This is a genomic window from Cyclobacterium lianum (assembly GCF_900143075.1).
Lineage (GTDB): Bacteria > Bacteroidota > Bacteroidia > Cytophagales > Cyclobacteriaceae > Cyclobacterium > Cyclobacterium lianum.
The window spans coordinates 173,015-230,685 of record NZ_FRCY01000007.1 but is presented as its reverse complement, the minus strand read 5'-3'; the positions used below and the strand labels follow the sequence as shown (position 1 = coordinate 230,685).

Genomic DNA, 57,671 nt, shown 5'->3' with positions numbered 1-57,671 from the left:
TTCTTTGCCGGATTTCTTTGGCAATAAGTGTGGCAGAAGGAAGTCCGAAATGGTTTACTGTCACATCCAGAAATGCCTCATCCAGGGACAGGGGCTCGACGAGATCGGTATATTCAAGAAATATTTGGCGGATTTTGCCGGAGATCTCCTTATACCGGTCAAAGCGCGGTTTGACAAAGATGAGCGCTGGACATTTTTTTGCTGCCAATTTAGAAGGCATGGCAGACCTGACCCCATATTTTCGCGCTTCGTAGCTAGCGGCTGCCACCACTCCTCTTTCCCGGTTTCCTCCTACTGCCACAGGCTTTCCTCTCAATTCCGGATAGTCTAATTGCTCCACGGATGCAAAAAAAGCATCCATGTCCACATGTATGATTTTCCGGATGGCGCTCATGTTATGTCTAGACTGTTCCCTGTGCCCGCATGGCCTTGGCTACTTTCTCAAACGCACCGATATTAGATGCGTTCAGGTAATCCTGTTCGGACAAACCATGTCTGGATATGGTTTCAAGACATTTTTCATGGATATTTTTCATAATGGCCCGCAGCTCTTTTTCCAGATCTACCTTGGCCCAGTAGCGGCCGATCCTGTTCTGGCTCATTTCCAGTCCAGATACGGCTACGCCGCCGGCATTGGATGCTTTGCCCGGGCCATAGAGCACTTTAGATTTCTGGAAGTAATCGATGGCTTCCGGCGTGCAGGGCATATTTGCTCCTTCTGCCAGAAGTAACAAACCATTCTTTTGCAGGGTTTTGGCATCTTTCTCGTCCAGTTCATTCTGCGTGGCACAGGGAAATGCGCAATCTGCAGGTATGGACCAGATGTTTTTATTTCCGCTGGCCTTGAAGCTGGCAGATGGATACTTATCTGCAAATGCCGAAATGCTTTTCCGCTCCTCGTTCTTTACGGTTTTCAGGTAATTTAGTTTTTCCTCTGACATGCCTTCCGGGTCATGTACGAAACCGGTTGAATCTGAAAAAGCCACCACTTTCGCACCTTCCTGCAACAGCTTTTCCATGGCAAATTGAGAAACATTACCGGCTCCTGAGACCAGGCAGGTCTTGCCACCAAGATTATCGTCTATCTCAGTGAGCATGAAATGAGCGAAGTGGATGAGGCCATAACCTGTCGCCTCAGGCCGTAAATAAGAGCCACCCCAATCCAGTCCTTTTCCGGTAAGCACCCCCTGAAACTCGTTTTGTAGTTTCTTGTAAGCGCCAAACAGGTATCCGATTTCTCTTTCGCCCACACCGATGTCGCCGGCCGGCACATCTGTAAAATGGCCGATGTGCCGAAAAGCTTCCATCATCCAGGCCTGGCAAAATCGCATGACCTCACCATCCGATTTGCCCTTCGGGTCAAAGTCGGCGCCTCCTTTTCCCGCGCCCAGTGGCAGACCGGTGAGGGCATTTTTAAAAACCTGCTCGAAGGCCAGAAATTTCAGGATACTTTGATTGACGCTTGGATGAAACCGCAGCCCTCCCTTGAAAGGACCCAATGCGCTGTTCATTTGTACCCTGAACCCCCGGTTTACCTGCACCCGGCCCTTGTCGTCCGTCCAGCAGACGCGGAAGGAAATTACCCGCTCAGGCTCGCAGATCCTTTCAAAAAGCTTTTCATCTACAAAGGTTTTGTTGGCCTTCAACAGCGGAAGTACGCTTTCAAAAACCTCCTCTACTGCCTGGTGGTATTCTGCTTCATTTGGGTTTTTTTGGGTAATGGATTTAAGGATATCGTTTAGTTTGGCCATTTTACGGGATCAGTTTTTTGTTGATAAAAATGATTTAATGTCTGTATGATGGTGGAAGCTTTCAATTGGCATTCCTGATATTCGTCTATCGCGTTGGCGTCAGCAGTAATCGCACTGCCAACACCGAAATAAAAGATGTTCCGGGCCCGGTTCAGTATCATGCTTCGGATGATAACACAGGAATCAAAATCACCGGAGGCTTCCAGGCGCACCAGACATCCCGAAAACCAACCCCTTTTAAAGGTTTCATACTTTTCAATCAGCTCCATACACCTTATTTTAGGAGCGCCGGTCATGCTTCCCATAGGAAAAGTTTTGGAAATGATTTCCTGAAAGCCTGTGTCTTTGGGCAATTGGCATGCTACAGTTGAGATCATCTGGGTAATCTGCCGGAAGGAGTAAATGCCGAACAATTCTGGCACAGAGACCGTACCGGTTTTTGCCAGTCTGGACAGGTCATTGCGCATCAGGTCGACGATCATGAGGTTTTCGGCCCTTTCCTTTTCACTGTCAAGCAGGGATTGCCTCAGCATGGCATCTTCTTCAGGACTTTTTCCCCTTCTGGTACTGCCTTTAATGGGCTGGCTGACCAATTTCAGGCCTTGCTTTTTCAAAAACCTTTCCGGAGACGCGCAGCACAAAAAAAGGTCTTTTGCTTTCACCAGCGCGCTGAAGGGCATGGGCGAATGGCTGCTGAGCTGCAGGTAAAACCTCACAGGATCGCAGTAGGAGAGTTTGCCGTGAAAACCCATGCAAAAATTCATCTCATAGATGTCACCGTCAAGAATATGCTGCTGAATTTCTTCAAATGTATTCTGGTAGGCCCTGGGCCCATGGGATGCTGTAAGGGTATAGGTACCCAAAGGGTTTTGACTCTTTGTACCAGTGGCCGCGATGGCTCTGGCGCAGGTTTCCGGGTCCGCCGCGGTGATGGTTGCCTCATTGGCAGAAAGATGAATGGTAATCTCCGGGCTGAAAAACACCGTCTCGGGACATTCCAGCCAGGTAGGATTCTGACTGTGTAAATTTTCGTATCGGTTTTTCCGATCGTAGGAAACTATCCCAATTTTGGGCCTTTCCTTGGGTAAATCATCCAAATGGTCCAGGTCGGCCGTTAAATTTCCCGCATAAAAGACATGGGGAAAAGCACCCATGGGATAGGCAATGTCGTTGGGGTTGAGGTAACTGAAATAACTGAAATGCTGATCGGCCCAATCAAGTAATTGGTGGACCCACTCGGGGCTGACCGGTATAGAAATGCTACTTTCAGTTCTGAACATGGGGCAAAAATAGAAAAAAGGCAATAAAAAAGGGGACTTCAGGCCCCCTTCTGTTCAACTTAAATGCTTACTGCTTTTTTAATTGGCTTTGATGTCAAAATTTACGCTTACAGTGTTGTAGATAAATTGGTCTTTTGCCTTATCTACTGCAGAAGCTTCGTCTCCATAGGAAAGACCCCATTCGGTCCTGTCAATATTGAAACCAGCCTGAGCAGTAATGGTCCCATTATTCATGGATACGCTGGCAGGGAATTTGATATTTTTGGTATTGCCCCTCATGGTCAGGTTTCCACTGATCCAATGTGTAGGTGCGGAGGGAGCCAGTTCGGAAGCACTTTTGGGAGTGTTTTCAGATTCAAACTGCTCCTGGTTCTCTACTTTGTCCCCCTGGTTGTACGGAGTTATTTCCGTGATTTCAAAACTTGCCTGTGGATGATTGGACGCATCAAAGAAGTCGTCTGACTGCAAGTGGTTCCAAAGCTTGCCGTGGTTTTCACTTCCCTCCTCCAGGTCGTGGATTTCCAGGCCTGTGATGTCAAAGGTAAACTCTCCTGCCGTAATGGCATCTCCTTCAACAGATATTTCACCTCCGCTCACAGGGATGACACCGTAATGTTGGCCTGTGGGTTTGTACCCTCTCCAGTTTACTTTGCTTGAATTTGCATCCAGAGTCAATGTGGATCCGGTAGCCGCTGCCACTTCTTTTGCTTCTGATGTTTCAACTGTTTCGGTGCTTTGACCGCAGGAAAAAGCCAGCAAAGTAGCTGTCAGCATAAATCCTGATAATTTAATTGTTTTCATAAATAATAATGGTTTAATTAAGATTGGTTTCAAAATGTATGTATAAACACTTAAACTGTAATTATTGGAAAAGGTTCATTATTTCAAAGAATAAATTTTTTGAAATTGTGATTTAGACCCTAAAACAATAATATTATTCTGATAATCATTTATATGGCGTTAATCAAAAAAGTAGGGAATAAATTTCCTCAGTTCGGGGAAGGTTGTTGGCTGGCAGACAATGCTACTGTCTTGGGTGATGTAATCATGGGAAAGGAATGCACCGTTTGGTTCAATGCGGTCTTAAGGGGAGATGTTCATTATATCCGCATAGGAGACAGAACGAATATTCAGGACGGTGCCATCATTCATTGCACTTACCAAAAGGCACCGGTGAATATCGGTTCAGAGGTATCTATTGCACATAGGGCAATAGTTCATGGTTGTACCATTGCCGACAGGGTGTTAATAGGAATGGGAGCGATCATCATGGATGATGCCATCGTTCAGGAAGGTGCTGTCATTGCCGCAGGAGCAGTGGTATTGGCGGGTACTGTGGTGGAAAAGGATAGCATTTATGCGGGAGTGCCTGCCAAAAGGGTAAAATCCACCGGACCGGAGATGGAGGCTGCCATCACAAGAATCGCAGGTAATTATCCCAAGTATGCAAGCTGGTACAGTGACTAGCCGTCAAATCTTTTCGTCGGGCCGGAAGCGCATACTTTCCGGGTACGGAAAAGCGTGGATCAACTCGCCGTTTATGATTTTGGATTGTATTTCACGCCAGTATACAGGGTCAAAAAGCTCTGGGTTGGATTGTATAAAGTATGCTTTCACATCAGCTCTTCCGATCATAAAGCGTTTGAAGTCTTCCGGAAAAACATCGTTTTCATGGATCTCATACCAGGGCTCTGAGGCGTATATCTGATCGTAGGTTTCTGGTTTGGGTTTGACTCTGAAATTCATGTTTGTCAGGAAATCGATTTCATCGTAATCGTAGAAAATAACCCTGTTTTGCCGGGTGACACCAAAATTTTTGGTCATCATGTCACCGGGAAAAAAATTCGCCTGGGCCATCTGAAGTATCGCCCTCGCATAGTCGTCTACTGCGCTCCTGGCAGCTTCGAGGCTACATTTTTCAAGATAAAGGTTTAATGGTGTCAGTCTCCGTTCGATATAAAGGTGGCGGATAACCAGGTTTTTCCCCTGTATTTCCAATAAAGAGCTGACAGTATTGTTCAATTCGCTCATCAGCTCCGCTGAGATACGGTTTAAAGGCAAACTAAAATTTTCAAATTCATGGGTGTCCGCCATTCTGCCCACCCTGTCATGCAAGCCTACCATTTTGTATTTTTCCTTTACCTGCTGCCGGGTCATGCTTTTTGGAGGGTCGAAATGATCCTTGATCAACTTAAAAACTATATTGTAGGAGGGAAGCGTAAATACGGTCATCACCATCCCCTTGATGCCGCGGGCAATTACAAAATCGTCATGGCTTTCCCTAAGATGCCTGGTAAAGTCCCTGTAGAAAGCGGTTTTACCATGTTTGTTAAATCCGATCGCATTGTATATTTCGTAAGGACGCTTGTGTTGAATGACAGAGTTGAGAAACAGTACGGTCTGGGCGGGAGTGGAGGTATGTACCATGAAGTACGAACGGGTATAGCTAAAAATACTGCTCATTATATTGGGGTCAAATATAAGCGTATCGGCAAATACCCCTTTCGCATTATGGACGAAGGGGATGATGAAAGGCATCCATTTCTTGCCTATAAATGTCCTGCCGATCAGGTAAGCTGCTTTATTGCGATAGAAAATATCCTTCAGCACTTGTGTGGTCGTATCCGCAGTGGCACTGTAGCGGCTCAGAATTACCTCTTGCACGCCTTGAACGAGATGATCAATGTCCTTTTCTTTCTGAAAATAGGGGACTCCAAAATCAAAATCGTCGAGGATTTTTCTGAATATGTCTTTTAGGCTTCCCGTCGCCGGATAGTTATTGTAGAGCCTTTCATCCATTTTTTCAGGGATTTCATCAAAAGGGGCTTCAACAAACATCAGCGCATCATCAATCGTGGGTGCGGGAAAGGTTTTTCGAAATACTGAATTGAAAAATGTGGCAGCAAGTTCCCGGTCACCTTTTCCGCTGATCAGATTCAGGTATTCGGATTTCAATGCGATCCATGTTGGCTCAGACGCGAGGTTCTCGCCCAAATGTTCCTCGCATACAGGTATAATGCTTTGTAGCTGATTTTTGTATAGCCGCAGCCTTTGTCTGTGATTCTCCTGTAGTCTTTTCCAGTCGCGCCGGACAAAGTTTGCAGGTATCTCCAGCGTGAGGCGGTTAAATTCGGCAATGTAATCTTCATACCCTTTCAGAATAACACGGGCGGTTGCGAGTAAGGAGGAGTCCGGCATAAAAACGACAACTAGAAATATCTCTGTACAATCAAAAGGGATATTAATGTATTAAATTTTTCCGGCAAAATTTTTAGCCTTTGGATTTGTAATATTATTTTCTAAATTTCGATGGAGTTTATTCATTTAATGAATATAACCCAATAGGTTTAATAGGTTTGATAAGTGAAAAAGGCCTGAATGCTATTCAGGCCTTTTTTTCGCACCATGAACGATTAACGATGGAGTTTATTGAGTTGATCAAAGTGCTGGAGGCGGGTTTGCAGCAGCCTCTTCCCGGTAGGGCTGGACAGGTTCGTATGGCACCGATACCGCTCGAAGAGGAGCGTTTCGACCAGGGCCGGTCAGCGCAGGCAAGAAAGGGTGCTGTGCTGCTTCTGTTTTGTTCCGGACCGGAGGGCATCATGATACCGTTCATCAAAAGGGCCATATACGAAGGTGTTCACAGCGGTCAAATCGCACTTCCAGGAGGGAAGATGGATCCCGAAGATCCAGATCTCAGCTATACGGCAAGGCGGGAGACGGAAGAGGAAATCGGGGTGGACCGAAAATCTATCTCAATCATCGGTGCACTTTCAGATCTGTATATTCCGCCGAGTAATTTTTCGGTCCGACCTTTTGTGGGCTACACAAGCGATACACCGGTATTCAATATTGATCCCAGAGAGGTAGACCGCCTCGTTCCTTGCAGTTTGGAGACGCTCCTCCACAGGGAAGGCAAAAAGGAGCAACTGGAAATAAATACCCGGGGAACCACCATCAAAGCACCCTACTATGAAATTAATAATGAAGTAGTCTGGGGGGCAACGGCCATGATATTGAGTGAATTTTTAACCATTTGGAAAAAGATTAGGTGATTTTGGGAGATGTCTGGATAAGTAATGACGCAGTAGTTTTTGGTCTGCTGATGGGGATATTGGCATTGGTGTTTTATACTGCATCAAGCAACCACCCCATATTCAAGGCAATTTATCGCTTTGTTCCGCTGGTATTGTTGTGTTATTTCTTACCCGCCTTACTCAATACCTTTGGCCTGATACCTGGTGCAGATTCCCAGTTGTATTTTGTCGCCTCCAGGTATCTCTTGCCCACATCTCTGGTGCTGCTTACGCTGAGTATAGACTTGAAAAGCGTACTGAAACTGGGCCCTAAAGCGCTGATCATGTTTCTGACCGGTACCTCAGGTATTATCCTGGGCGGACCTGTAGCGCTTTATCTGGTAGCATTGGTGTATCCTGGAGTACTGGGAGGTGTGGGCGCGGAAGAAACCTGGAGAGGCCTGGCGACCATCGCCGGAAGTTGGATAGGCGGTAGTGCCAATCAGACGGCCATGCTGGAGGTGTTTGGCGCCAGCCCGATACTTTTCAGCCAAATGATTGCAGTAGATGTGATTGTAGCTAACTTATGGATGGCTTTCCTGCTGTATTGGGCAGGAAAACCTGAGCTGCCAGACAGGCTTTTGAAAGCAGATACCTCTGCCATTACTTCTTTGAAGGAAAAAGTTGAAAAATATCAGTTGAGCATCATGAAAATTCCAAGTCTTTCTGATACCATGACGATTCTGGGCCTTGGTTTTCTGGTGACTGGAATTTCCCATTTTTTTGGGAATGCAATAGCAGGCTATATAGGAGAGCACTACCCTGGCTTAAAGCCCTATTCTCTTGACTCTGGTTTCTTTTGGCTCGTGGTGTTGGCCACTACCGGCGGCTTGGTACTTTCTTTTACCGGCGCCAGGAAGCTTGAAGGAGTAGGTGCATCGAGAATGGGTAGTGTGCTTTTGTATGTTTTGGTAGCTACCATTGGCATGCAGATGGACTTGAAAGCAGTACTTGACAATCCGGTTTTCTTTCTGGTAGGTTTCATCTGGATGATTTTTCATATCCTGTTCATGTCTGTGGTTGCTTTTTTGATCAAGGCACCATTTTTCTATGTGGCCATAGGCTCTCAGGCAAATGTGGGTGGAGCAGCATCGGCTCCCATCGTCGCTTCCGCCTTTCACCCCGCACTTGCGCCGGTCGGGGTTTTACTGGCAGTTTTGGGTTATGGGGTTGGTACCTATGGTGCTTACATTTGTGGAATATTGTTGAGACTGGCATTTGGTAATTAAACGGATATGGTATGAAAAAAAGAAGGAAATTTATTTTCGTCTGTACCGGATCGGATTGTAAGGCAAATGGGGCAAGGGATTTTACAGACAAAATTAAGAGGACCATTAACGAGGCCCCTTACAAAGGCAAATTTAAATTGGTAAAAACCAAGTGTATGGATTGTTGCAAGACAGGGCCGGTGGCAGTTGTAGACGATCAGTTGGTCAAAAAAGCAGACATGGAGCAGCTGACATCCCTACTGGGCAAAAACTAAAGGTTCCTTATTTTTGGGGATTACGTCCCGGTTTATTGTAGGAAATTTGATTTTATTAGGACAAAATAATGAAATAATTGATTTTTGTTATTAACTTAATGCCTTAATTATATCAGGCAAACATCGCCGGCAAACCTGAGGGGGAGTCGGCAATCATTAATACCGGTTATTTATTTTTAAGATGAACAAAGAGTTCGAAAAAGTCATATTCCAACGACCCGAAAAGGGAAATGAATTGCTTTTGGTTTTTAAGAAAGATCAGGTGATTTTTGCTGAGGGCGACTGGCAGATTTTTCAAGCTGACAAAAATAACTCCTGGCCTTCGTTTTTAAACGATTACGCTGATCTGCGCAGGAATATACGGGATTATTTTGACAATGATTTTCAGGAAACCCTGCACATCCAGGACCTGTATGAAGGCAAAGTTGCGCTTTGGGTTCAGGTGGATGGAAAGGTATTGGCAGATGGAAGCAAGATTTGTCTGTTTACCGGGCAGTATGCGATCTCATCTGACCGAAAAGCAGCTTTTGAGGAAGAGGGGACCCTGTTGGCAGACCTGGCAAATGGCGATGATGCCGCCAGCTTGTTGCACCGAAAGGTAGAATTTGAAAGAATGATCAACTGGGTATCCACCCGTTTCCTGAATGCCTCCGATGAGGAGTGGGATCAGGTTTTTCTCAAAGCGCTGTCGATGATCGCCCACGCCCAGCAGGCAGAAAGAGCAAATTTTTTCCTTGTACAAAAAGAAATCAAATTGCTGGACTGTGTTTTTGAATGGGAACGGGAATCCCTGCCGGAAACTGTAAAAATAGAGCAGTCTCTTTCCTTTGAAGGACAGGAAAATTTTCTAAGTCTATTGGCAAACGCAAGGTTCCGTGCTGTAGGTGATCTGGAAAAAGAATCCGGATTACACCCGTTTGAAAAGACCATTGCCAAAAAATACGGTGTCAGGTCTTTTATTCTGGTACCTATCTTTGCTGAAAACAAACTATTGGGACTGTATACCCTCAGCAGTTGTCTCCCTCAACCCGAATGGAAACAAACCCATAGGGATGAATATGTGCTCAAGCAACTCGGGGACGTATTGGGTGCAGCCTATATCAATCGCTCTACTAAAGCGGAGCTTTTCAGAAATGAAAAGCTATTGAGTTCAACGGAAATTCTGGCCAAATCCGGATCCTGGCGTTTCAATAATTCGGACCGCCGGATATATTTCTCCAGGGGTATCAATAGGATTTTTCAATTGGAGTATGAGCCAGGCGGGATGAGTATCCGGAATTTTCTCAATCTTATCCGACCTGAAGACCGGGATGCGGTGAAATCGAAAATTCAACTCGCTATCAACAAGAGAAAATCTGTTTCCGGGGAGTTTATTTTCTCCAATCCGAATGGCAAAGACAAGTACATCGCCTATGGGGTTCAGGTCAACCAGTTGACCCCACAGGGCAACCTGGAGGTATTTGGCTTTTGTAACGACATTACGGAGAAGAAGACAGTCGAACGCAAGCTTTTGTTTGAATCACAGATCCTTGCTCAGGTAAATGAGCCCATATACGTTACTGACCTGAACCTTAATGTAGTGTACATGAATCAGGAGGCTATTTTCGAGGGTAATCCCCAACAAAGTGGTCATGGTAAGATCAGTGATTTTTTCCAGATCATCAACGCAGTATCGGATACTTTTGATGGGCTGGCCCGGCAGGCTGACGATACGGGCATCTGGGTCGAAGAGGTGCAGTTATTGGACAATTCAACACAGGTACAGCCCTATGAAGTGTCTGTAAAGCCGATTCAAAACCGGGAAGGTGAAAAAATCGGATACTCCTTTCTCGTCAGAAACCTCACCTCTAAGATTCAGCGTGAGGAGATGGCGCGAAAGGCCAAGATGATCATTGAAAACAGCCCTGCGGTACTTTTTGAGGTAGAGCCCAATCAGGGTTTCAAATTGTGCTATATTACCGAAAACATTAACCAGTTTGGCTACAGAGCAGAAAAGCTCATTCGTCAGGGAGCCAGTTTGATGGATATCATCCATCCCGATGACCTGGCGATATTCGAAAAAGAGTTGATGCAGCCGGAAAAAGCCCAGTACAGCCGGGAATACCGCTTGATTTCGGCAGATGGCTCTTACAGGTGGGTGGAAGATAAAATAAGACCGGTGGTATGTCCGGAAGGACAGGTGGTAATGTATGAGGGATTATTGCAGGATGTCACAGAAAGGAAAAATGACAGGCTGGAAATAGAGAAAATCAAAAACCGCTATCGGGTTTTGGCATCCAACATTCCGCATACCAATGTTTTTCTGATAGACAAAAATCTCAAATACCTGGTCGCAGAAGGATCTAATTTCCGATATTGGGGCCTGGACAAGGAGTATTTTGAAGGCAAATCCCTTAAGGAGGTGCACACCACTACTTTTGAAGAAGTGGCCCCCTTGATGCAGGAGGCCCTGGATAAAAAAAATACGGTGAGTAAGATCCTGCCCTATTTGAACAGGATTTACGAACTGACCGCCAGCCCAATATTTAATGGGAATCAATTGGAGTATTTTCTGGGGATTGTTCGGGATATTTCAGAGGAGTACAAGGCAAAAAGAGAACTGAAAAGAAGTGAGATCAAATATCGAAACCTGGTAGAAGAATCTACAGAAATCATCTTTTCAATCACTGCACAAATGGAATTGAGTTACGTTTCACCGAATATCAAGCAGTTTCTGGGTTATGAAACTTTTGAATTTACCAGCGGGGATTTTACGGATTACCTTCATCCGGAGGATGCACAGGTATTTCTGGACGGGGAAATCAGCCATATCAGGTACTTTGAGGACAATCCTGAATTTGAATTTCGATTGCGTCATAAAAAGGGGCATTATAGGGTTTTCAGCTCCAGCGGCAAGGTAATTAAGGATGAAAAAGGAGAGGTACGCTACTATACAGGTATTGCCAGAGATATTACCAAACTTAAGGAAACTCAAAAGGAACTCTTTAAAGCCAAGGAAAAGGCAGAATCGGCTCTGAATGCCAAAAGCCAGTTTTTGTCCGTAATGAGTCATGAGATCCGTACGCCCATGAATGCTGTAATCGGTCTTTCCCATCTTTTGCTGGAAGATAATCCCAGGGAGGACCAGTTGGAAAACCTGCGTACCCTTCAATTTTCAGCAGAAAACCTGCTGGGCCTTATCAATGACATTCTGGACTTCAATAAGATAGATTCCGGAAAGCTGATATTGGAAAAGGTGCCCTTCGAACCAAAAAACCTGATCAACCGGATCATCCACTCCTATGCCTACCAGATCCGGGACAAGGCCCTTGAGATCATCTACGAGCCAGATTTCGACATGCCCGACCTGCTGATTGGGGATCCTGTACGCATCGCGCAAATCCTCAATAACCTGGTCAGCAATGCGATCAAATTTACTGATAAAGGGTACATCAAGGTTTCTCTTGATTTGGTCAAACAAAAGGACAATTGGGTAACCGTCCGATTTACCGTTAAGGATACAGGTATCGGTATTGCGGCCAGTAAGGTAAATTCCATCTTTGATGCTTTCACGCAGGCGAGTTCTGATACCACCAGAAAATACGGAGGTACCGGCCTGGGCCTTGCAATTGTAAAAAAGCTGACCAGACTATTTGGTACTGAGATTCACCTGAAATCGAAATTGGGAGAGGGGTCAACCTTCTGGTTTGAAGTGGATTTCGAAAAACAGGATGAAATTCCGCCGCTGAGTTCCAAGGACGAGGTGGAATGGAATGGGAAGCTCGAAGAAAAGAAGATACTCGTGGCCGAAGACAACCAGGTCAATCAGGTTTTGCTCAAAAAATACCTCTCGAAGTGGGGGGTAGGCGAAATAGTATTTGCTGCCAACGGTAAGATAGCGCTGGACCATTTTATTAAAAATGATTTTGATCTGGTACTGCTGGATCTGCAAATGCCCGAAATGGATGGATTTGAGGTGGCCAGGATCATTCGTAAACTGGACCTGCTGTCCAAGCGAAACGTTCCGATTATCGCCCTTACTGCCTCCTCATTGCTGGAGGTTAAGGAGCAGTTGGAAGCCTCGGGTATGGACGATTACATTTCCAAGCCCTTTACACCGGAGAACCTTTATGGCAAGATTATCAAATATCTTTGAATCGGTGCAAAAAAAGGGAATACCAACTTCGGACAGCGAATCCTCCCGGCCGGAACGCGATGTCTGGGCTTAAGCAATGCTGACGCAGCATCGCTCGGAAGAATACAAATCCCCTGTCTATGACTCCGGAGATTCCATAGCGGGAGAGCATAGCTGATCCGAATCTTTGCACTGAAGGTTTCTGACAGGCAATTTCCACATTGCAAAATCAATAAACCGGGTACATCAATCAACACTTCCCAGCCCCGGTTGGCATCATTTTTCCTGTTGTCATAAAACCGGAAGGACCTGAAATAATAATGCAAATTTCCGGTTTAAATTTTACCTTTGCACCTTTGGAAAGCAATATGAGACGGATAACCTGTTTGATACTTTTCTTTTTGGCTATGACGGACCTGTATGCCCAGCAGACAAGGCTTTCGGAGCGGTCGACCTTGTATTTTATTTTGGGGACATCTGGATCCAACATCAGGGAGCTGAACGAAATGCTTGCCCACAAAGGGATATCCAATCTCCGGGGCGGGTACAATTCTATGGGCCTGGGTTTTCAGTATCGCCTTACAGATTTTATCCTTGGCTTTGAGCTGTTTCAAAACAATGGTACCAATTCTTATTTCAGAGAGTATACCCTGGACAACCGTACCAGCAGGTTTTATATGAACGTAGGCTATGCACTCACAGAAGAGGGTAAATTTCACCTGGTACATTACATGTCCCTGGGTGCCGGTTACCTCAATTTTCAAATGCTAAAAGACCAGCGACGCGTATCGGACCTTACTTCCTTTCTCGATCAACCGGCTCAGGGTTTTATCATACGCCAGCATGATATTCAAAAGGGCTCTCATCGCTTTGGGGGGTTTTTGACTGAAATCGGCTTTCAATTCGGTTATGATTTACCCCTACCCGGACTGGAAGAAAATCTTAGCGTTCTTGGTAAATTCGGCTATTCGTTCAGTCCTTTTGAAGGGGCCTGGACGATGAACGGTATCACCTTTGATAACTTACAGAGCGGTGCGTTTTTTCGGCTTGGGGCAGGGGTGTCTCTTTCCAATCAAAAATTATTTTTTCCCGATGCAGGTATCGGTGTACATTTTTTTTATGGTAAAAATTTTAAAAACCCAAAACGCCTCAATCAGGTTTTGGCAGATAACGGCTGGCAGCCATTCAGTAGAACCCCCGGATACCTGGGGATGAAAATACTCGCTGAAAACAGGGGACGGCTCTATGGCGTGGATATATTCAACATTGCCAATACAGGGCAGGGAAACGAAACCTACCAACATACCTTAAACAGCCTGCGGGCCTATGGGAATTACGGGTTTCAATTGTATAAACGGAAAAACCTGGAACTTGGCATCATGGCTGGATTGGGCATGGGTACGATCCGGTACACTGTTGAGCACGGTTCAAAGCCGGATTTCCCCCTATTGTTTGAAGAGCCGGACTTTGACGGATACCTCCGCAACAGGGGACTTATGAGCAAAGGTGAGCTGGTCATGTCCTATGCGATGCCGGTGTTTAAGAATCTTTTTAGTTTCGTCTACTCTGTTCATGGCGGGTATGAGTTGCCCCTGAGCCGGTACCGGCTGGGCGAAGTATCCATGGCCAATTACCTTTCAGGCCCCTACGTTCAATTTGGACTAGGCTTAAAGCCCTAAGTCGGGTTTACAATTGACAGCATGGATCAAAGCTGATCTCTGCCTTGAGCCAAATTTTTTTACAAAAAGGGGTTTTTTCTTCTGAAATCCTGTTACTTTTGCCATTGCTTATCGAGAAAGACGGAGGGTAGGGCCCTATGATGTCTTAGCAACCTGATGTGACAAGGTGCTAATTCCCGTTCCGGAAAAGCCGGATAAAGATGAGCCGAATAAGGTAGATAAACTTTTCTAGTTTTATGGCGGTTCATGCTCGTACAGGCTTTTTAAAAAGAAATGCTATAGACAGATGCCAAATAGAACCGATTTATTGCTACAACAACTTCAGAAGAAAATTCTAATACTGGACGGTGCCATGGGCACCATGATACAGCGTTATGCATTGAAGGAAGATGACTTCAGAAATGAAGCCCTCTACGGAGTTAAAAAATCTCTCCGTGGCAACAACGATCTGCTATCACTTACCCGTCCTCAAATCATCCGGGAAATCCACAAAGCCTATTTCGATGCCGGTGCAGACATCGTAGAAACCAATACATTTAGCAGTACTTCCATCGCACAGGAAGATTATGGTCTTTCAGATCTGGCCTACGAACTAAATGTAGCCTCAGCGAAATTGGCCCGGCAAGTAGCAGATGAATGTACTGCCAAGAATCCTAAAAAGCCCAGATTCGTAGCCGGAGCTATAGGTCCAACCAATCGAACCGCTTCAATTTCTCCCGATGTAAATGATCCGGGATACCGTGCCATATCCTTTGACCAGCTCGTAGAAGCCTATTCGGAGCAGGTAGAAGGGCTTCTGGATGGTGGAGTGGATATCCTTTTGATCGAGACCGTGTTTGATACCCTGAATGCCAAAGCTGCCCTATATGCCATTCAGGAAGTTTTTGAAAAACGGGGCCTGCCTCTGGATCCGCATGAGGGGGGAATCCCCATCATGATCTCCGGGACCATCACAGATGCATCCGGGCGCACGCTTTCCGGACAGACCACAGAAGCTTTTCTGATATCTATTTCGCATGTGCCGCTCTTGAGTGTGGGCTTGAATTGTGCGCTGGGAGCCAAAGAACTCCGGCCCTACCTCAAGGTTCTCGCCGAGAATGCGCCTTACTACGTGAGCGTGTATCCCAATGCCGGCTTGCCCAATGAATTCGGAAAATACGACCAGGGACCGGCCGAAATGAATGAACAACTGGAGGACTTTCTGAAGGAAGGTTGGGTCAATATCGTGGGAGGCTGTTGTGGTACCACACCGGAGCATATTGCAACCATCTCCAATACGGCCTCCAAATATAGTCCCCGGCAGTTGAACGTAAAAATCCTTGAAAAGTAAACCCATGACGTATACCCATAAGGAGCCTGCATTGCAACTATCCGGGCTGGAGCCTTTGGTTTTCAATGCCGCCATTAATTTTGTAAATATTGGAGAACGAACCAATGTCACCGGTTCCAAAAAATTTGCCCGGCTGATATTGAATGGAAACTACGATGAAGCCATTGAGGTAGCCCTGGATCAGGTCCGGGGAGGAGCCCAGATTCTGGACGTTTGTATGGATGAAGCCATGCTTGACGGAGAGGCGGCTATGGTCAAATTCCTCAATCTGATTGCATCGGAACCGGAGATCAGCCGAATCCCGGTGATGATTGACAGCTCCAAATGGAAAATTATCCTTGCCGGACTCAAATGCATACAGGGAAAGGGAATAGTAAACTCCATCAGCCTCAAAAATGGAGAGGAAGAATTTATCCAGCAGGCCAAAACCATCAAAAAATTTGGGGCGGCCGTGGTAGTCATGGCCTTTGATGAAAAAGGACAGGCCGATACCTACGAACGGCGCATACAGATATGCAAGAGAAGCTATGATATCCTCACCCGACAGGTGAAATTCAATCCACAGGACATCATCTTCGATCCGAATATATTTCCCGTAGCCACCGGAATGGACGAACACAAGTCCAACGCCATTGATTTTTTTCGGGCTACAAAATGGATCAAAAACAATTTGCCGGGAGCCAAGGTAAGCGGGGGGGTAAGCAATGTATCTTTCTCTTTTAGAGGAAACAACCCGGTAAGGGAGGCCATGCATGCTGTATTTTTGTACCATGCCATCAAAAACGGTATGGACATGGGGATTGTAAATCCCTCCATGCTGGAAGTATATGATGATATACCCAAGGATTTGCTGCAACATGTGGAGGATGTGATCTGGAACAGGAGGGAGGATGCCACAGAGCGCCTGCTGGATTTTGCCGAAACTGTCAAGTCCGCAGGAAAGAAGGATAAAACCGATGAAGCCTGGCGAAGCCTGTCCGTGGAAAAGCGGATTCAGCACGCATTGGTAAAAGGCGTACTGGACCATATCGTGGAGGATACCGAAGAGGCCAGATTACTACTGGACGATCCCCTCAAGGTTATTGAGGGACCGTTGATGGATGGAATGAATGTAGTCGGAGACCTTTTTGGAGAAGGGAAAATGTTTCTTCCGCAAGTAGTAAAAAGTGCCCGGGTGATGAAAAAAGCCGTTGCCTACCTGGAGCCATTCATGCCCCTGCCCGAGGAGGCACCAGAGGGAGAGGACAAAGGGAATGACAACATCAACCGTATCCTGCTGGCGACGGTGAAGGGAGATGTTCACGATATCGGTAAAAATATAGTCGGCGTAGTACTGGCTTGCAATAGCTATAAGATCATCGACCTGGGAGTGATGGTTGAAACCGAAAGGATCATTGATGAAGCGATTGCCCAAAAAGTAGATATCGTCGGACTAAGCGGGCTGATCACCCCTTCCCTGGATGAAATGGTAAATGTAGCAGCAGAAATGGAAAGGCGTGGCCTGAAGATTCCACTCCTGATAGGCGGGGCCACTACCTCCAGGATACATACTGCCGTGAAGATTGATCCGGTATATAGCGGTACCGTGGTGCACGTAGCCGACGCTTCCAAATCTGTACCTGTAGCCGGAGAAGCCATCAGTAAGGAAAGCAGAGACAAGTACCGGAGGGAAATGAAGGCCCTCTACAGCAAATTACGTGATGAACATGAAGCCAGGCAACAGGTAAAACAACTGGTCACCTATCAGGAAGCCAAACTCAATCCTGTAGGTATTGATTGGGCCAGATATGAACCGCTAAGGCCCCGGAAAACGGGCGTTCAGGTTTTCGAAAAACTAGATCTTGGCCTTATCCGCAAATACATCGACTGGACCCCCTTTTTCAGTACATGGATGTTGGCGGGAAAATTCCCCAAGATTCTGAAGGATCCGGTAGTAGGCAAGGAAGCGTTAAAACTGTACAATGATGCCAATAACATGCTTGACCGGATCATTAATGAAGGCTGGCTAAAGGCCAGTGGAGTCCTGGGCTTGTTTCCGGTACACCGTTCAGGAGATGATTTGATCGTTGATCCGGAATTTACCAGAAACAAGCAATTCGTATTTCATTTTCTCAGGCAGCAGGGGCGTAAAGGTAAGGGAGTGCCTAACAGAAGCCTGGTAGACTACATTCATCCAAAAAAGCAGGATTACTTCGGAGGCTTTGCCGTTACCACCGGGCTGGGAATAGAAGAGAAATTGAAAGTGTTTCAAAAGGAAGGAGACGACTATAACGATATCATGCTCAAAGCCATGGCCGACCGACTGGCAGAGGCGGCGGCAGAGTACCTGCATGAGCAGGTACGGAAAGAGTTCTGGGCCTATGCGCCGGAAGAAACCCTGGACAACGACGGTCTTATAAGGGAGTCCTACCAGGGTATTCGCCCTGCGCCTGGATATCCGGCCTGTCCGGAGCATTCCGAAAAACGTACCTTGTTTGACCTGTTGGAAGTTGAAAAGAATACAGGCATGAGTCTTACCGACAGCTTTGCCATGTATCCCACCTCCTCAGTGAGCGGATATTATTTTGCTCATCCGGAGAGTAAATATTTCGGTCTGGGAAAGATAGGTGAGGACCAGGTAGAAGATTATGCGCGGCGCAAAGGCGTGTCCAAGTCTCAGGCAGAACGATGGCTTTCTCCCAATTTGTCCTATTCACCCCAATTGACCTATGACGGTTGAGGCAGCCGTACTGCCCGATAATGTAACACAATGAAAGTAACCGAACACATCAAAGCTGCGGACAAGACGCTTTTCTCATTTGAAATACTCCCCCCTCTCAAGGGGCAAAGCCTTACTAACCTGATTGAAGGAATAGCACCGTTGATGGAGTTCAACCCACCCTTCATCGATGTGACCTATCACCGGGAGGAATACGTTTATAAGAAACATGCCAATGGACTTCTGGAAAAGGTAAGTACCCGGAAGAGGCCCGGAACGGTGGGGATTTGTGCAGCGATAATGAACAGGTTCAAAACAGATGCCGTACCCCATTTGCTCTGCGGAGGTTTTTCGAAAGAGGAGACGGAGAATGCATTAATCGACCTTTATTTTATAGGAGTCGAAAATGTCCTGGCGCTTAGAGGAGATGCGCCTAAAACAGATGCGAATTTTGTGCCTCATAAAGAGGGGCATCGCTATGCTTCAGGGCTGGTAGAACAGATCATCGGCATGAATCATGGCCGCTACCTGCATGATGAAACAGAGGTAGGTTTCCAGACGGATTTTTGTGTCGGTGTAGCAGGATACCCGGAAAAGCACTTTGAAGCACCGAGCATCAGTTATGACCTGAAGAAACTGAAGGCAAAAGTAGATGCCGGCGCCAGCTATGTGGTCACACAGATGTTTTTTGACAACCGCAAATATTTCGAGTTTGTCGAAAAGGTAAGGGAAATGGGCATAGATATACCCATCATACCAGGTCTGAAACCAATCACTACCCTGTCACAAATCGTAAATCTGCCCAGAATTTTTTACCTGGATTTGCCCGATGATTTGCTGCTTGCGTTGGAACGTTGTAAGAGCAATGCAGAGGTAAAGGAAGTGGGAATAGCCTGGTCTATCCAACAGAGTAAGGAATTGATAGCCTATGGTGTGCCCAGTCTTCATTATTATACGATGAGCAGGGCAGACGCCACCTATAAGGTAGCCAAAGAAGTTTTTTAAGATCAAAAAATAGTTTTAAGTGGATTACAGGGCGGTTAAATCCCAATTCAGGCAAAAAGGAACAATCACTATTAAAGATTCCCGGGGCACCACATTTCAATGGTTTTCTCCGAAAGACCCCAATATGCCTCATACAGGGGTGTATCTGATACATGAAGTATTTCAGCTTCAGGCCCTGGCCGGAAGTTTTTCTGAAGTAGCATTAGACATTGTAGAATACTCGGCAGACAAGGTGATATTTCATAGCCCCCCGGCACCGGGGATAAATGGTAGAGTAAATTCGGGAGGATTGATTAAATTTGCATTGATCAAATCACCATTCTGGCACCGGCTCTTGTTTGAGCTCAGGGATACAGTGGAGATGCAATGGGTAGAAAAATCCGGTGAAATACCCTTTTTGGCTCAGGAAGCCTTTCCGCTTCATTTTTCTGAAACTGAGACCATGGAATTGCATGCCGATGGTAGGGTCAAAACAAGAAAAGCATGAATCTGAAAAGTTCTTTAGATAAAATTTCCATATTTCAACAGGTTGGAACTGTAGCTGATCAGTTGGGAATGGAAACGTATTTGGTGGGGGGGTATGTCAGGGATATTTTGCTGGAGCGGCCCAGCAAAGATATCGATTTTGTATGTATTGGCGACGGGATCCGACTCGCGCAGGCGGTATCCAGGAGCCTTGAAAACCGACCTGCTGTATCGGTATTTAAAAATTTTGGTACAGCCATGATACGCATAGACGATTGGGAGGTTGAATTTGTGGGAGCCAGAAAGGAGTCTTACCAGACAGCATCCAGAAAACCGAAGGTGGAGGCGGGAACTTTACAAGAGGACCAGGAGCGCCGTGATCTGACGATCAATACTTTGGGAGTAGCAGTAAACAAGGAAAATTACGGTACCTTGCTGGATCCCTTCGAAGGGCTAAAGGACCTGAAAAGGAAGGTGATTCGTACGCCCACAGACCCGAATATTACCTTTTCGGATGATCCGCTTCGTATGTTAAGGGCGGTTCGTTTTGCGGCTCAGTTGAAATTTGATATCGCCCCGGATACTTTTGAAGGTATCATCCGTAATGCTTCCCGGCTGTCAATCATATCGGGAGAACGGATTATCGATGAGCTGAACAAGATCATCATGACGGATAAGCCATCCTATGGATTCAAATTGCTCTTTGTCAGCGGTTTGTTGAAGGAGTTTTTTCCGGAAATGGTGGCACTTCAGGGAGTAGATTCGGTGGGCGACAAATCCCATAAGGATAATTTTTACCATACCCTTCAGGTATTGGACAACTTATCGGCCAGATCGGACAACCTTTGGCTGCGTTGGGCGGCCATCATGCACGATATCGCCAAACCTGCAACAAAGCGCTTCAACCAAAAAGCTGGCTGGACCTTTCACGGTCACGAAGATAAGGGGGCCAGAATGACGCCGGGGATTTTCAGAAGGTTAAAATTGCCCATGGACGATAGGATGAAATATGTGCAAAAATTGGTAAAATTGCATCTTAGACCGATAGCTCTGGTCAATGATGAAGTCACGGACGCGGCTTTGAGGAGGTTGCTCTTTGAGGCCGGCGACGATGTGGAAGATCTCATGCAACTTTGCCGGGCAGATGTCACTTCAAAGAATAACCATAAGGTCAAACGTTTTCTGGCCAATTTCGATAAAGTAGAAAAGAAATTGCAGGAGGTAGAAGCAAAAGATCAGGTTAGAAACTTTCAGCCTCCCGTGTCTGGAGATGAAATCATGACTATATTTGGCCTCAAGCCCTCCCGTATCGTTGGAGATCTGAAGGAAGAAATCAAGGAAGCCATACTGGATGGTCAGATTCAAAACAATAAAAATGAAGCTTTGCAGTTGATGTATGAGCTGGCTGCAAAAAAAGGAATAGAAAAAAAAACAAACGAATGAAGATCATGATGAAATACGCTGTATTGATTGTATTGCTGGGGCTGCTGATACAGCCTGTGGCCGTGGCCCAGGATAGCACCAATGCACAGACGGAGGTACCTGCTACTGTGCAAGCGGATAGCAATAAGGCCAGGAACAACTCGGATAACCGGATTTATGCCCTGGCTATGAGATACAATGATGCATCTGTTGCCAAGATGAAGTTATACGAACTCATGGAACGCAACCCCAATAATCTTTCCTATCCCGAAACCCTCGCTTCCTTGTATTTTGAAATGGAGCAATATGGGTCTTCTGCCCTGGTAGCACTCGACCTGCTCGAAAAGAATGACAAAAGCCTGATTGGTCTGGAAGTAGCTGCATTTTCTCTGGAGCAACTGGGTGCTTTGGAGCGGGCCCTACCCCATTTCGAATCCCTGCACCTGCTGTCAGGTGATCTTTTCAGCCTCTACAAGACCAGCTACCTGCAGTATAGTTTAAAAAAATATGAAGAGGCCCTGAATTCTGTCAATATGCTGATACGGGACAAGAAGGCTGCCGAACAGAACCTGAATTTCCCCAAAGAGGACAATACCATGCAGCAGGTAAGTATGCTCGCTGCCGCTCAAAACCTTAAAGGATTGATTTACAAAGATCAGGGAAGCGCCACTGAAGCGAGGACGGCCTTTGAAGAAGCCCTTTCCCTAAGTCCTGATTTTGAACTGGCAAAGGAAAATCTGGCAGATCTTTAAAAAAAGATGGCAAACCGCATGAATTAATTCACAAGGATACAAATAGATCAGCACGGGTTTTTTGAGTGAATGGCTGGGAGACAATGATGAGCTGGCCAGGTGTTCCGGCGCCCGAATGAGTCAGTTACAGGCTTGATCCTTAATAAAATCTTTGCTAGGGCTGACAGCCACCAAGCCCGTTTTAGGCAAAGGAAGAGATCAATTCCGCGAAACCAGAACTTCGACCTTTAACTGTTTTAGGGATAAATCCTACAACCAGGCAGCCGGTCGTATTCCGGTAATGACAGAAACGAGCAGAAGCAGGCCTATAGTTCTTCCCTGCAATTTATTTCCATTTTAGGGAATAAAAGTGCAGTTTTGCAAAAATAAGATTCCAAATGCGCGTACGCTTCCAGTCACTAAGAATTATCACGGATGAAGAAATCCTCCCTCCGGATGATTACCTGTTTGATGGCAAAACTCTCCAAAAAGCCGATACCAATGAGCCCGGACCCTCCGAAACCCTGCTAGACTGTAGTGGTTTACTGGGGTCGAAGGGCTGGACTGATTTGAGATGTTTTTCGGGGGAGCCTGGTTTGGAATACCGGGAAACGCTCGATAGCCTGGCACAGGCGCTCATGCAGGGAGGCATGACAGAGGCTGTACTGCTCCCCAATACCCAGCCGCCATTGCAATCTAAAAATGAGGTGGCTTATATTCAAAACCACTCGGCTCAGCTTTTTCCCACATTCCATGTTCAGGCTGCTGTGACCAGGGACCTGGAAGGAGAGGGGCTCACCGAAATGCTGGACCTGAACCACTATGGCATCCGGGTCTTCGGAGAGGGGTTGTTGCCACTTTCTCATTCAGACCGGCTAATGAAGGCCTTGCAGTATTTGCAGCGGGTCGATGGCGTACTTTTTGACCAAAGTCATGATCCCCTGCTGGCGCTATTTGGTCAAATGCATGAAGGAATCGTATCTACCCGCCTGGGTCTTAGGGGAATTCCTGACCTGGCTGAGGAGGTGGCGGTGCAGAAAAACCTCGAAATACTCCGGTATACCGGGGGCAGACTTCACTTTCAGACCGTCAGCACCCCGGGTGCGCTGCAGCACATCCGAAAGGCCAAAGCAGAGGGGCTTGCCGTGACTGCCGATGTTTCCATTTACCAGCTCCTGTTTACAGATGAAGATCTTTTTGATTTTGACACTTGTCTGAAAGTAATGCCACCTTTCCGCGAAAAAAGACACCGGCAATCCTTACTGGAGGGCCTTCGGGATGGTACCATTGATGCATTGGTTTCCAACCATGTGCCCCATGACAATGATGCCAAAAATATGGAGTTTGATCTGTCGCCTTTCGGGATGTCCGGATTGCCCACCTTTGTTCCGGCCCTGGTGCAGCTCGAGGCAGAATTGGGGTATCCCTTACTGATCAGCAAACTCTGCACGGGTCCGCAAAAGGTATTGGGGAATGAATCCTCCGCCTGGGAAACGCTTACTGTTTTTGATCCGGAAGCAAGGTGGACGCTGGACCACCAAACCAATGCCTCATTGGCGGAAAATTCTCCCTATTGGGGGAAAGCGCTAAAAGGGCGCGTGAAATACCTGATCAATCGTGGCAGAGTGGAGGGCATCCATGAATAGATACCTCCGCGCAGCCTGGCCATTTGGCCTTTCCGGTGCAGGCCTCTGTCTGTTGGGTTTTCTGACCATGTATATACTCGATGTGGAGCCCCTCAGCATGAACCTGATACTCGGCTACCTGTTCATTCCCGTTTTTGTTTTTTTTGGAATAAAAGGCTTCCGCGATGGGTATAACGGTGGCACACTATATTTTAGCCAGGGGATGACAGTAGGTTTTGTTGTCTACACGCTGATGGCTGTCCTTTCTGCCCTGTATGTTTATTTATTCCTGCACCTGGATCCCACTGCATTTGAAGCATTCAAACAGGTAAATCTCAACTTGATGGAAGACAATCGGCAGATCCTGGAGGAGCAACTCAATGAAACCGCTTATTCCCAGACCTTTGACAGTCTCCGGGCCATGAACAGGTTAGATGTGGCTGTGAACGATTTCCTTAGAAAAATCTTTCCCGGATTGTTTTTTACCATAATAATTTCCATAATTTTAAAGAGAACTGTTAAATCATAACTTATGGAACCACAAACACTCAAAAGCAATACTCCAGCCAGGGCAGCCCTGAATGCGGGGGTAATTATCGGCTTGCTCATGCTGGTATTCAATTTTATCGTTTATTTTATAGACTACAGCTATTTGGTAGCTGCCTGGTACGGCATTGTCGTTTTGGTGCTTTTTTTCGGGCTTGTCATTTATTTTGGTATCCAATACCGCAAGGAAATAGGCGGCTACATGGATTTTGGCGCAGCATTTCAGTTTTCCTTTGTGACACTGATCGTTTCCGGCCTGATCTCCACTATAGGGAATATGATCCTTTATTTTGTGATCGATCCCGGCCTGCCGGAAATGCTTGTGGAAACACAGTTGGAAAATATGGTGGCCATGCTGGATAATTTCGGTGCCGGTGACAGCATTTCGGGAGACCAGATTGATGAAATGAGAAATGAAATGGCCAATAGCTTTACCGTAGCCGGTCAGCTCAAGGCATTCGGCGTATCAATCATCATCTATGCCATTCTGGCTCTGATCCTGGGTGCCATCCTAAAGAAGAAAGATAAAACCAAGGATTTTTAATGACCCAGCTTTCCATCGTCATACCCGTTTACAATGAAGAAGAATCCCTGGCCGAATTACAGGCCTGGATCAGTCAGGTAATGGAGCCATCCGGCCTGTCCTACGAGCTGGTTTATGTCGATGATGGATCCTCGGACGGCTCATGGAGTATCATTCAGGACCTCTCCCGGAAGGGGATATGTGTAAAAGCGGTCCGTTTTTTTCGGAACTATGGAAAATCCGCCGCCCTGGATACCGGCTTTGCGCGGACCAGCGGCGAGGTGGTGATTACCATGGATGCCGACCTGCAGGACAGCCCGGAAGAAATTCCCGAACTGTACCGGATGATCAAAGAGGACGGTTTTGATCTGGTCAGCGGCTGGAAGCGCAAACGTTATGACCCCCTGTCCAAGACCCTGCCTTCTCGTTTTTTCAACCGGGTCACCCGGCTGTTATCCGGTATCAAGCTCCACGATTTTAACTGTGGTCTGAAAGCTTATGACCAAAAAGTGGTCAAAAATATCCATATCTACGGGGAAATGCACCGCTACATTCCTCTGATAGCCAAATGGAATGGTTTTAGCCGTATAGGAGAAAAGGAAGTCGCCCATCGCCCCCGTAAATACGGAAGTACCAAATTTGGGCTGGAGCGCTTTGTTCATGGTTTTCTGGATCTGATATCGGTTTCCTTTGTCAATCGCTATCGCAAAAATCCCATGCACTTTTTTGGATTGCTGGGAACACTTTCTTTCGTTTCAGGCCTGTTCATTACTGTCTGGCTGATTTTCGAAAAAATCCGGGGCCTGCGTCTCGGCCTTCACGTAAGGGAAATCACCAGTCAACCGCTTTTTTTTCTGGCGCTGGTGGCTTTGATTGTGGGAGTTCAATTATTTTTAACCGGCTTTCTGGCCGAAATGATGACTTCTTCCACCGCACAGAAAAGCGACTACAATATCGAAGAGGAAATTAACGCAGGATCTTGATGCGCTTTTCTGTCATCATCCCGGTTTACAACCGCCCGGAAGAACTGCAGCTGTTGCTGGAAAGTCTGTGTAAGCAGACCTACGAGGACTTTGAAGTGGTGCTGGTGGATGATGGCTCCGAGCAAAAAGCAAGTAAGCAGGCAGAAACATTCAAAGAAAAAATAAACCTGCAATACCATTATCAGAACAATACCGGACAGGGGTTTGCCCGCAACAAGGGGATGCAACTTGCCAGGGGCGATTACTTCGTGTTTTTCGACTCCGACTGCGTCATTCCTGCCCATTACCTGCAGGTACTGGACCTGGCCATTCAAAACCGCCACCTACAGGCCCATGGTGGGCCGGACGACGCGAACCATACGTTTAATGACTGGCAGAAGGCCATGAATTTCAGCATGACCTCTCTGTTGACTACAGGTGGTATCCGGGGTAAGATGAAGGATCCCTCCAAATACCAGGCCCGGGGTTACAACATGGGTTTTTCACGGGAAGTGTATGACCGGTTGGGAGGTTTTGTGCATCCCAATATGGCGGAAGATATTGAAATCAGTTTGCGCATAAAAAAGGCCGGTTACCGACTGGAACTGGTACCAGATGCTTTTGTGTATCACCAACGTAAAAATGACTATTGGTCATTCCTGCGCCAGAGTTTTCAGTTTGGCCGTAACCGGCTGTTTATCCGCCGCTTTCACCCTGATGCCGTTAAGCTCGTACATCTCCTTCCGGCATTCTTTTTATTGGGGTTGCTGGCAATGCCCCTGCTGGCTCTGATTTGGCCCGGCGGAGCACGATTACTGCTGCTGTCCTATGTTTTCTGGACACTCGCTTTGTTTTTTACCGCTTTGGGAAGCCTGAAAACAGCTTTTCTGGCAATATTGACCTCATACGGGCAATTGCTGTCCTATGGTTTGGGTATGCTGGCGGAACTTATCTTTCCCAGCTCCTGGAAAAATACCGGAGAGGAATAGCCTGCAAATCAGGCAAGCTGCAAAAACGGCAGGCCCTTTAACTTTTACGACCAAAAAAGCAGGTCTATTGACCTGCTTTTAAAACTAAACCAACAATTTGTAAAGCCCGTTTTTTGGATCTTTACAAAATTCTTCAAACCTATTCAATGATGCTAATGGCTCCTTCCATGGCGCTGTGTACCGTTAGAGGCATCAATATCCGTTTCGATTACCTGCGCATTTCCATTGATGTGATGATTCATGAGTTAAATAATCTTTGCTTCGGTATCAAAACCAAATCATACCGGAATAGTTATAGCATTTAAATCATTAGTAATATATTGGTTACGAATCACCAATAATGAGTAATGGAGGGCACTAAAAAAAAATAAATTCTTTGGACCAGAATTTTTCCAATAGGTAAATTTCAAAAAACAAAAAGACAAGATTTTGTTGGCAGCTCCTTTTCCGTAACCATGCCACGAAGGCGCTATTGATGAAAATGGTTTTACCTCATAAAGCTTAATAGAGTGTTGGCAAGAAAATTAAATGCAAAGAAGGGTTCAGTATCAGGGCCTGATTTGGCCCTGACCTCTGATTTGCCATTTGTAGGAGCACATTTCCTCCAGCGCCATGGGCCCGCGGGCATGAAGTTTCTGGGTGCTTATGCCAATCTCCGCTCCCAGGCCAAATTGCGCTCCATCTGTAAAGGCGGTTGAGGCATTGGCGTAAACGGCTGCCGCATCCACGGACTGAAGGAAAAGATCAATGCGCTTTTCGTCAGTAGCCAGGATGGCCTCGCTATGTTTGCTGCTGTATTTGGAAATGTGTGATAATGCCTCTTCCATTCCCGCCACTGTTTTTACAGACATGGTAAGTGAAAGGAATTCCGTGCCGAAGTGTCCCTCATCTGCAATATGCAACAAAGCACCGGGATAATTTCCTTTCAGGGCCTCATGGGCTTTTTGGTCGGCAAAGATTTTGACTTCCTTTTCAGCAAGTGGAGCACAAATGGTTTTCAGGTCGCTCAGGCGATTCTCGTGAATCAGGAGGCAATCCAAAGCGTTGCAAACACTTACCCTGCGGGTTTTAGCATTGCATATGATTTGGGTCCCTTTTTCCAGATCTGCCGAGCTGTCGAAGTAGGTATGAACGATGCCTGCGCCGGTTTCAATCACAGGTACTTTGGCGTTCTCCCTGACAAAGTCGATCAGCCCCTGGCTTCCCCTAGGAATAATCACGTCCACGAATCCGACTGCTTCCAGCAGGCCTTTTGTGGCCTCACGACCTGCCGGAAGCAGGTGGACCATATTGGGGTCTACTTTATTTTTAGTCAAAACTTTATGGATGATCTCCACGATCTGCGCGTTGGATGCATAGGCGTCTGATCCGCCCTTCAGAATCAGGGCATTGCCGGTTTTGAGGCAAAGGCTAAACACATCGAAGGTGACATTAGGCCGGGATTCGTAAATGATGCCGATAACACCGATGGGTACCCTGACTTTCTTCAATTCCAGACCATTGGGAAGACGCTTTTCTGCCAGAACCGTTCCGAGTGGGGAGTCCAGCTTGGCTACATTGATGATGTCTTCTGCGATATTTTCGAGGCGTTCCTCCGTTAACTTTAACCGGTCAAATTTTGGATCAGAGGGATCCATCCGGTCCAGGTCCTCCTGGTTGGCATCGAGAATTTCCGGAGTATATTTGATGGCAGCCATAGCCAGGTCATCAAGAACTTTGTTGATCTTTGCTTCAGGTAGCAAAGGCAGTTTTCTGCTGGCCTCCCGGACCAGTTGAAAGATATCTTCCAGGTTTTTCATGAGTAGGATTTGACCTTCTGTCGGATTTAATTCAATTCTGAAATGTAAAGGTAATCATAATGCACCAATGGTCTTTGTCCCCCTACACCAATTTTGTCTCTGGCGGTAGCCGCACCGTATTCGGCTTTGCCGAGACCTATCCTCTTGCCGTTAACATCCAAAATCCGGACAATGTCACCTTTCAGGAATTCTCCTTTAATGGAATGGATGCCTATCGGCAGCAGGCTGGTGATTTTTTCGGAGAGCAGTGCCTTTTTTGCCCCTTCGTTGATGATGATTTCCCCCTTGGAATAATTGTCGCTGTGCGCAATCCATTTTTTTTGATTGTGCTTTGATTTTCCCGGCTCAAAGTAGGTACAGCGCAATGTTTTATCGTAATAGGCGATCAACACATTGTCTTTTTTACCATTGGCGATCAATACCTCAATACCCAGATCGGCAGATTTTTTGGCCATGGTCATTTTGGTCAGCATGCCTCCCCTTCCAAATGAAGACTTGTGGGTGGAAATGTATTGACTGAGATCAGGCATTTTCTGGCCGACATGATCGATCAATTCGGACGAAGGATCAGAGGGCTGACCTTTGAAAATGCCATCCACATTGGTGAGTAAAATCAAGGTGTCGGCATCTACCATGGCTGCGACCAGCCCTGCCAGTTCGTCGTTGTCGGTAAACATCAATTCGGTAACGGCCACGGCATCATTTTCATTGATGACCGGTACAATATTGTTTTTGAGCAGCCCTTCCAGACAGTTCTTCATGTTAAGGTAGTGGGTCCTGTCCCTGAAGTCTTCCCGGGTGACCATCAACTGGGCAATGGGATGGCCCAGATCAGAAAACAATTCCTTATAGGCCCGTATCAGATCGATCTGTCCGATTGCCGCCCATACCTGTTTTCTGGATATGGCATCCGTTTTGGGAGAGAGCGCCAGAGATTTTCTGCCAAAAGCTACCGCACCTGAGCTTACCAGGATTACCCTGATGCCATTTTCAAGCAGAAACACCATCTGCTCCACCAAAGTGCGCATTCGCATCAGGTCGGGACTACCATCGGCCAGGGTCAGTACATTTGAACCGATTTTGATGACCAGGGTACGTGGAGCGTGGGGCATAAGTACTGAATTAGGGGTTTTTCTGCAAAAATAGTAAGCATTGTGCAAATAGACTATTATATATACCCCATTTATCAGAATGGGTGGAGGGTATTTACAGATTTAATCCTTACTTTGTGGCGGAGACCGATTGAAGTATTTTCAATATAAAAAATAATATTTTGGGAGAGCTAATCATTGAATTCAGCAATTGGATTTGGGGAACGCCTTTACTGGTCCTGTTGATGGGTGGAGGTTTTTTTATGTTGCTTTACTCTGGTTTTATCCCTTTCAGAGGATTAAGGCATTCCATGAAGGTGGTCGGTGGAAAATATGATGATCCCAATGCTTCCGGAGATATCAGCTCGCTGCAGGCACTTTCATCAGCCATAGCCGCCACAGTGGGCCTTGGAAATATCAGTGGAGTGGCTCTTGCTATCGGTACCGGTGGACCCGGCGCTATTTTCTGGATGTGGGTATCTGCTTTTGTGGGTATGGCCACCAAATTCTTTACCTGTACGCTGGCCATCATGTACCGTGGAAAGGATTCTTCCGGGCACGTTCAGGGAGGACCCATGTATGTGATAGAGGAGGGTATGGGTAAGCAATGGCGTTTTCTAGCTGTTATTTTTTGTGTAGCCGGAATCATGGGGCTTTTGGCCATTTTTCAGGCCAACCAGCTTACTGAAGTGTTGCGGGTAGTGCTGCTACGGCCATTTGACCTGGATTGGGGACAAACGTCCAAATGGATAATAGGCGTTACCGTAATGCTTCTGGTAGCCCTGGTAATTCTTGGAGGCATAAAACGTATCGCCAGGGTGGCATCTTTCCTGGTACCATTTATGGTAGCGCTGTATTTTATTTCTGTCTTTATCATCCTGTTCAAAAACCTCGGAGCAGTACCAGATATGTTTCTGGTCATCATAGAAGATGCTTTTACCGGTAAAGCCGTGTTGGGCGGTGCAGTAGGGCAGGTGATCATCATAGGAGCCAGACGGGCGGCCTTTTCCAATGAGGCAGGTATTGGCACTGCGCCTATGGTACATGGGGCGTCCAAAACCAGTGAGCCGGTCAGGGAAGGTCTGATAGCCATGCTGGGGCCATTCATTGATACCATCGTAGTCTGTACCCTCACGGCCCTCGTAATCATGGTAACAGGCGTATGGAAATCAGGTGAACGGGATGGAGTGCTCCTCACCCTTTCCGCATTCGAGCAGGGGCTGCCTGGGATTGGCAAGTACCTGCTGATGGCAGCCGTATTGGTATTTGCGCTATCCACCATGTTTACCTATTCCTATTATGGCCATAAATGTTTCAATTACCTTTTTGGTGCAGACAAGGCGCATTTCTACAATTATTTTTATCTGATTACGATAGTTGCGGGGGCGGTGACCTCCCTGAGTGTGGTCATGAGTTTTGTAGATGGCATGTATGCAGTCATGGCTTTTCCTACCATGATATCGGCCATCTACCTGTCGCCGAAGGTAGTAGCTGCTACCAGGGATTATTTTGAAAGAATGAAAATCATGGATAAGGAATGAAATGGCTGGTAGCACCCAATGCGTTCAAGGGAACCTTATCAGCGGAAGAGGCCGCTGATATTATCGAAGCAGCTATCCTTGAGAACAGGCCCGGTGACCAGGTGGACAAATGCCCCATTGCCGATGGAGGCGATGGCACCTGTTTGTTGTTGAGTCGCCAGCTTGGTCTGGAGATCGTATCTGCCACAGCTTGCGGACCGCTGGGAAGACCTGTATCGGGTTTTTTCGGCTACCATGCCCCTACCCATACTGCCTTTCTGGATGTTTCGACTGTGTCGGGCATCAAGTGGCTGGCGACACAGGAAAAAGAGCCCTGGACGGCGGGAACCTATGGTACAGGAGAGTTGATTCAAAAAGCAATAGACCGTGGTGCGAAAGAAATCATTCTGGGACTGGGCGGAAGTGCCAGCATCGATATGGGCACCGGTATCTTGCAGGCTTTAGGCGTAAAATTTCTGGACAAAAACGGCCGGAAATTGCCACAATTCAGTCCTGGATTTCTGGAAAGGGTGTGCCACATTCAAATAGGGAAAAAGCTACCCGAGATAGCATTTACCTGTCTGTGTGATGTCAGTAACCCCTTCTTTGGCCCTTCGGGTGCCATCCCCGTGTTTGGTCCTCAAAAGGGGCTGGATACCGCTGAGCATCAAAAATTTTCAGATGCTGCCGGAAATCTGTTTGCCCTGTTGAAAAAAAAATCTAAATGGACGCTGGAAGACCAGCCCTGCTTTGGTGCAGCGGGAGGCATCGCACTGGGCCTGAGTGCTTTTTTTCCGACCAAAATGGTGCAGGGAGCCAGGTATTTTTTTGAAAAGACCGGATTAAAACAACGCATGCTCGATGGGGATATGGTAATAACGGGAGAAGGCAAGTTTGATTTTCAATCGGCGCAGGGCAAAGGTAGTTTTGAACTGATGCAATTGGCCAGAAGCGTTGGAAAACCCATTTGGTTGATTTCTGCGGGTAAGGAGGGAGCCCAGGCCGGGTTTGACAAGCTACTGCAATTGGCAGGTTTGGATTTTCGTCTACCGGATCCCGTGGAAAAGGCCCGCCAGAATTTACGGCTTGCTGTGTCGAAAGGGGTAAAAGAGATGCAGGCCTGAAAAAAGCGCATCAGTAGATCTGAATTGACAAGCGCAGTAACAGGGATTTTCAAAACCTGATTTGAAAGGGTTTTCTGACAATCAATTGGAGGCTATCTGGTCAAAGCGCTTTTAGTTGTACCGCCGTCTTTCCGGGATTTTGAAACTGCGGGAGAGCTGTAAATCATGAGATCCTGGTTCATCAGGGGACTGCAATGCTACACCTCCGGGAAAAGGTATTTGTAGCCGGTGTAAAGTCGGATTTTTCAAAATAAGATAAACTGAATACAGCATACAAGGGTATGGGAGCAGGAATTACAAGGCATTAATTTTCTTCAATAATGCCTGCTTGAAATGCTTGCTTACTGGAATGGTCCTTCTATTAACTTCCAGAAACCCGTCGCCAATGGCATCAATTTTTGGGATGCTGACCAAATAGGATCGGTGAATTCGGATAAAAAGATGCGCAGGAAGTTTTCCTGCCAGCGTTTTCAGGGGAGAGACTACCAGAAATGATTGTTCACCGGTATGTATTTTTGAATAATTTCGTTCAGCCTCAACGAAATGAATGTCATCATATAAAATTTTTACCAGTTTGTTTTGGTTTCGGATAAATATGCTGTCCGGATAAAAACCTGCCGAAGCTGAACGCTGTTGTTCGGCTTCCATCCTAGCGGTAGCCAATGCCAATGTTCGGAGCAATTCATTGAAGTTGAATGGTTTGGAGATGAAGGCAAAGGGCTGGGTTTCTCGGGCCTTTTCAAAATGCGCCTGGTCATCGTTTCCGGTAAGAAAAATGACAGTCGTGTCATTTTCCTCCTGGATCCTGCTTACCGTTTCAATTCCGTCCATTCCTCCGCCGAGACCAATATCTACCAACAAGAGTTGAGGCTGAAACTTTTCAAAATGCAGTATTGCATCCGGTCCGTTAGTCTTTATTCCGCTCACCTGGTAGCCGGTGTTATTGAGTTGTTGTGCCAGATGGGTAGCCAGCACCAAATCATCCTCAATGATCATTATTCGTATCATGCGTAAACCGTTTGCTTTGTGGCAGGGAAGGAAAATAGAAAGTATGCCCCCTCATGGATCGGATTCTCCATTTTTCCGTTTAGCTGGCTGTTCAGCAATTGGATCAATTGCGTACCGAATCCCGGTGGCAAATCCTGGGTTTTTTCCGCAAAACCGGTACCATTGTCTCTATAATGCAATTCCAGCCGTTGATTTTTCCTTAGAAGGTAAACTTCGATTTTTCCTGCCTGGGTCTTTTTAAAGGCATATTTCAGGGAATTGGTGATCAATTCGTTTACGATCAATCCGATCGGAATGGCAGTCACAATTTCCAGTTCTAAAGACTCCATTTCACATACCAGATCCACTTTTTTCTCAGCACCGAAACTACAAAGGATATCATCTCCCAATCTGGTGAAATAATCCTTCATTTCAATATAAGCGAGGTTTTTACCCTGGTATAGCTTTTGGTGAATGAGGCCCATACTCTGTACCCTGTTTTGGCTTTCGCGCATGATTTCCCGTATAAGCGGGTCTTTTACATGTGCAGATTGTAATGAGAGTAAGCTGCTGACAACCTGTAGGTTGTTTTTGATGCGGTGATGTGTCTCCCGCACTAAAAAACTTTTTTCCTTATTTTGTATTTCCAGCAACAGGTTTTTCTTTTTAATTACCCGGTATCCACGAAAAAGCAACAGCAGAAAAACGAAAAGGAGAACACTTCCCACCAACCAATAAGTTGCGGTCTTTTTCTGCTGGGCAAGATCCATGGCTTGCTGTTTGATGATATTTTCTTTTTGAGACAGCTCCAGGGCAGCTTTTAATTCCGCAGTTTTTTGTTCGGTTTCTGTATTGAAAACCTTTTGGTTCAGGAGATGATAGGTTTTAAAGAAGGCCAGTGCTTTTTCCATAGCACCAGACTCTTCGTATACTTCACTTAGGTTCTTATACACCTTACTCAGGAAAAAATAATCTGCAAAATCTTTTCCCGCTACATCAATGGAACGCTGGAGGTAATTTTCGGCCTCCCTGAAGTTTTCCAATGCCATGCAGGCTTCTCCCAAACCGAGAAGCGACCGCATTTGCATGAAGTCGTTTTTAAGCAAGACCGCATATTGCAGGGCTTTTTCTCCTGCACTTTTTGCAGCATGGAAATCTTCCCTTTCGATGTTTAGTGTCACCAGGGCAATATATGCGTCGCTCAGGTTATTGTAGAAACCGAACCTTTCGCCCATTTCAATGCTTTTTTGGAACTGGCTTTCTGCCTGGTCAAACTGTGAGAGGGCGAGGTAATTGTTGCCGACTACGTAATGCGTGAAGTCATAATCCAGATCGTCTATGCCACGTTTTCTGAACAGCTCCAGGGAATGAAGGCCATAGGCCAATCCGGTCTCATATTTTCCCTGCTTCCAAAACAAGTAGCTGATATCACTGTAGGCCATGGCCTGGGCCTTGATATCAGTGGTCTGAATACCCAGATCCAGGGTTTTTTTGGCCCAGTCGAGGGCCTGGAGAAGGTCTCCCTTTCTTTCGTAGACATATCCCATGTTTGTATAGAGTAGCCAAAGATCACTGGAGTCGACTTTGTTTTGTACAGTGCTAAGAAGCTCTTCTGCCAAATCCGGCTCGTTCATTCTTACCAGTATGGCACCTTTTATTAGTTGGAACTTTCCCTGCCATCGCAGGTCTTTTGCCCTGTCGGCTGATTTAAGTCCCCGATCGGCAAATTTAAGCGCGCTATGAAGGTCTCTGGTGTGGGTGTAATAGCTCAGGTCCCAGAGCATTTTCCAATTCAGGCTGTCAGGAAGTTGTTTATCAGAGAGAATGGTTTTCAGCTCTTCAAGGTATTCCGGCCCAAAATCCGGAGGATAAGTAAAAGCAGGACGGTAGGCAAATTGGCTTTGACCGTAGGTATATAATGAATTTCCGGTAAAAAAGTAAAATCCAATGAAACCGGCAATACAGATCAAAAATCTCATATAATAAATATAGCAAAAAATCAGATAAAAAGCGGTAGGTATGCGTAATGCGCAGCAGGATAATCCTGGAGGTGAATTTATCAGGGAAATAAATCTATACCGTTCGGACAGATATACGAGTCATTGGGACCAGCATTCTTGCTTGTGGTGGGGAATATCGCTTCCTTTAGGCATGAAATAATCCTACAAAACAATAGAGATTAAGGTTTTTAACAAGATAAAAGCAGCCTCTTCTGGAGGCTGTTTTTATTTTGAGCAGGTCTGTATGTAAACGGCTTTTTTTGAACTTCATGTATCATTTTTGATATCATAAAATTCATAATTTTTTTCTTTGAATATCCTCAGCAGGTAAATAATTATTTTAAAAGTACCAAATGTGTATTTATTCCTCTATATTACTTTTGAAAAGGAGTTTTTTTGGACATGCTTTCGTTTTCTGAGTATCCGTATTTGTTTTTTCTGCTGATGGCAGTTGCCATCATTCCCTTATTGTTTCCACTTTTTGTCAGAAAAGGAAGGCAGTTACAGGTATTCAGGTATTTCATGTGGCTCATGTTGGCATGCTTTATCTATTCTTTTTCTTATTTTCTGGAATTGACACTTCCTGCAGTCGGGTCAAAAATTTTGATGATCAAGGCACAATATCTGGGAGCAGTATTCTTTGCTCCCCTGGTGATTATGTTTACACTGGCCTATACTGAAAAGCGGGACCGGATTTTCAAACAATCGATTTTTTTACTCCTCTTTCTGCCGCTTATCAATCTGGTCCTGGTGTGGACAAATGACTGGCACCAGCTTTTTTACACCTATTTTGAGATCGGACACAACGGTAATTTCCAACTCATTCAAACCGGTAAAGGATATTTTTACTGGGTTCACCAGGGCTATACATTGATATTACTGTTTCTCAGCCTGGCCTTATTGGTCCAAAGGATCCGGGAAATTCCGCCATCTGATTCCCGGCAGGTCTTGATGGTTATTCTGGGCTTGTGTAGCCCTCTTTTGCTATATATATGGTACCTTTCGGGAGATATTCCGTATTTGCTGGATCCGATTCCTTTTGGTTTTCTGGGTACCAGCATTTTTTTCTATCTGGGCCTGAAAAAATTCAATCTTTTCACCATAGTACCCATAGCCTACCGTACCCTGTTCAATAACATGCAGGAAGGAGTGCTGGTTTTGGACAAAAATGGCAGGCTGGTTACTTTAAACCTTTCTGCCGCAAAACTGATCGGAATCAGCAGTATACAGGAGCAGCGTGCAATGAGGGAAATAGAAACGAACTGGCCTGAAATCCTCGAGCTGATATCAGGGGAAAATGGTTATCAGATCAGTGAATGTAAACGCCGGAACGAAGGATATACCCATTGGTACCTGCTTACCAAATCTCTGGTAAAGGATGAAAATCAAAAATTGGCAGGTAGCCTGATATTGATCCGGGAAATTACACAGGAAAAAAATTTTCAAATCGAGATCGAGAGGTCCCGGGAGGCCGCTGAGGATGCGAATCGGGCGAAAAGCGAATTTCTGGCCAATATGAGTCACGAGATCAGGACTCCGCTAAACGGTGTTATCGGATTTACGGAACTGCTTACCAAGACCAGGCTGAATGAACAACAACAGCGGTATGCACAAACCGCTCTCAACTCTGCCAATACCCTCCTGGGCCTGATCAATGATGTACTTGACCTGGCGAAAATCGAGTCGGGTAAAGCCGACTTTCACAAGGAAAGCATCGTACTCCCTGAACTCCTCGAAAATATTCTGGACGTTTTGAGTTTTCAGGCCCACCAGAAAGGGTTGGAGTTGGTTTTAGAGGTAAAGCCGAATGTACCAGAGAAGATCGAAACGGATGAACTCAAGCTCAGGCAGGTCCTGCTTAACTTGCTCAATAATGCTGTAAAGTTTACGGAATCCGGAGAAGTCATCCTGAGAGTGGAGTGGAAGGCTGGGACAGGCAGCAGTGACAGCGGACATGTCAGGTTTGCCGTGGTCGACTCGGGGATTGGTATTCCAAATGAAAAACAGGAACTGATTTTTGAAGCTTTTTCGCAGGCAGATTCGTCGACCACCAAAAAATTTGGCGGTACGGGTCTGGGTTTGACCATATGCAATAAGCTGCTCAAGCTGATGGAAAGCAAAATCCAGCTAGAAAGTAAAGAAGGGTCGGGGAGTTGCTTTTATTTTGATTTGCCGGCAACCTATTCCAAAAGGAGTACGAAAAGAATAAAGGGCATTTCGCAAGTCCTGATTTTGGATGGAAATGAGATATCAGGTAAAGCCATTGAGGGGTATTGCATGGGTTTTGCCTTAAAAACGTTGTTTGTTACTTCTGTAAATGATGCTTTCGACCTGCTAAAAAGTGACAGAAGTATTTCGGTAGTCTTATTGAATCATGCAATGCTGGGCAAAAATAGCCTGTCCGCTATGGAACAAATGATGCAAATCGCCCGGAAACAAAAAAAGAAGGTAGATTTTGTGGCCCTGACAGGGAGTAATGACAAGGAGGAAACCATCAAGTCTTACGAGAAGATAGGGTGTAATTTCACCCTGGACAAGCCCGTGACGCCCGGGAAATTGAAGGCGCTGTTTTCCAGGATTCAGAAAGGGGTGCAGCCGGCTCATTTACCGCCACATCCCTCTGATGATACCCGCGAGGCAATACAGCCTGAATTTACCGTATTGCTGGCTGAGGATAATGCTGTCAACCGCATGCTGGTAAAAATATACATTCAGAAATTGAGTCCCAATGCCAGAATACTGGAAGCAGAAGACGGGAAGATGGCACTGGATCTATTGCTTCAGGAAGTCCCCGATATGGTTATTACCGACATACACATGCCTCAAATGAATGGGAATGAATTGCTGCTTGCGATCAGGGCATTGCCAAATGGGAACGATATTCCCGTAATCGGTTTTACAGCCAACGCCATGAGCAGTGAAAATTCACATGGGCTGTCAGTAGCCGGGTTTGACGCCTATCTTACGAAACCGGTGAAGCAAGAAAAGTTCCGGGAGATAGTAAGCCCCTGGTTTCCGGCAGGTAACACTGAGAAAAAATAGAGGGAGCCTCTGCAAGCTCCCTCTGTTTTCTCTGAGAAATGTTTAATTGTCTTCGCCTCTCAGTTTAATGACGGCACCCTCGAGTTCTTCGCTGATCCTGATCTGGCAGGCCAGCCTGCTGGTGGGGAAAAATTCAGGAAGGGCTTCCAATTGGTCCAGCTCCACGTCGGTAGCTTCCCCGAGTGAGTCTTTACCGGCCAAAACTTCTATGTGGCAGGTTGCACAGAGCGCCATTCCCCCACAGGTAGCCAAAACTGGATATTCGGAGGCCTTTAATACTTCCATCAGGCTTAATCCCATATCATCCGGAGCCTCGATATCCTGACGATTGCCTTCCAGGTCTTCTACAGTAAATGTTACCATTTGTGAAAAATAATGTTAAAAGGAGTTGACTCCGTTTACGGTGGTGTATTTGAAGCTTAATTTTTTATCCGGATAAACATATTTGAATGCGGATTGCATCATAATGGCCGCTTCGTGAAAGCCACAGAGAATCAGTTTCAATTTTCCGGGATAGGTGTTGATGTCTCCGATAGCATAAATCCTTTCTACTCCCGTGGAATAGTCGCGGGTGTCTACTTCTATCGCATTTCGATCCACAGTAAGGCCCCAATCGGCAATCGGTCCCAGTTTAGGGCTGAGACCAAATAGAGGGATCAGAAAATCCGTGTCTATTTTTATTTTGGCTTTGGCTTTGTCTTCCAAAAGTACCGATGCCAGGTGGCCATTGCCCCCCAATTCTTTAAGATTGGCTGAGAGGATCAAATCAATTTTTCCTTCGTTGGCCAGATCAAATACCTTCGAAGCGGAATCCGGCGCACCCCTGAAAGTTTCGTTGCGGTGCACCAGCGTCACCCTTTGTGCGATATCGGAAAGATAAATGGCCCAGTCAAGAGCGGAATCACCTCCACCGGCCAAAATCACCCTTTTATCCCGGAATTGCTCAGGATTTTTTACCATGTAGGCCACTCCCTTGCCTTCAAAATTTTCCAGATTGTCCAATACAGGTTTTCTGGGTTCGAAACAGCCCAGACCTCCCGCGATCACTACTACCTGTGCGTGAATCTGGGTTTTGTCATTGGTCGTCAAAACATAGGATCCGTCTGCCTGCTTGCTGAGATGGTCTACCCGCTCACCTAAAGAAAAAGTGGGGCTGAAGGGTTTGATTTGATCCATAAGATTGTCTACCAACTCCTGAGCCTTCACCTCCGGATAGCCAGGAATATCGTAAATGGGTTTCTGCGGATAAATTTCAGAAAGCTGACCTCCTACCTGCGGCAAGGCATCTATCAGATGGCACCGCATCTTCAATAAACCGGCTTCAAATACGGCAAACAACCCCACCGGGCCTGCTCCTATAATACAAATGTCAGTAGTAATCATGGTGTTAATCAATTTTTATGGTTGAACCCCGCCGGGATTCGATTGTTTGTACAAATATAGTTAGTATAACAACTATTTTAAATATTTGGCCATTTTATTCTGCCAGGTTGGAATATATGGTATTAAGGATTCGTTTAAACTCATCAAAATCTTTTTCATTTAAATTCTCCCAGGCTTTTTGCCTTATCGACGCAATCTGTGGTTTCAATGCGGCAACCTTTTCCTTGCCTTCTGCAGTCAGGTGTAGCTGGTAGCTCCTTCTATCTTCCGGATGCTGAATGCGTTCTACAAAGTTCTTTTTACATAGAATATCTATTATTCTGGTCAGTGTAGGATGGTCCTTGAAAACCAGGTGTGCCAGTTCCGTCTGGCTGAGCTTCTCCCGCTCATCCAGATTTTTCATGACCAGCCACTGATCCACCGTGATGTCAAATTCCTTTACCTTAAACTTTTGCTGGGCATATTGTTTGACCTTCCTGGCGGTCCTGTCCAGCAGAAAGGAATACCTGCTAAATTGCTCGTATGTCATGCCAATTATTAGTAGGACAAATATAAATATTATTTTCCAACAACTTCCAACAAAGCCTATAAAAATTATAGGCTTTGTTAATTAATTCTTCAGATTATTGATCCTGCTTTTGGCTGGATCTTCGTTTTGTTTTAATTTTAGAGATTATCGCAGGGGAGGGATGTTGGATCCGGGCCGGAAAGACTTTTCGGATAAACAAATGTAATCTTTATGGCTTGGATATACTTTCAAAAACGCAACTTACCGTGCAGGCGGTCGGGAAAATCCGGCAATTGAATCAACCAAATCCATACAAGAAATGATTATTGATCTTACAGGATATCAGGCAGTGGTGGGAGGAGCGACCCGCGGACTGGGACTGGCCATAGCCCGGCAGCTTGCCGAAAGTGGGGCTTCTGTCACGCTTATGGCCAGAAATGAGGAAAAACTGAAAGCCGCAAAAAATTCACTTTCGGTAGCAAAGGGGCAAACGCACCAATATCTGGAAGTTGATTTTTTGAATTTCAACGATTTCAAAGAGCGGACAAACCGGTATTTTAAGGGGAAAAAGATAGATATCCTGATTAACAATACCAATGGGCCCCGTGCTGGTACGGCGGAGCAAATGTCGCTCAATGCCTATCAGGAAGCGTTTGATTTGCTTTTCAAGACCTACCATCACCTTACCCATCTGTTGTTGGATGGTATGAAGGAGCGGGGATACGGCCGTATCTTAAATGTCGCATCAGTGTCGGTAAAGGAGCCCATGCCCAATCTGGTCCTATCCAATAGCATACGATCGGCTGTGGTCAGTTGGGCCAAGTCACTATCTGCTGCGATGGCTCCGCATGGCATTACAGTAAACTCCATTCTCACGGGTGCTTTTGACACCGAGAGGATCCGGGAGCTAATTGACAACCAGGTACAGAAAACCGGCGATAGTCAGGACGCATTGATAGCGGCCAGAAAGGCAGCCATTCCCGCAGGCAGGTTTGGAAAGCCTGAAGAATACGGCTACCTGCTTGCCTTTCTGGCCTCCCCTCAGGCTGCCTATATCAACGGAGCATCGATCCCCATAGATGGTGGCGCCGGCAGCAGTTTATGAATTTTCTTTGGCGATAAATTTAGTGACCGCATTGTCTACCGGATCCAGGCTTCGCAGGTAGTCGTAAATGGCGCCAAGGTCTTCTCTGCTCATTCCTGCATACATGGCCCAGGGCATGATGGTTTGCATTTCTCCCGGCCTCAGCTTGCTGATATTTTCAGCATTTTCGTACATCTTAAACCTCTCAATGAATTGAGCCTTTGACCAGCTTTTTAATCCCGTTTCATGGGGGGTGAGGTTGGCTGAATTCAATACACTGCCATCAGGAAACAAAAACGACCTTCCTCCTGCAAGGGGTTCCCCAATATAGGAGCCGTTTTCGAAATTTGTGTGGCAGTCTGCACAGGCAGATGCAGTGGTCAGGTATTTTCCATAGGCAACGGCATCGCTGGCGGGAGGTCGGCTGGTCAGAGAAGCTTCTACAGGCATGGTGCGCATGATCAGGTTTACCGGAAAGTCAGCCTTGGATGCCTGGTTTTCTGTAGGATTAGGATCCAGACTTCGGATGTAGGCAATAACGGCCTCAATGTCTTCGGTGTCCAGTTTTCCATAACTGGTGTAGGGCATGACAGGGAAAATGGGATTCCCGTCTTTCTTGACTCCGGTGGTGATGAGCCTGAACAGCTCGCCATCGGTGTAATCGCCTATGCCTGCAGGAGTGATATTTGGAGATACAAATACACCGGGGAAGCCCATGCTGTGGTCGAATCGTTCTCCGCCGGCGGCTTCAGTACCGGGAATGGGTGGGGCGCTGAAAAGGCTGAAATCTCTCTTCGAATGACAGTCAATGCACAGCATCACATGGTTGGCCAGGTACTTGCCCCTTTCGATTTTTTCGGGACTTATCTCTACTTTGAAGTTTTCCGCTGCCGGTCCTACATCAGGCAATGCTGTAGATACATAAATCAGGCCGCCTATAAGCAGTACCACAATAAAGGACACCGAAATGAGGATGATTTTCAGAAACTTTGACATTTTAACTGGGTTTTTTGGGGTATTATTAAATTATATTCACGAAAAGAATACCTTGTATTCCTATCTAATATTCAGTTTTTAAGCTTCGCCTAAAAACCAAAAATCCGTTAACTCTAGAATTAAATATAGGTTTCATAGTTTTGTAAAGAATTAAAAATTGATAATAAAAGTAATGAAAAAATTTTTTACGGTAAAGCTTTTCAGAGATTTTATGTCGGCTGTGTTCGTAAAAATCGGATCATTTCAGCAATGCTGGTTACTTTCTCCTCCCGGTTTGGAAAAAACAGCGATATGCCAAACGGCTGGTCCCGGACCCGGATTTGTTTTGGTTGGTACAGTTCGGGGTTTTTTCTGAAAACGTTTCGGATCCATTGGCTCAGGTGTGAGGGACCTTCAATGTTCGGAAGTTTCGCCGGATCCAAAAGCCTGATTTTTCCCGATTGAGGATCTATCTGCCACTTGTCTCCCGGCAAAAGCCTCTGTATTTGTCCTTGTATCATCAGGTCTTCCGGACAGCCTGCCAGCAGAGGCTTGCGGGCTTCCATAATCCAAAGCTTATCTGCTGTTTCCATGGCCACTTCCAGATCGTGGGTGACGACAAGGATGGCCCTGGAGGATTTTTTAGCAAGGTGACGCAACAAATGCATGATCTCAAATCGATTGGTCAGATCGAGATGGGCCGTAGGTTCATCCAGGATCAGCACCTTACTGTCCTGCGCCAGCGCTCGGGCAATCAATGCGGTTTGCCTTTGCCCGTCACTCAGGGCGGCCAGTTTTTTATTGGCCAGGTGGCTGATATGGGTCAAGTCCAGAACCTTTTTTACCATCAATTTATCCCTGGGGCTCAGCAGTCCCGACCAGCCGGTATGGGGTACCCTTCCCAAGGCCACCAGCTCATTTACAGTCATCTCACCTGATGTAATTTTTTCCGTGAGTACTACCGCCAATTTTTTGGCGCGTTGCCGATTACTCAGGACTGATACATCCACTTGATCCAGAAATACCTTTCCTTTTAATGGTGGGTTTTGGTGTAAAATTGCTTTCAGCAAGGTGGACTTGCCTACACCATTTGGACCCATAAGGCAGGTAAGCTCGCCCGGAAACAAATCAAAGGAGATGCCTTTGGCTATAAGGGTTTGGGGAGCACGGTAGCCCAGGTCCAGATCTCTGGCATGGATGGAGGATGCTTCCACTCGCTGTATGTTTGATGCTTCATTCATGAATTAAAACGCTTCACTAAAATTTCTCCTCATGATCAGCCAGATAATCAGGGGGGCTCCAAAGGCTGTGGTCACCGCATTGATGGGCAGGCTGCTGGCCATTCCGGGAAGCTGGCTAATGCTGTCACAAACCAGCAGGACAAGTACTCCCAAAAGTGCGGCTGCCGGGAAAAGGAAGGTATGGTCATTTGTCCTGAACAGCAATCTGGCCAAATGGGGAACAGCGATACCAATAAACGCAATCGGACCGCAAAAAGCCGTAATGCTTCCAGTCAACAAGCCTGTGCTCAGGATCATAGACCAACGAAGGCGTTCGAAATTGATCCCCATACTTATCGCATAATTTTCGCCCAAAAGCATGGCATTGAAAGCTTTTACCGATAGCAGTGCAGGTAGCAGCCCCAGCAGAAGCAGAACAGAAAGCAGCCCCAGTTCACTCCAGCCCGAATTTCCAAGATTTCCCATCGACCAGATGGTAAACATTTTTAACTCTTCAGCAGCACTGAAATATGCCAGCAAGGTGATCAACGAAGAAGCAGCGCTGCCAAACATCAATCCAACAATCAGCAGGCTCATGCTGTCGCGGACTTTCCAGGCGGCCAGTCCCATCAGTACCAACACGGCGATGGCACCCAGGCTTGCTGCTACTATGGCAGCCCAGTGATTTCCCGATCCCTGCAGGCAATGCCAGCCAAATGCCGTTCCGGCCATGGATAGCAGCGCTACACCCAGCCCCGCTCCCGAACTGATTCCCAGCACATACGGTCCTGCCAAAGGGTTTCTGAAGAAGGTTTGCATCTGTAGGCCGCTTATGGGAAGGGCGATACCGACCAGCACGGCAGTAAGGGATTTGGGCAGCCGGTATTCCATGACAATAATCTCCCAACTATCCCTCTCAAAGGGAATTCCCGCCAGCCGCTCTATTAGCGCCCTCAGGGGAATGGCTACCGACCCCAGGCTCAGGTTGATCAGCCATAGCAGCAGACACAAAAACAAGCAGAATAGCAGCTTATATGTCCTCGGTTTATTCATTCAGTCTTTTAAAATATTGAAATTCATGCCCCGCTGCCTTCGTCGGATGCAGGATTTTGATCATATCCAGCAAAACCCAGTCCGGACGGAGGTAGCCCTCTTCAAAATACAGCAGTCCGCCGGTAGCTCCTCTTTTCCGGGTATAGGTATATACTTTTTTTTGTTGAAAGGCATCGAAATTTTCATACCGGGCATTTTCAGCCACCATTTGCCCCAGATTTTTAAAGTCTGAGGCGCCAATCCAATATTGCGCTCTCCTGCCATTTTCCAGTACAAATTCATAGTTCAATGACAAGCTACCGCTTCCATCAAGGTCCCGGAATATATAGGCCCCCCCCGCATCCTGTATAATGCCTGCCGCCCAACTTTCTTTGGCAGGCGCATACCAGATATCTTTGTACAGGCTGCCGGAAAGGACTGTAGGCCTCTCTTTTTCAGGGATATGTCTGGTAATTGATGCGGCCGCCCGGTAGTTTTTTTCTATTTGAGCGAAGATACTGTCTGCCAGATCAGTTTTCCCCAACAGGACCCCGGTAAGCTTTATCCATTCGCTTCTGCCCAGGGGATGTTTTTCCAGATATTCACCATTTACAATGACTGGAATATCAGCGGCTTTGAGCCTTTCCAACAATTGACCCGCCTCACCAAAACCGGATATCATCACCCAATCGGGATCTGCAGCAATAATTTTTTCGATATCGGCAGATGGACCTGGTCCCAGATCTTCAATTTTATTTTCAGCAATTCTTTTTCTGACTGCCGGCGAAGATATGAGGTCAGGGTTGGGGAAGGCAATCAGCGCCTCCTCCGCTTTCAGGTATGTCAGGTGGGGTATTTGTGTGGTAGCAGTAAGAATAATCTTCCGGCTTGCTTTCGGTATGGTGCCGGTGAGTGCTCCTGTATAGGAATTGTTTTTTTTGCCTGGAGGATGAACCAGAAACAAGTTTCCGTTTCCGGATTTTTGTCCGATTTCCAGCAGGTAGCAGTCATTATCCTTATAAATGGAAAAACCCTGTGCGTAGTCCAGATGGATCTTCTCCAGGCTGGAAAGATTAGAATTTTGTTGGTTTTCACTGCAACCGGAAAGAATTAGCCAGATTGCCAAAATGGTGCGGGTAAAGACTATTTCTCGTTTGAAAAACAACATGGACGGTAAAATTTGATTCCAAAGTAAACCATTGTGTTTTCCATTTCCAATAGCTAATTTTTATAAAACATTTTTTGAATCCGGTTTTTACCGTATGTTTGTGTTGATTTATGGTTCCCGATCCTGTACCAGGCTCTCGGGATTAATAGGGAATCCGGTGAAAGTCCGGAACTGTTCCCGCAACTGTAACCCATACCTTCTGTCCCATTCTTACAGAAGGGGTTGTCCATCCTCAGCCATTGTCCGTATCCCGGATGAGAAGGCGGATCAACCGGTGGAAGTCAGGAGACCTGCCATTTTTCATTGAATTCGACGCTTTCGGGAAAAAAAGCTGAAAAGAAGTTTTTCTTACATGCTATCGTTCGCTTGTTCAGACCTGGCCGGATCATTCCCGGCAGATGGTTTGTCCGGGCAGATTTTAGGTGTGACCTAATTTCTTCTGTTTATTCTTCCCAAAGCCTGTAGGAAAGAATTGACCAAATGGCTTTAAGTAAAAAATATCTGACAGGCTTTATACTCTTGTTGATTGGCTCACCGGGCCTCTCCCAGGATTTTTTCGGAGATACCCTTAAATTGGCCCCTGTGCAGGTCAATGCGACACACCTGCAAAAATATGCTTACGGACAGTGGGTCAGGAACCTGGAAAAATCAGCGCTTGGTCAAATGTCAGGAATGAGTTTAGGCCAGGCCCTGCAGCAGGGTACAGGTTTGTTTGTGCGGGAGTATGGTTCCGGCATGCTGGCTTCGCTCAGTGTCAGGGGTACTGCTGCCGGTCACAATGCCCTTTTCTGGAACGGCTTGCCGGTAAACAGCCCTTCTCTGGGGCAGGCCGACTATTCCATTTTTGCCATGGCTGGCTTTGATCAGGTGGCCGTTCATTACGGGAGTTCGGGAGCACTTTATGGTACGGATGCCATCGGGGGAGCCATCCACCTGGAGAATAGCCCTGGCTATGGAACGGGCCATGAAACAAGCAGCAAGACCCGGCTGGGAAGTTTTGGCCGATGGGATCAGGAGCTGAGTTACAGGTATGGAGGAGATGTTTTTGCCGTTAAAACCAGTGTCTACCGAAATATTGCTGCCAACCGATTTCCCTACGCGGATTGGGCGAGTCCGGGTACGCCCACCAGGGTGCAGGACCATGCGGCAGTGAGCCAGGTGGGCTGGGCCCAGGACCTCGCCATCCGGCTGGACCAAAGGCAGTCCGTAGAAGCCTCATTCTGGATCAATGAAGTCGATCGGGAAATCCAGCCTCTGCTGGGCTCTCCGGAGCGGAATCAGCAACTGGATTGGAACATCAGGGGAGTGGTGGACTATTATAACCGCAGGGATAATGCGAGCTGGAATGTAAAGGCAGGCCTGGTAAGGGATAAGATGCGCTTCAATCAGGAGGAAAACCTAACCCTCCTGGCCCTGTTGGGAGCAGAGCTGGACTGGGAACATTCGGATAAATGGCAATCAAAGACCGGCATTCGCCTGACCCATATCAAGGGTAGTTTGGCTACCTATTCAAAGGAGGAACAGCGTCTGGAATTGTATCAGTCCACAAATTTTAAGCCATTGCCCCGGCTGGGTTTTTCCCTACAATTGCGACAGTTGATCCATGATGGCGAGCCGGTGCCCTTCACCCCGGGCCTGGGTGCCGCCTGGACCATTATTAATCAGGAGGATCAGAAATGGGAACTCACCGGAAATATTTCCCGAGGCTTCAAGATTCCCACATTAAACGACCGTTTTTGGGTTCCTGGTGGAAATCCAGACTTGCTGCCAGAACAAAGCTGGAGCCGGGAAGCCGGTCTCAACCAGTCACTGAAAGGTGCACGGTTACAGATAAAAAACAGGCTGGCTTATTATCACATGGCCGTGGACCAATGGGTGGTCTGGCTGCCCAGGGGTACTTTCTGGACTCCGGAAAATGTCCGGAAAGTAGTCAATCAGGGACTGGAATATTTTTTTGAAAGCGAATGGGAAAGTGGTACCTGGAAGCTGGGTCTGAACCTGGATTATGCTTTTACCCGTCCCATTATTAAATCAGATGACCAGGACCAAAGCAGGGGCAAGCGATTGCCCTATGTGCCTGCACACAAGGTTCAGGGACAGCTACATGCAGGAAGAGGCGCCTTTTCGTTTTTTATCCGGGGTCAGAAAACCGGAGAAAGGTTTGTGACCACCGACAACCGCGGCACTCTGCCGGCATTTGCTTTATGGGGAGGCGGGGTACAATATGATTTTAGGTTTTCTCCCTGGTTAAAGGGCGATATGGGGCTAAGTGTCCACAATATTTTTGACCGGGACTATCAGGTCCTGCGTCTCCGACCCATGCCGGGAAGGAATTTTCAATTTAATGTAAACCTGGTTTTATGAAGAAGTTAACTATTGCCAATTGTCTGTTTTTGATCACACTCCTGTTTTCTTGTGGGACGGATCCTGTTGAACTCCCCCGCGGTGCCTATGAGGAAGGGGTGTTGATCGTCAACGAAGGTGCTTTTGGTGCCAATGACGGGGAGATCTTTCATTTTGACAAAGCATCTGGAGAGATGGAGTCTGCCATTTTTGAGAAGGTCAATAACCGACCTTTTGCGGGCTTGATCCAGAACATGCATATTTTTGGCGATTATGCCTACCTGGTGGCCAATACCGGGAAGGTGGAAATCGTCCGCGCTTCAGATTTCACGGGTATGGGAGCAGTAGATGGGGCGCTGGTAAATTCCCGTTCTCTGGTTACTGCCGAAGGGAAATTGTTTATCAGCGATTGGGGAGCCTATGATGAGAATTATCAGAATCCGGATTCTTTTATCGCCGTGGTAAACGATCCCAAAGGAGGGGCGATTGCCAATACGATACCCGTTTCGTCCAGGCCTGAGGGATTGACTTATTTCGGAGGTAGGGTATTGGCCGCATGCCAGTCTGAAGGACAGCTGCTGGTGATCGATCCGGAGACGGAAACAGTAGAAAGAACGGTTCAGGTGACGGGTACCCCTTTTTCCTTTTTTGATTACGGGGATAAATTGTACCTGTATGCCACAGATGCAGCCAATGTTTACCTGCATGAAATAGCTCCTGCGGATTTTGAAATCGCAGACAGCCAGGTTTTTCCCGTTGCCAACAGCATGTACAATGGGAGTTTTACACTTACGGAAAGCGGAGAGATTTTTGTCATCAGTAATCAGGAGAGCGAAGATGTGGTGGTAAAGTTATCCATCGGATCGGGTACGGTATCGGATGCCGATTTTTATTCTGGAAATCATTTCTACGGATTGGGATACGATGAAGCAACAGACATGCTCTATATAGGGGAGCATGCCGGCTGGCAGGGAAATGGATCGGTGTTGCGTGTCAATTCAGCAGGAGAACTGATAGACCAAATGCCGGCAGGAAGAGGGCCCAGTGGTTTTTATTTCCCCTGATTTTGGATGTGCCTCTGTGGTGATATGCGGTGCCCGGGCCTGTCGAAGGCAGGGTGTACGGGTTACTGATGTTCAGTACTGGGTGAAGTCTGGCACTTCACCCAGTTATTTTCGGAATCGTAAACAGATTAAACCCGCCAAAAACCCATTTTTAATGCATTATCGCATGCACTTTAAAGAATGAGTACGTTTTCGGCCGGAGTTTGGTTTCTGGCATTACAAACGCCTCATATTCGTAACCAATCGAATTTCAGGGATGTAGAGGCGATCTACACGCGAAGAGAGACTTTTTTTCACATACGCACCGTACAGGACAGTCCGGAAATGAAATGTTTTTTCAACCCCTTTTTCAGTTCAATTTTTAAAACCAGTATCCCAACCGATATACCACATTATTAAAAGTTATTTTGTCAATGGCATAATAATTCCAGTCTTCCGGGCGGCTGGGGTCCGGATCGTTGACGCGGGGATTTCCCGTGGTCAGGTGGTAAACCTGTCGTTTGTAGGACAGACTTAGTGTCCAGAAATTGTCACTTTTTGTTTTGATGCGTAGCCCTGCCGTACCCTGGCCCATAAAACCCCCTTCCTGCCAGCGGTGTTCGTTCCATTCGGTGACCACCGTGGGTTCGAGAATAGTGGAGCCGAAGCCCAGGTCCAGACCCGCAAACAGCTGCCAGCGATCCTCCGGGTTCAGTACAGCCCGCCCCCCCATGGCGATGGGCATTACTGAGAGACTGCCATATTGGTCCAGCCCCGTCACAAATCCAAAAGCATATTTCCGGGAAAGCTGGAAGCCGTTAAATGTCTGGAAAGAAAAGTTGGTTCGGTTGCCGAGATCATCCCTACCGGTAAGTATGCCCATTTCCGAGTGGTGGGCAAAAGGTAAGGCCTGTCCCCAGCTGTTAGAAGGACAGGCCAAATATAGGGTTGCTGCAAAAATGATATAAATGATCTTCATCTATCGAAAAGATACACTGATACAGCTTAATTCCTTAAGTTTTTCGGGATCTGAGTAGTCAAACTGACACACGCCATCCGGACCAATGACAATCAGTGATTTTGGGCCCGGTATGATGTCGATGGAGGCATAATCCTTCAGGTGTTCAATCTGGTTATTGCTGATCTCCATCACGTCAGCTACGTTGAAACTCTTCAATCCGTGTTCGCCTTCGGCAAGGTATAAATAATTTCCCGAAAGTCCTAGTCCATGAGGATTCTCCATGGGATAGGATTTGATCAATTGGGGATTATACAGATCTTTGATGTCCAGGACGTGCAGCTCATCGGCACCCATTCGGCACAGGGCTCCACTCCTCAAAGTGACAAAAGCGTAATCGTCATTTACCACTACCGGATCACAGGAAGTCACATGTTCATATACGGCCATTTTTTGAGGTTCAGAGGGGTTACTGGCATCGTAGATGTGCATTCCCGTCATGGACCCGATAAATAATTTACCTTTAAAGGGGAAAATGGTCTCGATGCCCCAACCCAGGTTGATATTTTTCAGGTACTTCGGATCAGTGGGTTCTTCTACACTGAATATCCGCAGGTCGTAATCGTCCACCGTATACAGGTGGCCGCCAAGCAGCGTAAACCTGGCCATGGAGCCACCCTGGCCATAACTTTGCCCACCTCCACTTTTACTACCACCGCTATATGCAGCCATAGATTCCATTGCCATAAAGTCTGACCTGAAAGCGGGTCTTCCCCAACTGGACCACATCATATTGGGATCGGTAGAAGTAATCAGGGTATCTTTATAGGTGACGATGGTGCCTGTTTCTTCGTTGGTATACAGGTTAGGGAAAACATCTTCTTCCCTTTTCACCATTTCGATATCCTGCGGGTCGGAGATATCGAATGCCAGCAGGTCTACGTAGTTATCTGCGTAAAGAATATTATTGTTGATCGCCATATCGCCGGTACCCGGGATGTTGATAAAATTCAGGTTTCTGGGGCTGGAGGGGTTGGAATTGTCCAGGATATGAATGCCTTCTCCAGGTTCTGAAATAAACAAGTAATCCCCGTAAATATAGATTTTTCCGGGATTGTCCAGCGGCTTGCCAGGTTCGATGATGATGTCAGCTTCCCGGAAGCTATTGACCTGCAAAAATACCGGTACCTGCGTTTGGTACGTATAGGTGGTTTCTACCTGGTCTTCACAAGAGCTGACGACCAGCAGGAGCATGAGTGACATGAGCAGCTGCATGGTCCACTGGAAAGGTTGTTGTAAACTTGTTTTCATGGCCAAATGGGAATAAATGGAATCGATCTTTGAAGTTTCTTACTGACAGGACGATAGCAATCTTTCAAACGCTACAAGCTGATCGAAAAAAAATTAAAATTATTTTACACATCCAGATTTTTCCCCATGGAACGCTCAAAGTCTTCGAGAAAATGGATGTATTTTTTGACAATGTTTTCTGCCAGAGATCCCAGGTAGTCTCCCGGATAAAGCGGGTTGTATTTGATCCTCCAGATGATCATGTCCAGCCAGCCCTGTCCATCATCGATCAGGTCGGCATGAAAAGCCTCTACGGTGGCATCCCGGGAACCGGAGAAAGGTGGTTTGCCCTGCTTTCTGAAATAGGCAGCGATCGTTTCCAAAGCTGCATCGTGGGTTTTTTCAAAAAGCCTGACCAGCCTGCTACGGGTCTCATCATCCATGCCGTGACTTTTAGCTTCCTGGATCAGATCCCGTAACTCATTCAGTTGATTTACAAATTCGCCGAAGCAATTCTCGCAGTCTAGTTCTACTTTTTTCATCTGGAGACCTTTTTAGATATATCCCGATTTTAAATTACCAAATTACCGGTTAAATCGAAACAATTCACTTAATTTTTGTTTTTTACCCGGTCGGGGTTTTCGGTGAGAAATGCTTTCCATCCCCCACTTCGCCCCCTGGTTTGCAGACGTCCCTCATGAAAATGATGGCACAGTGCCACCGCCAGTGCGTCTGTTGCATCCAGCAAATGAGGAAGCTCCCTGATATTAAGCAATGTCTTGAGCATTTCGGCCACCTGTTCCTTAGAGGCATTCCCATTGCCCGTCACGGATTGCTTAACCTTTTTGGGCGAGTACTCTGTAATGGCAATTTCTTTGGCCAGAGCTGCGGCCATGGCTACACCCTGCGCTCTTCCCAGCTTGAGCATGGACTGCACATTTTGTCCAAAAAACGGGGCCTCCAACGCTACGGCATCAGGTGAAAACTCTTCCAGAATCTGGGTGATTTTATCGAAAATTTTTTTCAGCTTCAGGGCATGGTCGCTGTATTTTTTCAGGTGTATGACCCCAAATTGCAACAGAGAGTATTTGTTACCTTTGATCAAGATTAACCCAAAGCCCATGACATTTGTACCCGGATCGATACCCAGAACAATTTTTTCTTTCGTCGGAATTTTCGGTTCTTTATCCATTGGTGCAATTTACCACAAATCCTGTAAAGCGCAGTTATGATTGGTGCCCTATACTTTTTAGTTCTCGGCCTTTACCTGCTCCTGTTGCTGCTGCTAAGCCACCAATGGAAAAAAATACCATTTCCTCCCCCGGTAGAAAACCATCCGTCCGGGCTGAACGCCACCCTATTATTGCCCTTCCGGAATGAAAAATCCCATTTAACCAGCTTGCTTCCTCATCTGCTGCATACGCTCCCGGATCATCTTAAATTGATTTTTATAGATGACCATAGCGAGGATGGCGGAGCCGGTGTAATCCATTCCTTTATTGAGAAAAATCAACTGGGCCATTGGCTGTGCATAAAATCTAAGGGAATCGGCAAAAAAGCTGCACTGACCAGGGGTGTGGAGGCTTCTTCCAGCACCCTGCTGCTGACCACAGATGCAGATGTCCGACTCCAGACTGGTTGGTTTGAGAGCATGAGTGCTCCTTTCTCCCATCCGAATGTACAATTGGTAGCGGGACCGGTGATTTCTTCAGGTGGTGCCGGTCTTTTTGCCCGGTTTCAGCAGATCGAATGGGCGGCCATTATCCTTTTGACGGCCATTTCTTTCCACCGGAAAAGGCCCCTGATGTGCAGTGGCGCAAACCTGGCCTTTCGACGGGATGCATTTCTCAAAGTCAGGGGATACCAGGGCAATGCTCACCTCCTTTCGGGTGACGATGAATTCCTGATGAAAAAAATCATCCGGGAATACGGGGCTGCTTCCGGGGTGTACAGACCTTACCTTTCCGCACTGGTGACCACATTTCCCCTTTCCGGACCGGCAGCCTGGATTCGGCAAAGGAGCCGCTGGGCGAGCAAATGGAATGCCCACAAGGGGCAGACCCATATCATGACTGCTGCGGGATTGGCTCTGGCAGCCCTTGCTCAGGTGTTGACTTTTTTCCTCTTCCTGATTTCCTGGAAATGGTCTATTGGCATGGCGGTATTCTGGATCGGCAAATTTGCAGTAGAACGAGCTGTTTTGAGCCGGGTGCTCAGTAGGTTTCAAAGGTCGGCAGGGCATACAGATTACCTTATTGCCGGATGGCTTTTTCCTGTCCTGGTGTTGGCGGCCCTTCCATCGGCGATTTCAGGAAAATATTCCTGGAAAGGCAGGAAAAACTAATCTATCTCTTATTTTTGTCATTCTACCTAATTCAGGAGACGACATGACCGATGATGAATTTGACTTGTTGGACGAATTGTACTTTCTGCAATCGTATGCCTATCTTCAGGATAGTTTGGGATGGGAGGACGACAGGCTGCTCCAAAATCTGGAGGTAATGCTCAGGAAGGGCTGGATAAAATGTTATGCAGGGCCAGAAGAGGAGCTTTTTGCCGATCCACCGATACAGCGCGAGGGCAGGGAGCTTTATTACCTGGCTACCAAGAAAGGCCTCCTACAACACAATATGAAGTAATATGACAACAGAAACCGTAAAATACCAAAGGAAAGAATTGGAATTAAAGGCGCTGTTGGAAATTACGCAAGCCATCAATGAAAACAAGAATGAAAATGTACTGCTGAACATATTCAAATTTACCTGTCTGGTACACCTGAACATCAAATCCCTCTTGTTGTATGTGTTTAATGAACAAGAGCAGTTTTTTGACCGGAAGATTTCGCATCAGGTAAAAGGCAAACTGCCGGATCACATCCAAAGGGAAGATGTACAGGAAAATAAGACCCAGGGCAAGCTGAGCCTGACCCTTTCTGGTGAGTACTCCTTTTCCGAGGTAAACATTTATGTGCCCGTTTACCACAAAGACAAAATGCTGGCCATATTATTTCTGAGTACCAAGGACAAGGAAAAAGGTCTGGACCTGGATTTTACCCAGGCCCTGGCAAACATTCTGGTGGTGGCGCTGGAAAACAAGCGCTTTGCCAGAAGGCAATTGGAGCAGGAACGCCTGCGGAAAGAACTGGAAATTGCCAGCAATGTGCAGCGTATGCTGTTTCCTTCCACCCTGCCTTTCGATGATAAGTTGAAAGCCAAGGTTACCTATTATCCCCACAGCACGGTTGGCGGCGACTATTATGATTTGGTACAACCTACCGGTAACGATGTGTATTTTTGTGTGGCCGATGTCTCGGGCAAGGGGATGCCAGCCTCCCTGCTGATGTCCAATTTTCAGGCCGCCCTGCGAACTTTGTTACGCAGTGGTTCGGATTTGAAATCCATCGTAGAGCAGTTGAATTTCACCACCTTTGAAAATACCAAGGGAGAGCGGTTCATTACTTTTTTTCTGGGGCATTACAGCTACAAGGATAAAAGGCTCAGCTATATCAACGCAGGGCACAATTCTCCGGTAATCTGTCTGAAAAAAGACCATAGTCTGGAGGTTTTGGAAGCGGGCACCACCATACTCGGAGCCTTCGAAACCTTACCTTTCCTGGAGCAGGGCGAGCGTAAGGACCTGGAAAATTTCATTTTACACCTGTACACCGATGGGCTTACTGAGACCTTTAATCCCGACGAAGAAGAATTTGGAGAGGAGCGTTTTCTGGATTATATCAAATCCCACCCGGGTGAAGATCCGGAAACCTTTCACGCAGGTTTGTTCAGGGCGCTGCAGGAGTTTTCCGGAGGAGTATCCAGAAACGACGACATCACCCTATTAAGCCTTCAGTTTGATTGAGATGAGACCATTCAGGGTGCCTCATATAGCACAACGTATGTTTAGCGAATTTACCTGGCACAAGGACAGGGGGCAAAAAGCCATATACCTGACCTTTGATGACGGGCCGGTTTCGGGGGTTACGGAATTTATTTTGCAGGAGTTGGAAAGCAGAAATATGAAAGCTACTTTCTTTATGGTGGGCAACAATATTCAGAAGACCGGTGACCTGGCCAGGCGGGTACATGAGAATGGTCATGCGATAGGCAACCATACCTTTCACCACCTCAACGGCGCCAAAACGGAAACCTCCAGGTACCTGGTGGATATAAGCAGATGCCAGCAGGAAATCCTCGACAGTACAGGAGTAGACAGCAGGCTTTTCCGACCACCCTATGGACGCATCACTTGTTCCCAAAAAAAGAATGTTCAAGCCCAACATGAAATCGTTTTATGGGATCTGATCTCCTGGGATTTTCGGAAGGAAATGTCGCCGTCTGTCTCCCTGCAGCAACTGATACGTAAAAGTGCCAATGGTTCTATTGTTTTGTTTCACGATCAGAAAAAGACTGAGTCCTTTCTGAGGAGGATGTTGCCGGGCTACCTCGATTTTTTAGCAGACGCCGGTTACCAGGCCAAACCACTGTAAACCATGTTGACCTACCTTACATTGGCAGTAATGACCGGGGTTGGTTTACAATATTTTCTGCTGTGGTACCTGATCGGCTATCACTTTAAAAAACATGAATCAAATCTGCATGCCCTGCCTGTAGTAAATGTATTGCTGCCCTGCCGCAATGAGGCACATACCCTTCCGGATTGTCTGCAGGCCTTTGAAGATCTCCGGTACCCGGTAGATAAGATCCGGTTTTATGTGGCAGATGACCACAGTGAGGACCAGACAGCAGCCATCCTGTCCCGTTGGACGGCTGCCGGAGAAAATCGCCACCTGGTGTCGCTGCCTCATCCACCAGGCAAGCAGGAAAACGGCAAGGCGGTAGCGCTCGCTGCGATGATTGACCGGGCCGGGGAAGGGCTGCTCCTGTTTACAGATGCAGACTGTATAGTGCCTGCCGGCTGGGCAGAAACGATGAGCAAGGCCTATCGATCAGAATTTGGATTGCTTACCGGCATCACTACCATATCGGGCAATGGTTTTTTTCAGCGCATGCAGTCGTTAGATTGGTGGCTGGTCCTGGGAAAGGTGAAGGTGGTATCCGATTTGGGGTTTTCTCTTACAGCCATGGGCAATAACATGATGGCGGACCGGGATGCCTATCACCGGTCAGGCGGCTTCGCGGCAGTAAGGGATCAGGTGACAGAGGACCTGGCCCTTTCCATAAATATGTACCGCCAAGGCTACCGGCCGGCACATTTGGTGAACAAGGATGTGTTGGTAAAAACCCGGCCGCAGAAAAGCTTTGGCTCCCTTTTGGAGCAAAGGAAAAGATGGGCCAGGGGCGCATTCTCACTGCCATGGTACTGGCAGATGCTTTTGGGCCTCCAGGTGGTTTTTTATTTGGCATTGGTAGTGGGGCTGATACAGTCATTTTGGCTGGCTGCAGGTATTTGGGGATTGAAAATTTGCTTTCAATCCATGTTCATGAGCACTTTTGCGCGGAAAACGGAAACTAAAATCGGACTAATACCATTATTAGGCTTTGAAATTTACAATTGGCTGATCAGTTGGTCAACCGTACTGTATTATTTCTGGCCTTCAGGTATCAAATGGAAAAATCGAAAATACCGATGAAATCGAGCATGACGTAGCCCTCAAACACTGGGATGACTAACAACCATGCGAGATTCCCTGTCTGCCGACAGGCAGGCATGTGGCCATTAAAGAACAAATTATAGACACATGAAATTTATAGAGACACACGCCCACATATATAGTAGAAAATTTGCGGCTGATAGGAACAAGGTTATTCAAGATGCCATTGACGCGGGCATAGAGCAGATCTACATGCCGAATATCGACCTGGAATCCATTGAAGGAATGCTGGAGGTAGAAAGGGATTTTCCCGGGGTTTGTTTTCCCATGTTGGGGTTGCACCCCTGTGATGTGGGAGAAGATTTTGAAAAGCAGCTTTCGCAGATGGAGGAATGGTGGGGAAAGCACGATTTTTGGGGCGTAGGGGAGACTGGCATCGATCTCTACTGGGACAAAACCTATTTTGAGCAGCAGCAGGAATCGCTGAAAAGGCACATCCAATGGGCCAAAGAAAAGCAGCTGCCCCTGATCCTGCATTGCCGGGAATCCATACAGGAAACCATTGACCTGGTTCAATCCCTGAACGAGGAAAAGTTAACAGGAATTTTTCATTGTTTTTCAGGTAGCCTGGAGCAGGCCAGAAGCATTATTGAAATGGGATTTTATTTGGGAATCGGCGGTACGCTTACCTATAAAAACAGCGGAGTAGGAGAGGTCATTGCTGCGACTGGATTGGACAAAGTTGTTTTGGAAACAGACAGCCCCTATCTGGCGCCGGTACCATTCCGGGGCAAGCGAAATTCTCCGGAATACATCCCGCATATCGCCGAAAAAATGGCGGCATTCACCGGCAAGACGCTGGAGGAAGTAGCTG

General features: G+C 46.7%; 49 protein-coding genes and 2 riboswitches (2 of these 51 running past the window's edge). Of the genes, 29 read left to right on the top strand and 20 right to left on the bottom strand.

What is annotated here, in order from left to right; genetic code table 11:
* The 4 genes from dinB to BUB19_RS13560 form a co-directional block, all read right to left on the bottom strand.
* Positions 1-394, bottom strand: the 5' portion of a protein-coding gene (dinB, locus tag BUB19_RS13575; RefSeq protein ID WP_073095097.1) for a DNA polymerase IV. Its footprint begins 674 nt before the window's first position; the window shows 394 of its 1,068 coding nt (coding positions 1-394); the start codon lies at positions 392-394; the stop codon falls past the left edge of the window.
* Positions 395-401: 7 nt separating this feature from the next.
* The gene (gdhA, locus tag BUB19_RS13570; RefSeq protein WP_073095096.1) at positions 402-1,751 is read right to left on the bottom strand and encodes an NADP-specific glutamate dehydrogenase; all 1,350 of its coding nucleotides are present in this window, start codon (positions 1,749-1,751) and stop codon (positions 402-404) included.
* Entirely contained in the window at positions 1,739-3,031 is a 1,293-nt protein-coding gene (locus BUB19_RS13565) for an anthranilate synthase component I family protein (RefSeq protein ID WP_073095095.1), read from the bottom strand. The genes gdhA and BUB19_RS13565 overlap by 13 nt, the downstream gene beginning before the upstream one ends.
* 78 nt (positions 3,032-3,109) lie before the next feature.
* On the bottom strand, positions 3,110-3,832 hold the full coding sequence (locus tag BUB19_RS13560; RefSeq protein ID WP_073095094.1) for a YceI family protein: 723 nt from the start codon (positions 3,830-3,832) through the stop codon (positions 3,110-3,112).
* A 153-nt stretch (positions 3,833-3,985) separates the two neighbouring features.
* Here BUB19_RS13560 and BUB19_RS13555 point away from each other — a divergent pair, with 153 nt between their 5' ends.
* Positions 3,986-4,498 (top strand): gamma carbonic anhydrase family protein, encoded by a 513-nt coding sequence (locus BUB19_RS13555; RefSeq protein ID WP_073095093.1) that lies wholly within the window; start codon positions 3,986-3,988, stop codon positions 4,496-4,498.
* A gap of 3 nt (positions 4,499-4,501) precedes the next feature.
* Here the strand turns inward: BUB19_RS13555 and aceK are convergent, their stop codons facing one another.
* A complete protein-coding gene (aceK, locus tag BUB19_RS13550; RefSeq protein WP_073095092.1) occupies positions 4,502-6,229 on the bottom strand; it encodes a bifunctional isocitrate dehydrogenase kinase/phosphatase in 1,728 nt (575 codons plus the stop codon).
* A 158-nt stretch (positions 6,230-6,387) separates the two neighbouring features.
* Between aceK and BUB19_RS13545 the strand changes: the two genes are divergently transcribed.
* From BUB19_RS13545 to BUB19_RS13465, 16 genes are all read left to right on the top strand, one after another.
* A complete protein-coding gene (locus BUB19_RS13545) occupies positions 6,388-7,086 on the top strand; it encodes an NUDIX hydrolase (RefSeq protein WP_317041588.1) in 699 nt (232 codons plus the stop codon).
* A gap of 50 nt (positions 7,087-7,136) precedes the next feature.
* A complete protein-coding gene (locus BUB19_RS13540; RefSeq protein WP_073095141.1) occupies positions 7,137-8,336 on the top strand; it encodes a DUF819 family protein in 1,200 nt (399 codons plus the stop codon).
* An 11-nt stretch (positions 8,337-8,347) separates the two neighbouring features.
* Complete coding sequence (locus BUB19_RS13535) at positions 8,348-8,590, top strand: (2Fe-2S) ferredoxin domain-containing protein (RefSeq protein ID WP_073095091.1); 243 nt, start codon at positions 8,348-8,350, stop codon at positions 8,588-8,590.
* Between the two features lie 181 nt (positions 8,591-8,771).
* Positions 8,772-12,725, top strand: coding sequence for a PAS domain S-box protein (locus tag BUB19_RS13530; RefSeq protein WP_073095090.1), 3,954 nt, complete (start codon positions 8,772-8,774; stop codon positions 12,723-12,725).
* Between the two features lie 347 nt (positions 12,726-13,072).
* Entirely contained in the window at positions 13,073-14,383 is a 1,311-nt protein-coding gene (locus BUB19_RS13520; protein WP_073095140.1) for a hypothetical protein, read from the top strand.
* A 105-nt stretch (positions 14,384-14,488) separates the two neighbouring features.
* Positions 14,489-14,590, top strand: a riboswitch (SAM riboswitch).
* A 79-nt stretch (positions 14,591-14,669) separates the two neighbouring features.
* Complete coding sequence (locus BUB19_RS13515; protein WP_073095088.1) at positions 14,670-15,713, top strand: homocysteine S-methyltransferase family protein; 1,044 nt, start codon at positions 14,670-14,672, stop codon at positions 15,711-15,713.
* 4 nt (positions 15,714-15,717) lie between these two features.
* Positions 15,718-18,432: a methionine synthase gene (gene metH / locus BUB19_RS13510; RefSeq protein ID WP_073095087.1), complete on the top strand. Its 2,715-nt coding sequence runs from the start codon at positions 15,718-15,720 to the stop codon at positions 18,430-18,432.
* Positions 18,433-18,462: 30 nt separating this feature from the next.
* Complete coding sequence (gene metF / locus BUB19_RS13505) at positions 18,463-19,416, top strand: methylenetetrahydrofolate reductase [NAD(P)H] (protein ID WP_073095086.1); 954 nt, start codon at positions 18,463-18,465, stop codon at positions 19,414-19,416.
* 19 nt (positions 19,417-19,435) lie between these two features.
* Entirely contained in the window at positions 19,436-19,903 is a 468-nt protein-coding gene (locus BUB19_RS13500; RefSeq protein WP_073095085.1) for a hypothetical protein, read from the top strand.
* The gene (locus BUB19_RS13495) at positions 19,900-21,324 is read left to right on the top strand and encodes a CCA tRNA nucleotidyltransferase (RefSeq protein WP_073095084.1); all 1,425 of its coding nucleotides are present in this window, start codon (positions 19,900-19,902) and stop codon (positions 21,322-21,324) included. The genes BUB19_RS13500 and BUB19_RS13495 overlap by 4 nt, the downstream gene beginning before the upstream one ends.
* A gap of 5 nt (positions 21,325-21,329) precedes the next feature.
* Complete coding sequence (locus tag BUB19_RS13490; RefSeq protein ID WP_073095139.1) at positions 21,330-22,055, top strand: tetratricopeptide repeat protein; 726 nt, start codon at positions 21,330-21,332, stop codon at positions 22,053-22,055.
* Positions 22,056-22,432: 377 nt separating this feature from the next.
* Positions 22,433-23,680 (top strand): dihydroorotase, encoded by a 1,248-nt coding sequence (locus BUB19_RS13485; RefSeq protein WP_073095083.1) that lies wholly within the window; start codon positions 22,433-22,435, stop codon positions 23,678-23,680.
* Entirely contained in the window at positions 23,673-24,188 is a 516-nt protein-coding gene (locus BUB19_RS13480; protein WP_073095082.1) for a DUF4199 domain-containing protein, read from the top strand. The genes BUB19_RS13485 and BUB19_RS13480 overlap by 8 nt, the downstream gene beginning before the upstream one ends.
* A gap of 3 nt (positions 24,189-24,191) precedes the next feature.
* Complete coding sequence (locus BUB19_RS13475; RefSeq protein WP_073095081.1) at positions 24,192-24,749, top strand: DUF4199 domain-containing protein; 558 nt, start codon at positions 24,192-24,194, stop codon at positions 24,747-24,749.
* The gene (locus tag BUB19_RS13470; protein ID WP_073095080.1) at positions 24,749-25,711 is read left to right on the top strand and encodes a glycosyltransferase family 2 protein; all 963 of its coding nucleotides are present in this window, start codon (positions 24,749-24,751) and stop codon (positions 25,709-25,711) included. The genes BUB19_RS13475 and BUB19_RS13470 overlap by 1 nt, the downstream gene beginning before the upstream one ends.
* Positions 25,711-26,679 (top strand): glycosyltransferase family 2 protein, encoded by a 969-nt coding sequence (locus tag BUB19_RS13465; protein ID WP_073095079.1) that lies wholly within the window; start codon positions 25,711-25,713, stop codon positions 26,677-26,679. The genes BUB19_RS13470 and BUB19_RS13465 overlap by 1 nt, the downstream gene beginning before the upstream one ends.
* A gap of 548 nt (positions 26,680-27,227) precedes the next feature.
* Here BUB19_RS13465 and BUB19_RS13460 read toward each other — a convergent pair.
* Both BUB19_RS13460 and proB read right to left on the bottom strand, forming a co-directional pair.
* Positions 27,228-28,478: a glutamate-5-semialdehyde dehydrogenase gene (locus BUB19_RS13460; RefSeq protein WP_073095078.1), complete on the bottom strand. Its 1,251-nt coding sequence runs from the start codon at positions 28,476-28,478 to the stop codon at positions 27,228-27,230.
* A 26-nt stretch (positions 28,479-28,504) separates the two neighbouring features.
* Positions 28,505-29,590, bottom strand: coding sequence for a glutamate 5-kinase (gene proB, locus BUB19_RS13455; RefSeq protein ID WP_073095077.1), 1,086 nt, complete (start codon positions 29,588-29,590; stop codon positions 28,505-28,507).
* A 161-nt stretch (positions 29,591-29,751) separates the two neighbouring features.
* Here proB and BUB19_RS13450 point away from each other — a divergent pair, with 161 nt between their 5' ends.
* Complete coding sequence (locus tag BUB19_RS13450; protein ID WP_073095076.1) at positions 29,752-31,110, top strand: alanine/glycine:cation symporter family protein; 1,359 nt, start codon at positions 29,752-29,754, stop codon at positions 31,108-31,110.
* A complete protein-coding gene (locus BUB19_RS13445; protein WP_073095075.1) occupies positions 31,107-32,213 on the top strand; it encodes a glycerate kinase family protein in 1,107 nt (368 codons plus the stop codon). The genes BUB19_RS13450 and BUB19_RS13445 overlap by 4 nt, the downstream gene beginning before the upstream one ends.
* Before the next feature lie 294 nt (positions 32,214-32,507).
* Here BUB19_RS13445 and BUB19_RS13440 read toward each other — a convergent pair whose 3' ends face one another.
* Together BUB19_RS13440 and BUB19_RS13435 are read right to left on the bottom strand one after the other, a co-directional pair.
* Complete coding sequence (locus BUB19_RS13440) at positions 32,508-33,221, bottom strand: LytR/AlgR family response regulator transcription factor (protein WP_073095074.1); 714 nt, start codon at positions 33,219-33,221, stop codon at positions 32,508-32,510.
* Positions 33,218-35,179 carry a sensor histidine kinase gene (locus BUB19_RS13435; RefSeq protein WP_073095073.1) on the bottom strand — a complete coding sequence of 654 codons (1,962 nt, stop codon included), beginning with the start codon at positions 35,177-35,179 and terminating at the stop codon, positions 33,218-33,220. Before BUB19_RS13435 ends, BUB19_RS13440 begins: the two co-directional genes overlap by 4 nt.
* Before the next feature lie 423 nt (positions 35,180-35,602).
* On the opposite strand from BUB19_RS13435, the gene BUB19_RS13430 reads away from it, so the two are divergent.
* Positions 35,603-38,242, top strand: a complete 2,640-nt coding sequence (locus tag BUB19_RS13430; RefSeq protein ID WP_073095072.1) for a histidine kinase N-terminal 7TM domain-containing protein — start codon at positions 35,603-35,605, stop codon at positions 38,240-38,242.
* A gap of 42 nt (positions 38,243-38,284) precedes the next feature.
* Here the strand turns inward: BUB19_RS13430 and BUB19_RS13425 are convergent, their stop codons facing one another.
* The 3 genes from BUB19_RS13425 to BUB19_RS13415 form a co-directional block, all read right to left on the bottom strand.
* Positions 38,285-38,605 (bottom strand): 2Fe-2S iron-sulfur cluster-binding protein, encoded by a 321-nt coding sequence (locus tag BUB19_RS13425; protein WP_073095071.1) that lies wholly within the window; start codon positions 38,603-38,605, stop codon positions 38,285-38,287.
* 15 nt (positions 38,606-38,620) lie between these two features.
* Entirely contained in the window at positions 38,621-39,625 is a 1,005-nt protein-coding gene (locus tag BUB19_RS13420; RefSeq protein ID WP_073095070.1) for an NAD(P)/FAD-dependent oxidoreductase, read from the bottom strand.
* 94 nt (positions 39,626-39,719) lie between these two features.
* Positions 39,720-40,154 (bottom strand): MarR family winged helix-turn-helix transcriptional regulator, encoded by a 435-nt coding sequence (locus tag BUB19_RS13415; RefSeq protein ID WP_073095069.1) that lies wholly within the window; start codon positions 40,152-40,154, stop codon positions 39,720-39,722.
* Between the two features lie 298 nt (positions 40,155-40,452).
* On the opposite strand from BUB19_RS13415, the gene BUB19_RS13410 reads away from it, so the two are divergent.
* Positions 40,453-41,238 (top strand): SDR family oxidoreductase, encoded by a 786-nt coding sequence (locus BUB19_RS13410; RefSeq protein ID WP_073095068.1) that lies wholly within the window; start codon positions 40,453-40,455, stop codon positions 41,236-41,238.
* On the opposite strand, the gene BUB19_RS13405 is transcribed toward BUB19_RS13410, so the two are convergent.
* The 4 genes from BUB19_RS13405 to BUB19_RS13390 all read right to left on the bottom strand — a co-directional run bounded on the left by BUB19_RS13405 (position 41,233) and on the right by BUB19_RS13390 (position 45,612).
* Positions 41,233-42,213 carry a c-type cytochrome gene (locus tag BUB19_RS13405; RefSeq protein WP_073095067.1) on the bottom strand — a complete coding sequence of 327 codons (981 nt, stop codon included), beginning with the start codon at positions 42,211-42,213 and terminating at the stop codon, positions 41,233-41,235. The two genes, BUB19_RS13410 and BUB19_RS13405, sit on opposite strands and share 6 nt — an antisense overlap.
* A gap of 209 nt (positions 42,214-42,422) precedes the next feature.
* A complete protein-coding gene (locus BUB19_RS13400; protein WP_073095066.1) occupies positions 42,423-43,433 on the bottom strand; it encodes an ABC transporter ATP-binding protein in 1,011 nt (336 codons plus the stop codon).
* A gap of 3 nt (positions 43,434-43,436) precedes the next feature.
* Positions 43,437-44,465, bottom strand: coding sequence for an iron ABC transporter permease (locus BUB19_RS13395; protein ID WP_073095065.1), 1,029 nt, complete (start codon positions 44,463-44,465; stop codon positions 43,437-43,439).
* The gene (locus BUB19_RS13390) at positions 44,458-45,612 is read right to left on the bottom strand and encodes an ABC transporter substrate-binding protein (protein ID WP_073095064.1); all 1,155 of its coding nucleotides are present in this window, start codon (positions 45,610-45,612) and stop codon (positions 44,458-44,460) included. The genes BUB19_RS13395 and BUB19_RS13390 overlap by 8 nt, the downstream gene beginning before the upstream one ends.
* 94 nt (positions 45,613-45,706) lie before the next feature.
* A riboswitch (cobalamin riboswitch) is annotated at positions 45,707-45,924 on the top strand.
* A 168-nt stretch (positions 45,925-46,092) separates the two neighbouring features.
* Here BUB19_RS13390 and BUB19_RS13385 point away from each other — a divergent pair.
* The gene (locus BUB19_RS13385) at positions 46,093-47,976 is read left to right on the top strand and encodes a TonB-dependent receptor (RefSeq protein ID WP_073095063.1); all 1,884 of its coding nucleotides are present in this window, start codon (positions 46,093-46,095) and stop codon (positions 47,974-47,976) included.
* Complete coding sequence (locus BUB19_RS13380; RefSeq protein WP_073095062.1) at positions 47,973-49,019, top strand: YncE family protein; 1,047 nt, start codon at positions 47,973-47,975, stop codon at positions 49,017-49,019. Before BUB19_RS13385 ends, BUB19_RS13380 begins: the two co-directional genes overlap by 4 nt.
* A 361-nt stretch (positions 49,020-49,380) precedes the next feature.
* Here BUB19_RS13380 and BUB19_RS13375 read toward each other — a convergent pair whose 3' ends face one another.
* The 4 genes from BUB19_RS13375 to ruvC all read right to left on the bottom strand — a co-directional run bounded on the left by BUB19_RS13375 (position 49,381) and on the right by ruvC (position 52,438).
* Entirely contained in the window at positions 49,381-49,977 is a 597-nt protein-coding gene (locus BUB19_RS13375; protein ID WP_073095061.1) for a hypothetical protein, read from the bottom strand.
* Positions 49,978-51,267 (bottom strand): LVIVD repeat-containing protein, encoded by a 1,290-nt coding sequence (locus BUB19_RS13370; RefSeq protein WP_073095060.1) that lies wholly within the window; start codon positions 51,265-51,267, stop codon positions 49,978-49,980.
* Between the two features lie 104 nt (positions 51,268-51,371).
* Positions 51,372-51,788: a nucleotidyltransferase substrate binding protein gene (locus BUB19_RS13365; RefSeq protein ID WP_073095059.1), complete on the bottom strand. Its 417-nt coding sequence runs from the start codon at positions 51,786-51,788 to the stop codon at positions 51,372-51,374.
* Between the two features lie 68 nt (positions 51,789-51,856).
* Entirely contained in the window at positions 51,857-52,438 is a 582-nt protein-coding gene (gene ruvC / locus BUB19_RS13360) for a crossover junction endodeoxyribonuclease RuvC (protein ID WP_073095058.1), read from the bottom strand.
* A 36-nt stretch (positions 52,439-52,474) separates the two neighbouring features.
* Between ruvC and BUB19_RS13355 the strand changes: the two genes are divergently transcribed.
* The 6 genes from BUB19_RS13355 to BUB19_RS13330 form a co-directional block, all read left to right on the top strand.
* Positions 52,475-53,590, top strand: coding sequence for a glycosyltransferase (locus BUB19_RS13355; protein WP_073095057.1), 1,116 nt, complete (start codon positions 52,475-52,477; stop codon positions 53,588-53,590).
* Between the two features lie 43 nt (positions 53,591-53,633).
* A complete protein-coding gene (locus BUB19_RS13350; protein WP_073095056.1) occupies positions 53,634-53,885 on the top strand; it encodes a hypothetical protein in 252 nt (83 codons plus the stop codon).
* 1 nt (position 53,886) lies between these two features.
* Complete coding sequence (locus tag BUB19_RS13345; RefSeq protein ID WP_073095055.1) at positions 53,887-55,104, top strand: PP2C family protein-serine/threonine phosphatase; 1,218 nt, start codon at positions 53,887-53,889, stop codon at positions 55,102-55,104.
* Between the two features lies 1 nt (position 55,105).
* The gene (locus BUB19_RS13340; RefSeq protein ID WP_073095054.1) at positions 55,106-55,732 is read left to right on the top strand and encodes a polysaccharide deacetylase family protein; all 627 of its coding nucleotides are present in this window, start codon (positions 55,106-55,108) and stop codon (positions 55,730-55,732) included.
* Between the two features lie 3 nt (positions 55,733-55,735).
* A complete protein-coding gene (locus BUB19_RS13335) occupies positions 55,736-56,836 on the top strand; it encodes a glycosyltransferase family 2 protein (protein ID WP_073095053.1) in 1,101 nt (366 codons plus the stop codon).
* A gap of 108 nt (positions 56,837-56,944) precedes the next feature.
* Positions 56,945-57,671: the 5' portion of a TatD family hydrolase gene (locus tag BUB19_RS13330; RefSeq protein ID WP_073095052.1), read on the top strand. Its footprint extends 56 nt past the window's final position; 727 of the gene's 783 nt are visible here — the first part of the coding sequence; its start codon is at positions 56,945-56,947; the stop codon falls past the right edge of the window.

Coding starts and splice junctions, on each gene's coding strand:
- gdhA (WP_073095096.1), bottom strand. CDS start 1,751: ATGGCCAAACTAAACGATATCCTTAAATCCATTACCCAAAAAAACCCA.
- BUB19_RS13565 (WP_073095095.1), bottom strand. CDS start 3,031: ATGTTCAGAACTGAAAGTAGCATTTCTATACCGGTCAGCCCCGAGTGG.
- BUB19_RS13560 (WP_073095094.1), bottom strand. CDS start 3,832: ATGAAAACAATTAAATTATCAGGATTTATGCTGACAGCTACTTTGCTG.
- BUB19_RS13555 (WP_073095093.1), top strand. CDS start 3,986: ATGGCGTTAATCAAAAAAGTAGGGAATAAATTTCCTCAGTTCGGGGAA.
- aceK (WP_073095092.1), bottom strand. CDS start 6,229: ATGCCGGACTCCTCCTTACTCGCAACCGCCCGTGTTATTCTGAAAGGG.
- BUB19_RS13540 (WP_073095141.1), top strand. CDS start 7,137: ATGGGGATATTGGCATTGGTGTTTTATACTGCATCAAGCAACCACCCC.
- BUB19_RS13535 (WP_073095091.1), top strand. CDS start 8,348: ATGAAAAAAAGAAGGAAATTTATTTTCGTCTGTACCGGATCGGATTGT.
- BUB19_RS13530 (WP_073095090.1), top strand. CDS start 8,772: ATGAACAAAGAGTTCGAAAAAGTCATATTCCAACGACCCGAAAAGGGA.
- BUB19_RS13520 (WP_073095140.1), top strand. CDS start 13,073: ATGAGACGGATAACCTGTTTGATACTTTTCTTTTTGGCTATGACGGAC.
- BUB19_RS13515 (WP_073095088.1), top strand. CDS start 14,670: ATGCCAAATAGAACCGATTTATTGCTACAACAACTTCAGAAGAAAATT.
- metH (WP_073095087.1), top strand. CDS start 15,718: ATGACGTATACCCATAAGGAGCCTGCATTGCAACTATCCGGGCTGGAG.
- metF (WP_073095086.1), top strand. CDS start 18,463: ATGAAAGTAACCGAACACATCAAAGCTGCGGACAAGACGCTTTTCTCA.
- BUB19_RS13495 (WP_073095084.1), top strand. CDS start 19,900: ATGAATCTGAAAAGTTCTTTAGATAAAATTTCCATATTTCAACAGGTT.
- BUB19_RS13490 (WP_073095139.1), top strand. CDS start 21,330: ATGATGAAATACGCTGTATTGATTGTATTGCTGGGGCTGCTGATACAG.
- BUB19_RS13485 (WP_073095083.1), top strand. CDS start 22,433: ATGCGCGTACGCTTCCAGTCACTAAGAATTATCACGGATGAAGAAATC.
- BUB19_RS13480 (WP_073095082.1), top strand. CDS start 23,673: ATGAATAGATACCTCCGCGCAGCCTGGCCATTTGGCCTTTCCGGTGCA.
- BUB19_RS13475 (WP_073095081.1), top strand. CDS start 24,192: ATGGAACCACAAACACTCAAAAGCAATACTCCAGCCAGGGCAGCCCTG.
- BUB19_RS13470 (WP_073095080.1), top strand. CDS start 24,749: ATGACCCAGCTTTCCATCGTCATACCCGTTTACAATGAAGAAGAATCC.
- BUB19_RS13465 (WP_073095079.1), top strand. CDS start 25,711: ATGCGCTTTTCTGTCATCATCCCGGTTTACAACCGCCCGGAAGAACTG.
- BUB19_RS13460 (WP_073095078.1), bottom strand. CDS start 28,478: ATGAAAAACCTGGAAGATATCTTTCAACTGGTCCGGGAGGCCAGCAGA.
- proB (WP_073095077.1), bottom strand. CDS start 29,590: ATGCCCCACGCTCCACGTACCCTGGTCATCAAAATCGGTTCAAATGTA.
- BUB19_RS13445 (WP_073095075.1), top strand. CDS start 31,107: ATGAAATGGCTGGTAGCACCCAATGCGTTCAAGGGAACCTTATCAGCG.
- BUB19_RS13440 (WP_073095074.1), bottom strand. CDS start 33,221: ATGATACGAATAATGATCATTGAGGATGATTTGGTGCTGGCTACCCAT.
- BUB19_RS13435 (WP_073095073.1), bottom strand. CDS start 35,179: ATGAGATTTTTGATCTGTATTGCCGGTTTCATTGGATTTTACTTTTTT.
- BUB19_RS13430 (WP_073095072.1), top strand. CDS start 35,603: ATGCTTTCGTTTTCTGAGTATCCGTATTTGTTTTTTCTGCTGATGGCA.
- BUB19_RS13425 (WP_073095071.1), bottom strand. CDS start 38,605: ATGGTAACATTTACTGTAGAAGACCTGGAAGGCAATCGTCAGGATATC.
- BUB19_RS13420 (WP_073095070.1), bottom strand. CDS start 39,625: ATGATTACTACTGACATTTGTATTATAGGAGCAGGCCCGGTGGGGTTG.
- BUB19_RS13415 (WP_073095069.1), bottom strand. CDS start 40,154: ATGACATACGAGCAATTTAGCAGGTATTCCTTTCTGCTGGACAGGACC.
- BUB19_RS13410 (WP_073095068.1), top strand. CDS start 40,453: ATGATTATTGATCTTACAGGATATCAGGCAGTGGTGGGAGGAGCGACC.
- BUB19_RS13405 (WP_073095067.1), bottom strand. CDS start 42,213: ATGTCAAAGTTTCTGAAAATCATCCTCATTTCGGTGTCCTTTATTGTG.
- BUB19_RS13400 (WP_073095066.1), bottom strand. CDS start 43,433: ATGAATGAAGCATCAAACATACAGCGAGTGGAAGCATCCTCCATCCAT.
- BUB19_RS13395 (WP_073095065.1), bottom strand. CDS start 44,465: ATGAATAAACCGAGGACATATAAGCTGCTATTCTGCTTGTTTTTGTGT.
- BUB19_RS13390 (WP_073095064.1), bottom strand. CDS start 45,612: ATGTTGTTTTTCAAACGAGAAATAGTCTTTACCCGCACCATTTTGGCA.
- BUB19_RS13385 (WP_073095063.1), top strand. CDS start 46,093: ATGGCTTTAAGTAAAAAATATCTGACAGGCTTTATACTCTTGTTGATT.
- BUB19_RS13380 (WP_073095062.1), top strand. CDS start 47,973: ATGAAGAAGTTAACTATTGCCAATTGTCTGTTTTTGATCACACTCCTG.
- BUB19_RS13375 (WP_073095061.1), bottom strand. CDS start 49,977: ATGAAGATCATTTATATCATTTTTGCAGCAACCCTATATTTGGCCTGT.
- BUB19_RS13370 (WP_073095060.1), bottom strand. CDS start 51,267: ATGAAAACAAGTTTACAACAACCTTTCCAGTGGACCATGCAGCTGCTC.
- BUB19_RS13365 (WP_073095059.1), bottom strand. CDS start 51,788: ATGAAAAAAGTAGAACTAGACTGCGAGAATTGCTTCGGCGAATTTGTA.
- ruvC (WP_073095058.1), bottom strand. CDS start 52,438: ATGGATAAAGAACCGAAAATTCCGACGAAAGAAAAAATTGTTCTGGGT.
- BUB19_RS13355 (WP_073095057.1), top strand. CDS start 52,475: ATGATTGGTGCCCTATACTTTTTAGTTCTCGGCCTTTACCTGCTCCTG.
- BUB19_RS13350 (WP_073095056.1), top strand. CDS start 53,634: ATGACCGATGATGAATTTGACTTGTTGGACGAATTGTACTTTCTGCAA.
- BUB19_RS13345 (WP_073095055.1), top strand. CDS start 53,887: ATGACAACAGAAACCGTAAAATACCAAAGGAAAGAATTGGAATTAAAG.
- BUB19_RS13340 (WP_073095054.1), top strand. CDS start 55,106: ATGAGACCATTCAGGGTGCCTCATATAGCACAACGTATGTTTAGCGAA.
- BUB19_RS13335 (WP_073095053.1), top strand. CDS start 55,736: ATGTTGACCTACCTTACATTGGCAGTAATGACCGGGGTTGGTTTACAA.